The sequence below is a fragment of the Paraburkholderia bengalensis genome (genome assembly GCF_037126505.1).
In the GTDB taxonomy this organism is placed as follows: domain Bacteria; phylum Pseudomonadota; class Gammaproteobacteria; order Burkholderiales; family Burkholderiaceae; genus Paraburkholderia; species Paraburkholderia bengalensis.
This window is the reverse complement of the sequence record NZ_JACFYJ010000032.1, coordinates 1-57,671: the sequence shown is the minus strand read 5'-3', so window position 1 is coordinate 57,671 and position 57,671 is coordinate 1. Positions and strand designations below refer to the sequence as shown.

The following is a 57,671-nucleotide window of genomic DNA, read 5'->3' as shown; positions in this document are numbered from 1 at the left end:
CACGCTTGATGACGGCCGGCAGGTCCGGACGCTTCAGGTACAGGAACCACGACACCACGACACCCGCGAGCGCGAGCCACACGGGCAGACCCGAATAGGCGTGCAGGCCCATCGATGCCCAGCCCTGGAATTCTTCCGCCATTTCATGCAGCGCCGGATGGTTCTCGCCAATGAAGATGACTTTCTCGAACGCGACGCCGTGCTGGAAGAAATCGCCGTACAGCATCGGGCTGATCGCGATCGCGCCGATCACGATCGACGGAATGGCGAGCAGCACCAGCGGCACCCACACGACCCACGGCGTTTCGTGCGGCTCGTGCGCGTGGTGATGATCGTCGTGGCCGTGACCATGGCCATGGTCGTCATGCGCGTGCGCCGCCGCTTCGATGCCCATCGGCGATTCCGGATGCTTCGGACCGCGGAAACGCTCTTCGCCGTGGAACACCATGAAGTACATGCGGAATGAGTACAGCGCCGTCACGAACACGCTCGCGACCACCGAGAAGTATGCAAAGCCCGAACCCGGCAGATGCGACAGCTTGACCGCGTCGATGATCGAGTCTTTCGAGTAGAAGCCCGAGAAGAACGGCGTGCCGATCAGCGCCAGCGAACCGACCAGCGACGTGATCCAGGTGATGGGCATGTACTTGCGCAGGCCGCCCATGTTGCGCATGTCCTGGTCGTGGTGCATGCCGATGATCACCGAACCCGCGCCGAGGAACAGCAGCGCCTTGAAGAACGCGTGCGTCATCAGGTGGAACACGGCGACCGGGTACGCCGACACACCCAGCGCGACCGTCATGTAGCCGAGCTGCGAGAGCGTGGAATAAGCGACGACACGCTTGATGTCGTTCTGCACGACGCCGAGAAAGCCCATGAACAGCGCCGTGATCGCGCCGATCACCGTGATGAACGACAGCGCCGAATCCGACAGCTCGAACAGCGGCGACATGCGCGTCACCATGAAGATGCCCGCCGTCACCATGGTTGCCGCGTGAATCAGCGCGGAGATCGGCGTCGGGCCTTCCATCGAGTCGGGCAGCCACACGTGCAGCGGGAACTGCGCCGACTTACCCATCGCGCCGATGAACAGGCAAATACACGCAACGGTCAGCAGGCCCCAGTCGGTGCCCGGGAAGCTCAGCGAAGCCAGTTCGTGGCTCTTCGCGAACACGTCGCCGTAGTTCATCGAGCCGCCGTACGCGAGCAGCAGGCCGATGCCGAGAATGAAGCCGAAGTCGCCCACGCGGTTCACGATGAACGCCTTCATGTTGGCGTAGATTGCGCTCTCGCGCTTGAAGTAGAAGCCGATCAGCAGGTACGACACGAGACCCACCGCTTCCCAGCCGAAGAACAGCTGCAGGAAGTTGTTGCTCATCACGAGCATCAGCATCGAGAACGTGAACAGCGAAATGTACGAGAAGAAGCGCTCGTAGCCCGTCTCTTCGTCGGCCATGTAGCCGATCGTGTAGATGTGCACCATCAGCGACACGAAGTTCACCACGCACATCATCATCGCCGTCAGCGTGTCGACGAGGAAGCCGACCTCGAACTTCACCTTGCCGACAGTCATCCATTCGTAGACGGTGGCGTTGAAGCTCGCGCCCTTCAGCACGTCGAGAAACACCATGCACGAGAGCACGAACGAGATCGCGACGCCGAGGATCGTGACGGAATGGGCACCCTTGCGCCCTATCGTCTTGCCGAACAGCCCCGCAATCAGCGAGCCGGCCAGCGGTGCGAGCACAACCGCCAGCAGCAGGTTTTCATTGAGTGTCGTTGACATATGCGTCTGTGCCTGAAATTAACCTTTGAGCTGATCGAGATCCTCGACATTGATCGTGTCGAGGCTACGGAACAGGGTCACCAGAATCGCAAGGCCGATCGCCGCTTCGGCTGCCGCAACCGTCAGCACGAAGAAGACGAAGATCTGGCCATGCACATCGCCGAGATAGTGCGAGAACGCGACGAAGTTCGTGTTGACCGCCAGCAGCATCAGTTCGATCGCCATCAGGATGATGATGACGTTGCGACGGTTCAGGAAAATGCCGACGATGCTGATCGCGAACAGGATCGCGCCAAGCACGAGGTAATGAGCTAGGGACAACATGTTTTTTTCTCCTGTCGTCAGCTGTTCTTGCCGGCGCCAGCGTCGCCGGTAATGGCTTCGGGCTCGGCCGGTTGTTCTTTCTCGGCGGCCATCTTGACCACGCGCACGCGGTCTTGCGCGCGCACCTTGACCTGTTCCGACACGCGCTGGCGCTTGCTGTCCTTGCCGTGACGCGCGGTCAGCGCAATCGCCGCGATGATCGCGACGAGCAGCACGAGGCCCGCCACTTCGAACGCGAAAATGTAGTCGGTGTAGATGATCTTGCCGATCAGGCGCGTGTTCGACCAGTCGGCGGCACCGGCGACAGCCGCTGTCGTGTCGCGCACGGGTTGAACCGTCGCGCCGTAGCCGTGCCACAGGATCAGTGCCGTTTCGACCACGATGATCGCGCCGACCACGGTCGCCATCGGCACGAAACGCCTGAAGTCGCGCCGCAGCACGTCGAGATTGATGTCCAGCATCATCACGACGAACAGGAACAGCACCATCACCGCGCCGACATACACCAGCACCAGCAGGATCGCGAGGAATTCCGCCTGCAGCAGCATCCAGATCGCGGCCGCGTTGAAGAACGCGAGCACGAGGAACAACGCGGACGACACCGGGTTGCGCGAAGTGATCACCTTCAGCCCTGACACCGTCAGGAGTAGCGCGAAGATGTAGAACAGTACGGTCGTGAAGTCCATGATTACCGATTCATCGTTAGGCCATCGTCAGGCTTGGTGCCTTGGCGCGCGTCATGTTGCACGACGCGGCGCCAGAGCGGTCTGGCAGCGCCGCGCGGTCTCATGCCTGGCAGACCATGCGGCGTCGAACTGCGCTGTATCAACCTATCAACGATAGGGCGCGTCCGCCGCCTTGTTCGCAGCGATTTCCGCTTCGTAGCGGTCGCCGACTGCCAGCAGCATGTCCTTCGTGAAGTACAGGTCGCCGCGCTTTTCGCCGTGATATTCGAGGATGTGCGTCTCGACGATCGAATCGACGGGGCAGCTCTCTTCGCAGAAACCGCAGAAGATGCACTTGGTCAGGTCGATGTCGTACCGCGTCGTGCGGCGCGTGTTGTCCGCGCGCGTTTCCGACTCGATCGTGATCGCGAGCGCCGGGCACACCGCTTCGCACAGCTTGCAGGCGATGCAGCGCTCTTCGCCGTTTTCATAGCGGCGCAGTGCATGCAGGCCGCGAAAGCGCGGCGACATCGGGGTCTTCTCTTCGGGGAACTGCACGGTGATCTTGCGCTGGAACGTGTAGCGTCCCGTCAGCGCGAGGCCCTTGAGCAGCTCGGTGAGAAAGAAGGTCTTGAAGAAGTTTTGGATTGCGGTCATGGTTCGTCCGCCCCCTTATTTCCAGATATTCAACGGCGACATGATCCAGAAGCCGACCACCACGACCCAGATCACAGTAACGGGCAGGAACACCTTCCAGCCCAGACGCATGATCTGGTCATAGCGGTAGCGCGGGAACGTCGCGCGCGCCCAGATGAATACCGACAGCAGGAAGAAGACTTTCAGCAGCAGCCAGAAAATGCCCGGGATGAACGACAGGAACTCGAACGGTGCGCTCCAGCCGCCCAGGAACAGGACCGACGCCAGCGCCGAGATCACGATCATGTTGATGTACTCGGCGAGGAAGAACAGCGCGAACGCCATACCCGAGTAGTCGATCATGTGGCCCGCGACGATTTCCGATTCGCCTTCCACCACGTCGAACGGGTGGCGGTTCGTTTCGGCGATGCCCGAAATGAAGTACACGACGAACGACGGCAGCAGCGGCAGCCAGTTCCACGACAGGAACGTGATGCCGTGGCCGGCGAAGAAACCGCGCATCTGCGAGCCGACGATGTCCGACAGGTTCATCGTGCCCGCCGTCATCATCACGACCACGAGCGCGAAACCCATCGAGATTTCGTACGACACCATCTGCGCCGCCGCGCGCATTGCGCCAAGGAACGCGTACTTCGAGTTCGACGCCCAGCCGGCGAGAATCACGCCATAGACACCGATCGACGAAATCGAGATCGCGTACAGCAGGCCCGCGTTGATGTCGCCGAGCACGGCGCCCGCCTGGAAAGGAATCACCGCCCAGACCGCGAACGCGGGGACCACCACCATCACCGGGGCGATCATGTAGGTCCAGCGGCTTGCCTGGGTCGGCTGAATGACTTCCTTCAGCAGCAGCTTCAGCACGTCGGCGATCGGTTGCAGCAGACCCGCGGGGCCGACGCGGTTCGGCCCGAGACGCACGTGCATCCAGCCGATCAGCTTACGCTCCCACAGAATCAGATACGCCACGCACAGCAGGATCGCGACGGCCACCACCAGAATGCGCACCAGCGCCCACACCGTGGGCCACGCGACGCCGAGAAGCTGGCTGCCGCCGGCGTTGATCGAATCGAACAAGGTCATTTACGCCTTCTCCACCACCAGTTCACCGAACAGGCTGCCCAGCGCTGCACCGGCAGGCGTAGCCGCCGACACGCGGACGACCGTCTCCGCAAGATTCGCATCACGCACGGCCGGCACCTGCACCGAGCGATCGCCCTGACGAACGCGCACCGCGTCGCCTTCCTTCAAACCCAGCTTGTCGAACAGCGCAGCCGGCAGGCCGACGGTGTTGGCTGCGCGCGCAGCCGCCGTCAGATGCAGCGATTGTGCGCGGCGCACGAGTTGATCGGCGTGGTAGATCGGCACATCGGCGACGCGCTCGAAGGAGCCGTTCGCTGCCTTCGTGCCGTTGCCGCGCGCGACGGCAAACGACGTCTTGTTCGACAGACGCGGCGTCAGGTCCCCATCGCCCAGTGCGGCAACCCGCACGTCTTCTGCCGTGTCGTAGTCGAAACCCTGTGCGCCGAGCAGATTGCCCAGCACGCGCAGCACCTTCCATGCGGGACGCGTGTCGCCGAGCGGACGCACGACGCCGTTGAACATCTGCACCGTGCCTTCCGCGTTGACGAACGTACCGGCCGTTTCCGTGAACGGCGCGATCGGCAGCAGGACATCGGCGTATTCGGCGCCCGTCTGGAACGGCGACAGCACGACGACCATATCCGCCTGGTTCAGCGCGGCAAGCGCTTGTGCCGGATTGGCCGTGTCGAATTCAGGTTCGAGGTTCAGCAGCACGTAACCCTTGCGCGGCTGCTCGAATGCTTCGCGTGCGTTCAGGCCGCCCTCGCCCGGCAATGCGCCGACGAGGTGTCCGCCAACCGTGTTCGCTGCTTCCGTCAGGAAGCCCAGCGTTGCGCCCGTCGCTTCGGCGATCCATTGTGCCGCGGCGTGAATGCGCGCGAACTCCGGATGCTGGACGGCACCGTTACCGAGCAGCACAACGCGGACTTCGCCGGCACCCAGCGATGCCGCCGTCTGCTTTGCTGCGTCCGTTGCCTGCACGCCCGCGAACGCTTCCGGCAGCGCGACGCCCTTCGCTTCCGACACGGCCGCCGCGATACCCGCGAGCTCGTCGAGCCATGCCGACGGCGCCGCCGCGATGCGCGCGGCTTGCGGAATCAGCGCGTCGTCGCGCGTGGCCTGCAGCAGCATGATCGCCGCGCCGGCCTTGGCCGCCTGGCGCAGACGCGCGGCAAACAGTGGATGATCGCGGCGCAGCGACGAGCCGATCACCAGCGCGCTGTCGACCATCGACAGATTGGCGATCGACGTACCCAGCCACGGCGTGCCGCTCACGCCCGCCGAGAAGTCCGTCTGACGCAGACGGAAATCGACGTTCGGCGTACCGAAGGCTTGCGCGATCTGCTTGAGCAAGAACAGTTCTTCGACCGTGCTGTGTGCGCTGCCGAGCGTGGCGATTGCGTCCGCGCCATGGTCGGCCTTGATGCCGTTCAGGCCCTTGACGACATATTCGAGCGCCGTCTGCCAGTCCGTCTCGATCCACTGGCCGCCTTGCTTGAGCATCGGCCGGGTCAGACGTTCGGGGCTGTTCAGGCCTTCATACGAGAAGCGGTCCTTGTCCGAAATCCAGCACTCGTTGATGGCTTCGTTTTCGAACGGCAGAACGCGCATCACGCGGTTGTTCTTGACTTGCACGACGAGGTTCGCGCCGACGGAATCATGGGGGCTCACCGACTTGCGACGCGACAGTTCCCACGTGCGCGCACTGTAACGGAACGGCTTGCTCGTCAGCGCGCCGACCGGGCACAGATCGATCATGTTGCCCGACAGCTCGGAGTCCACCGTCTTGCCCACGAACGAGGTGATTTCCGAATGCTCGCCGCGGCCCAGCATGCCAAGCTCCATTACGCCGGCGATTTCTTCGCCGAAGCGCACGCAGCGCGTGCAATGGATGCAGCGCGACATCTCTTCCATCGAGATCAGCGGGCCGACGTTCTTGTGGAACACCACGCGCTTTTCTTCGCTATAGCGCGATGCCGACTTGCCATAGCCGACGGCCAGATCCTGCAGCTGGCATTCGCCGCCCTGGTCGCAGATCGGGCAATCGAGCGGATGGTTGATCAGCAGGAACTCCATCACGGACTGCTGGCCCTTGATCGCCTTCTCCGACTTCGTGCGCACGATCATGCCCGCCGACACCGGCGTCGCGCATGCAGGCACGGCCTTCGGCATCTTCTCGACGTCGACGAGACACATCCGGCAATTGGCCGCAATGGACAGCTTCTTGTGATAGCAGAAATGCGGAATATACGTATCGACCTTATGCGCAGCCTGAATGATCATGCTGCCTTCGGGCACGTCTACTTTCTTGCCGTCTATTTCAAGTTCAACCATGATGGTCAATCTTCCTTAACCTGTTACCGCTCAATCGTTCGCCCGCTCGCCGCTTCGCAGCGCAAAGCGGCGGCTCCCGCGTTTGATCCTGGCTCGCGTTGGCCTTGTTATGCGGCGACCGTTTCCGAGGCCGCCGTCGCGCCGGCATGACCGCCGACGACGCAACGCTTGTTGGCGACGTGATACTCGAATTCGTCCCAGTAGTGCTTGAGCATGCCCCGCACCGGCATCGCGGCCGCATCGCCGAGCGCGCAGATCGTGCGGCCCATGATGTTTTCGGCAACCGAGTTCAGCAGGTCCAGGTCTTCCTTGCGGCCCAGACCGTGCTCGATACGATGCACGACGCGATACAGCCAGCCCGTGCCTTCGCGGCACGGCGTGCACTGACCGCACGACTCTTCGTAATAGAAGTACGACAGGCGCAACAGCGAGCGCACCATGCAGCGCGTCTCGTCCATCACGATGACGGCGCCCGAGCCGAGCATCGAGCCCTGCTTGGCGATCGAGTCGTAATCCATGTCGGTTTGCATCATCAGTTCGCCCGGAATCACGGGCGCCGATGAACCGCCAGGAATCACGGCCTTGATCTTCTTGCCGCCGCGCATGCCGCCCGCGAGGTCCAGCAGCGTCGCGAACGGCGTGCCGAGCGGAACTTCGTAGTTGCCCGGACGCTCGACGTCGCCCGACACCGAGAAGATCTTCGTGCCGCCGTTGTTCGGCTTACCCATTTCGAGGTAAGTCTGCGGCCCGACGGCCAGCAGGAACGGCACGGCTGCGAACGTTTCCGTGTTGTTGATCGTGGTCGGCTTGCCATACACGCCGAAGCTCGCCGGGAAAGGCGGCTTGAAGCGCGGCTGGCCCTTCTTGCCTTCCAGCGACTCGAGCAGCGCCGTTTCTTCGCCGCAAATGTACGCGCCGTAACCGTGGTGCGCATGCAGCTGGAACGAGAAGCCCGAGCCCATGATGTTGTCGCCGAGGAAGCCCGCCGCGCGTGCTTCTTCGAGCGCTTCTTCGAAGCGTCGATAGACCTCGAAGATTTCGCCGTGAATGTAGTTGTAGCCGACCGTGATGCCCATTGCATACGCGCCGATGGCCATGCCTTCGATCAGCGAATGCGGATTCCAGCGCAGGATGTCGCGGTCCTTGAACGTGCCCGGCTCGCCTTCATCCGAGTTGCAGACGAGGTATTTCTGCCCCGGAAACTGGCGCGGCATGAAGCTCCACTTCAGGCCGGTCGGGAAGCCCGCACCACCGCGGCCGCGCAGACCCGATGCCTTCACGTCGGCGATCACCTGTTCGGGGGGAATCTTTTCTTCCAGAATACGGCGCAGCTGCTTGTAGCCACCGCGCTCGACGTAATCCTGAAGATGCCAGTTGTCGCCGTTCAGGCCGGCGAGAATCAGCGGTTTGATGTGACGATCGTGTAAAGACGTCATTTCGAAAGTTCCTCGAGCAGCTGATCGATCTTCTCGCGGCTCATGAAGCTGCACATACGATGGTTGTTCACGAGCAGCACCGGTGCGTCACCGCAAGAGCCCATGCATTCGCCCTCTTTGAGGGTGAACTTGCCGTCCGCGGTGGTTTCGCCGAAGTCGATTCCGAGCTTCTGCTTCAGATATTCGGCAGCGCTGTCCGAACCGCCATCGGGACCGAGCTGGCACGGCAGGTTCGTGCAGAGCGTGATCTTGTATTTGCCGACGGGCTTCGTCTCGTACATCGTGTAGAAGGTCGCAACCTCCTGCACGGCGACGGCCGGCATGCCGAGATAATCCGCGACGAACTGCATCAGTTCGGGCGACAGCCAGCCAAGCTCTTCCTGGCCGACCGCCAGCGCCGACATCACGGCGGACTGTTTCTGATCGGCGGGATACTTCGCGATCGCACGATCGATTTCTTTCAGGCCTTCAGCTGAGATCATTTTCAGACACGACTCTTTCAATTCCTACCGAACGAAAACCTGTCGCGCGCTGCATGTTGCGACAGACCCGGCGTTCCTATGCTTGACGCGCGCCCCATTTCTCATGCGTTATCGGCTGCGCGGGCGCGCGCCTTGATGAATTTCGCTTGTGGAAATCGTCTAGCGATCCACTTCACCGAACACGATGTCCTGCGTGCCGATGATCGTCACGGCGTCGGCGATCATGTGGCCGCGCGCCATTTCGTCGAGCGCGGACAGATGCGCATAGCCCGGCGCGCGAATCTTGAGGCGATACGGCTTGTTCGCGCCGTCGGACACGAGGTAAATGCCGAACTCGCCCTTCGGGTGCTCGACAGCCGCGTACGCTTCGCCTTCCGGCACGTGGAAGCCTTCCGTGAAGAGCTTGAAGTGGTGAATCAGCTCTTCCATGTTCGACTTCATGCCGACGCGCGACGGCGGCGCAACCTTGTGATTGTCCGTCATCACGGGGCCAGGATTCTTGCGCAGCCATTCAATGCACTGTTTCGCAATGCGCGTGGATTGACGCATTTCCTCGACGCGCACCAGATAGCGGTCGTAGCAATCGCCGTTCACGCCAACGGGAATGTCGAAGTCGAGCTGGTCGTACACCTCGTACGGCTGCTTCTTGCGCAGATCCCACTCGATGCCCGAGCCGCGCAGCATCGCGCCCGTCAGGCCGAGCTGCATGGCGCGCTCCGGACTCACGACGCCGATACCCACGAGGCGCTGCTTCCAGATGCGGTTGTCGGTGAGCAGCGTTTCGTACTCGTCGACACAGCCGGGGAAACGATTGAAGAAGTCTTCAATGAAGTCGAGCAGCGAACCCTGACGGTTCTCGTTCATCTTCGACAGGGCCTTCGCGTTGCGAATCTTCGAAACCTTGTACTGCGGCATCGCGTCCGGCAGATCGCGATAAACGCCGCCCGGACGATAGTACGCAGCGTGCATCCGGGCGCCGGACACTGCTTCATACACGTCCATCAGATCTTCGCGCTCACGGAACGCATACAGAAACACGGCCATTGCGCCGACGTCCAGCGCGTGCGCGCCGATCCACATCAGGTGGTTCAGCACACGCGTGACTTCGTCGAACAGCACGCGGATGTACTTCGCGCGGATGGGCACGTCGATGCCGAGCAGCTTTTCGATGGCCAGCACATAGCCGTGCTCGTTGACCATCATCGACACGTAGTCGAGACGGTCCATGTACGGCACCGACTGGATGAACGTCTTGTTTTCCGCGAGCTTTTCGGTCGCGCGGTGCAGCAGGCCGATGTGCGGATCGGCGCGCTGGATCACTTCGCCGTCGAGTTCGAGCACGAGGCGCAGCACGCCGTGCGCTGCCGGGTGCTGCGGGCCGAAGTTGAGCGTGTAGTTCTTGATCTCTGCCATGGCGTTCTCTTAGTGTTTCAGGCCGCCATAGCGATCCTCGCGGATCACGCGCGGCGTGATTTCCCGAGGCTCGATCGTCACCGGCTGATAGACGACGCGCTTTTCTTCCGGGTCGTAACGCATTTCGACGTAGCCGGAGACAGGAAAATCCTTGCGGAACGGGTGACCGATGAAACCGTAATCGGTCAGGATGCGGCGCAGGTCCGGGTGACCTTCGAAGACGATGCCGTACAGGTCGAATGCTTCGCGCTCGTACCAGTTTGCCGAATTCCAGATGTCGACGACGGATGCGACGAGCGGCACGTCGTCGTCCGGTGCGAACACGCGCACGCGCAGACGCCAGTTGTTCGAGATGGACAGCAGATGCAGGACGGCGGCAAAACGCGGACCTTCGTAAGCGCCTTCACCGTATGTCTGATAGTCGACGCCGCACAGGTCGATCAGTTGCTCGAAGCGCAGCGTTGCGTCGTCGCGCAGGCGCCTGGCCACTTCGAGGTAATCGCCCGCCTTCACGACGATGGTCAACTCACCGATGGACTCGGTGATGCTTGCCAGGCGGCCGCCAAAGGCCGCCTCGAGGTTCGCTTTGAGGGTCTCGAGTTTGCTTGCCATATTGTGGGGAGGCTTGAGCCTTATTGACGGGCGATGGTATTGGTGCGGCGAATCTTGGCCTGCAGCTGGATCACGCCGTACACCAGCGCTTCAGCCGTGGGCGGACAACCCGGCACGTACACGTCGACGGGCACGATGCGATCGCAGCCGCGCACCACTGAATACGAATAGTGGTAGTAACCGCCGCCGTTCGCGCACGAACCCATCGAGATCACCCAGCGCGGCTCAGCCATCTGGTCGTAGACCTTGCGCAGCGCAGGCGCCATCTTGTTGCACAGCGTGCCGGCAACGATCATCACGTCCGACTGACGCGGACTCGGACGAAACACGACGCCGAAACGGTCGAGGTCATAACGGGCAGCGCCCGCATGCATCATCTCAACCGCGCAACACGCGAGACCAAACGTCATCGGCCACAAAGAACCGGTACGCGTCCAGTTGATCAGCTTGTCAGCCGTCGTGGTGACAAACCCTTCCTTCAAGACCCCTTCGATACTCATTTGTTTTCCACTCCAGACGGGCGGCGAGCCATCGCCACCCATGCACACCGGCGATTAACCCGTCATTCCCAGTCAAGACCACCTTTCTTCCAGATATAGGCGAAGCCCAGCAGGAATTCGAGCAGAAAAATCATCATCGAGATGAAACCGGGCCAGCCGATGTCGCGCAGAGCAACGCCCCACGGAAACAGGAATGCCGTTTCAAGGTCGAAAATGATGAAGAGAATGGCAACCAGGTAGTAGCGCACGTCGAACTTCATGCGCGCATCTTCGAATGCTTCGAAGCCGCACTCGTACGGTGCGTTTTTTTCGGTGTCCGGTCGATTCGGACCGAGGATCTTGCCGATACTGACCAGTGCTACGCCTAAACCGGTGCCCACGAGGAGGAACAGCAATACGGGGAAATAGGCTGCGAGGTTCAAAGCTATCCTCAATCGGTTGGTTCTGAGTAACGTCAGGAGACGTGAACTATTTCGAACAACCCCTGACGCGAAACACTTCGGGATGCTTGATGTTGAAAGCCCACAGCAAACACTACCCCAGAAGTGAAAATGCCAGCCGAAGCTGAAGCAAGCGGCTGGCATTAGATAACATTGGTGCCGACGGCGAGACTCGAACTCGCACAGCTTTCGCCACTACCCCCTCAAGATAGCGTGTCTACCAATTTCACCACGTCGGCACTGTCTGCAATCCGGGAAAACAACTTGTAAAACCCGCGAATCGCTTCAAGACTTGAATTGTAACCCGGCTACGCAGTTTGTTCAACGCACAAACGCGTTTTCTTCGAAAATTTATTTCGGCACATCTTGGCCTGGCGCAGAAGCTGCAGATGCAGCGACTGCGACCGACGCATTAGCGGGTGCCGACGCAGCGGGAGCCACCGAGGCCGCCACGGGTGCCGATGCGGGCATATTGCCGAGCACGCCTGCCGAAGGTTTCGAATGATAAGCGCCGAGATACGTCAGTGCCAACGTGGTCACGAAGAACACTGCCGCCAGTATCGCAGTGGTACGTGACAGGAAATTAGCAGAACCCGTCGCGCCGAAGAGACTGCCCGACGCGCCGCTACCGAAAGCCGCGCCCATGTCGGCGCCCTTGCCGTGTTGCAGCAGCACGAGGCCGATGACGCCAAGCGCCGACAGCAACTGCACGACAATGATCAACGTTTTCAAATACAGCATCACACTCACCTGAGTCTTTATTTAACCGCACAGCACGACATGCTGCACGCAATGGGTCACCTCGCCCGGGCAACCTGCCGGATGCATCAGCGCGCGGCCGTTGCCGCGACAGCTGCAGTGCAGATTGCCAGGAAATCCTTGCCCTTCAACGACGCGCCGCCGATCAGTCCGCCGTCGATATCCGGCTGGCTGAACAGGTCTTCCGCGTTGTCCGGCTTCACGCTGCCGCCATACAGCAACGGCACGTCGGCGGCATCGCCGCCCTTTGCTGCCAGACGCGAACGCAAAAACGCGTGCACGTCCTGCGCCTGCTGCGCCGTTGCGCTCCTGCCCGTGCCGATTGCCCACACAGGCTCATAAGCGACGACGATGCGAGCCACTTCTTCCACAGACAGCTTCGCGAGCACGGCATCGAGCTGCTCGCCCACGATCTGCTCCGTATTGCCGGCATCGCGCTGTTCGAGCGTTTCACCGACGCAGACGATCGGCGTCAAACCCGCCGCGAGCGCGCGCTGCGCCTTCACGCCGACTGTGTCGGCGCCCTCGCAATGATACGCACGACGCTCCGAATGCCCGACGATCGCGTACGACGCACCAAACTCCACGGCCATTCCGGCCGCCACCTCGCCGGTATAGGCGCCTTGCTCGTGCGCGGAAATGTCCTGCACGCCCCACGCGACGCGGCCGCCCTCGAGCAGCGTTTGCGCCTGCGCCAGATAGGGGCACGGCACGCACACGCCGACTCGCACATCGTCTGGAAGATCTTCGGCGCCGCGCGATATTGCCTGCAGCAGCACGCGGTTTTCGGCCAGCCGACCGTGCATCTTCCAGTTACCGACTACCAGTTTTGCTCGTTGTTTCGCCATCGTCTCGCTCGTTTTATCGTGGTGCGGGTTGTGAACGCTTTCGCTTCGTCGGCGCTCGCCACCCGGTCCGCATGCAAAAACCATGCGGAACGCGCAAAACACGCGATTTTACTGTGTGCTGACAGACTGGGTCAAACTCAATTAAACGAGCGCTGTCAAGCACCCGCGCCCCAATTGAGCACGATCTTGCCGACGTGCGTGCTGCTTTCCATCAGCTCGTGCGCCTGCGCGGCCTGCGCGGCCGGAAACACCTTGTAGATCACCGGCTTGATCGTGCCGTCTTCGAGGTGCGGCCACACATGCTCCTTGAGCTGCGCGGCGATTTTCGCCTTGAACTCGACAGGACGCGGACGCAGCGTCGAGCCCGTGACCGTCAGCCGGCGGCGAAGAACCTCGTTCAGATTCACCTCCGCCTTCGCGCCGCCGAGCAACGCGATGATCACGAGCCGTCCGCCGTCTGCGAGCGCCTTCAGCTCGCGCGGCACATAGCTGCCCGCGACCATGTCGAGGATCACGTCGACGCCGCGGTCGTTGGTCAGCGACTTGATCACTTCGACGAAATCTTCCGTCTTGTAGTTAATCGCGCGCTCCGCACCGAGCGCCTCGCATGCGCGGCACTTTTCATCCGTGCCCGCCGTCGCGAACACGCGAAAGCCGAGCGCATGCGCAATCTGGATCGCCGTCACGCCGATGCCGCTCGAGCCGCCCTGTACCAGAAACGTCTCGTTCTCGCCGCCCTCGCCCTTGCCGAGCATCGCACGGTCAAAAACATTGCTCCAGACGGTGAAGAACGTCTCGGGCAACGCCGCCGCTTCGATATCGGAGAAACCCTTCGGCACGGGCAGGCATTGCAGCAACGGCACGGCGGCGTATTCGGCATAGCCGCCGCCCGCCATCAGCGCACACACGCGATCGCCGATCTTCAGACCGAACGGATTGCGCTTCTCGTCGATATTTCCACCGACGATTTCGCCCGCCACTTCGAGCCCCGGCAGATCCGACGCGCCCGGCGGCGGCGCGTAACCGCCCTTGCGCTGAAACACGTCCGGGCGGTTTACGCCCGAAGCGGACACCTTGATCAGCACTTCGCCCGCCTTCGGCTCGGGCGCCGGCCGCTCGGCGAGTTTCAAGACTTCCGGCGCACCGAATTCGGTGATTTCGATTGCGTTCATCGTCGTCTCTCCCCAGGTCTGGATTGCACTGCATGCCGGTCGCGAAAACCCGTTCGCACTGCAATCCACCCTACATGAAAAACGGCCGGCGCGCTTTCACGCTGCCGGCCGTCTGGCTTTCACCGCATTATTGCTGCGGCGTCGGTTCCGATTGCGCTGCTTCGTTCAGCAGCGCTTTCGCCGACAGACGCACACGACCTTTCTCGTCCGTCTGGATGACCTTGACCTTCACTTGCTGGCCTTCCTTCAGGTAATCGTTGATGTCCTTGATGCGCTCGTTGGCGATTTCCGAAATGTGCAGCAGACCATCCTTGCCCGGCAGCAGGTTCACGATGGCGCCGAAATCCAGCAGCTTGAGAATCGTGCCTTCGTAGACCTGACCCACTTCGACTTCCGCCGTGATGTTTTCGATGCGCTTCTTCGCTTCGGCCATGCCTTCGCTGCTCGTGCTCGCGATCGTGACGACGCCGTCGTCGGAAATATCGATCGTCGTGCCCGTTTCTTCCGTCAGCGCGCGGATGACAGAGCCACCCTTGCCGATCACGTCGCGGATCTTTTCCGGATTGATCTTGATCGTGATCATGCGCGGCGCGTAGGCCGACAACTCCGTGTTCACACCCGACACCGCCGAGGTCATCTTGCCGAGGATGTGCATGCGGCCTTCCTTGGCCTGCGCGAGCGCGACCTGCATGATTTCCTTTGTGATGCCCTGGATCTTGATGTCCATCTGCAGCGCCGTCACGCCAGCTTCCGTGCCCGCCACCTTGAAGTCCATGTCGCCGAGGTGGTCTTCGTCGCCGAGGATGTCGGTCAGCACGGCGAACTTGTTGCCTTCGAGGATCAGGCCCATCGCGATGCCCGCAACGTGCGCCTTCATCGGCACGCCGGCGTCCATCAGCGCGAGACAGCCGCCGCACACCGATGCCATCGACGACGAACCGTTCGATTCCGTGATTTCCGACACGACGCGGATCGAGTAGCCGAATTCTTCGGCGCTCGGCAGGCACGCGACCAGCGCGCGCTTGGCGAGGCGACCGTGGCCGATTTCGCGGCGCTTCGGCGAGCCGACGCGGCCCGTTTCGCCCGTCGCGAACGGGGGCATGTTGTAGTGGAGCATGAAGCGGTCGCGGTACTCGCCTTCGAGCGCGTCGATGATCTGCTCATCGCCCTTCGTGCCCAGCGTGGCCACCACCAGCGCCTGCGTCTCGCCGCGCGTGAACAGCGCCGAGCCGTGCGTGCGCGGCAGGACGCCCGTGCGGATTTCGATCGGGCGAACGGTGCGCGTGTCGCGGCCGTCGATACGCGGCTCGCCGTTCAGGATCTGCGAACGGACGATCTTCGCTTCGATGTCGAACAGCACGTTGCCCACTGACGCCTTGTCGGCCGCCACCGTGCCCGCTGCCGCTGCTTCTTCTTCGAGCTTGGCTTGCGTGGCTGCGTAGACTTCCTTCAGCTTTGTCGAGCGAGCCTGCTTGTCACGCGTCTGATACGCCGACAGCAGTTCGTTGTAGGCGATTTCGTTGACGCGCGAGATCAGCGCTTCGTTCTTCGGCGCCGGCTGCCAGTCCCACTCGGGCTTGCCGCCTTCGCGAACCAGTTCGTGGATCGCGTCGATGGCCGTTTGCATCTGCTCGTGGCCGAACACGACGGCGCCCAGCATCACGTCTTCCGGCAGCTGGTCAGCTTCGGACTCGACCATCAGCACCGCGCGCTCCGTACCGGCAACGACGAGGTCCAGACGCGATTCCTTGGTTTGCGAACGGGTCGGGTTCAGCACGTACTCGTTGTTGATGTACGCGACGCGCGCGGCACCGACGGGGCCGTTGAACGGCAGGCCCGAAATGGCCAGCGCAGCCGACGCGCCGATCAGCGCGGGGATGTCGGCGGGCACTTCCGGGTTGATCGACATCACGTGGATGACGACCTGCACTTCGTTGTAGAAGCCTTCCGGGAACAGCGGACGCAGCGGGCGGTCGATCAGGCGCGAAATCAGCGTTTCGCCTTCTGACGGACGGCCTTCGCGGCGAAAGAAGCCGCCCGGAATCTTGCCTGCCGAGTAGGTCTTTTCGATGTAGTCGACGGTCAGCGGGAAAAAGTCCTGGCCCGGCTTCGCCGTCTTCGCACCGACCACAGTGGCCAGCACGACGGTGTCTTCGACGTCGACGAGCACGGCACCGCTCGCCTGGCGGGCGATTTCGCCCGTTTCCATGCGAACCGTATGCTGGCCCCACTTGAACTCTTTGACGACCTTGTTAAACAGAGACATTTGTCCTCCTTGATCTTTTAGTCATGCCGCGCGAACCGCGCGCGGCACCGTCAGGACCGAAGCCTTTTGGGTAGAGGAGTGTTATGCCATTCCAGAGAATCGCGTGGATGCACTCATTGCATTCAACTGCACGCGAACCGCTGGAATGACACAGCGCCCTACCCTGAAGCCCGGCTTTATTTCGTTTTGCCCGCGGCGCGGACCGCACGCCGGACGGGCGATCCAACGGCAAACTTCACATGAAGCGGACCGTTGAAAAACAAAATGCCTGTATCAGCGAAACTGACACAGGCATCTTGCTGACAGAAAGTCCGATGCGCCGGATTACTTACGCAGACCCAGCTTCTCGATCAAAGCGCGGTAACGATCAGCGTCCTTGCCCTTCAGGTAGTCGAGCAGCTTGCGACGGCGGCTCACCATGCGCAGCAGACCGCGGCGGCTGTGGTGGTCCTTCGTGTGGGCCTTGAAGTGGACCGTCAGTTCGTTGATGCGCGTGGTCAGCAGGGCGACCTGAACTTCGGGGGAGCCAGTGTCGTTTGCGCCACGTGCGAATTGCGCGACGACGTCGGATTTCTTGATTTCTGCTACGGACATGTTGATTTCCTTTGAATCACAGGCGGTCACGGAAGAAAGGCCGTGCCGTGGGTTACAACAAAACGAGTCGCGTATTGTAGCACAGCCCTGGCGCCCGGCGAACCTTGCCCGAAGCTTGCCGTCTGGCAGCCGTCCGCCCCGTTGCAAGGCGCGTCCGCTCAGGGTCCGCTCAGGGTCCGCTTAGGGTCGCCTCATCCGGCAGGTCGTGGCGGGGACGGTGCGCTCGGGCGGCAACGCCAGCACCGTTCTGAAACCGTAGCCAGAGCCCTCGTTATCGAAATGGACGCCTGGCGTGCCCGCCTTGTCCATCTCCATCACATAAAGGGGCTGGATCAACTGATGATCGTCGGCGCGCATCCACGAGGCGTGAAAGCCGCCCTCGTCGTATTTCATGCCTTCGAGCGCCTTCGCCACCTTGTCGGGCTGCGCGCTGCCCGAGCGCGTCATCGCTGCCGCCAGCATCTCGATCATCAACGGCATGCGCAGGACCGGGTAGTCGTCCTGTGCGGCGGGGAAACGCCGCCGGAACGACGCATACCACGCGTCCGACGCCGCCCCGCCCGCATTCGGATGCCAGTCGGCGACGGCGATCACGCGCCTGACGCCCGCGTCGCCGAGCGCCGCCGGCGCCCCGAGGCTGTTGCCATAGAACGTGTAGAACTTCGTATCGAGGCCCTGCTCACGCGCGGCCTTCACGAGCAGCGTCAGGTCGTTGCCCCAGTTGCCCGTGATCACGGCATCGGCGCCGCTCGCGCGGATCTTCGCGATGTACGGCGCGAAATCCTTTACACGTCCGATGGGATGAAACTCGTCGCCGACCACGGCGACATCCGGCCGCTTCGACGCGAGCGCCGCACGCGCCAGCGTGCTCACGTCGTGTCCGAAGCTGTAGTCCTGATTCAGCAGATAAACCTTCTTCACCGACCTGTCGCGCTGGATCACGTCGGCGAGTGCGTCCATCCGCATGCCCGCGTGCGCGTCGAACCGGAAGTGCCAGAAGCTGCAGTTCGCGTTGGTGAGCGCGGGATCATCGGCGGAATAGTTGAGGAACAGCTCGCGATTGTCCGGCTCGCGCGTGTTCTGTCGCTCGATCGCGGCCAGAAGCGCCGCCGCGACGGCCGAGCTGTTGCCTTGCGCGATGAAGCCGATATGCCCGTCGGCGGCGGCGCGCAGCTGCACGAGCGCTTCTTCCGCGCTGCCCTTGCTGTCGAGCACGACCAGCTCGAGCGGATGCGCGCCGTCCGCGAGCTTCACGCCGCCGCGCGCGTTCACCGTTTCGACGCCGAAGCGCAGATTCCGCTCGACGGCCGCGCCCGCGTTCGCAAATGGACCGGACATGCCTTCGATCATCGCGATGCGGATCGGCGCTCCCGATGGCGCGCCTTGCGCGAACGCAGCCGCTGCGGGAATGCCTGCTGCCGCCAGCGTCATCGCTGTCGCGATCGCCTTCACTACCGTCTTCAGTACCGCCTTCGCCCGCTTTGCTTTCATTCGTGCGTCTCTTTGTCGACCGAAGCGCGGATCATAGGACGACGCCCGCCCGCGAGGCAAGCGACGAACCGGCAAGCCGCGAGCGAAAGCCCGTGCCGTCGCGCGAAACGCCCGACAATCTTTTGGATCGACGCGTGTCAAAATAGCGGTCAGGACAATAACAACCCACCTATCGAACACCACGGAGGTGTCATGTTCAACCGACTTCCATCCGCGCGCGCGGCTCGTGCCGGACAGGCGAAGGCTGGAGCGAAAGCAGGCTCGCGCGCGGCGCGCGGCACGCTGGCTGCGTTCGCCTGCGCACTGCTGCTCGGCGGATGCGCGCAGCCCTGGCAGAACTATCAGGCGGGCGCGGATCAGTCGACCATCGTCGCGCGCCTCGGTCCGCCGCGCGAAGTCTACGATCTGCCGAACGGCGGCAGGCGCCTGATGTGGCCGACGCAGCCGATGGGCGAGTTCACCACGGCCGCCGACATCGACGCCTCCGGCAAGATCGTGAACGTGCGCCAGGTGCTCCAGCCGAACGAGTTCTATCGCGCGGAGATCGGTAAATGGACCCGCGACGACGTGCTGGTCAACTTCGGGCGTCCCGTCGAAACCAATTATTTCCCGCTGATGAAGCGCGAAGTCTGGACCTATCGCTACCTGGAAGACAACGTCTGGTACATGATGTACAGCTTTTATTTCGACGACCAGGGCATCTTGCGGCTGACGCAAAAGACGCCCGATCCGCTGCATGATCCCGACCGGCGCAGTCTGTTCTGAGCCGCGATCCGCGGCGCTGCGCCGGGTGCAAAAGCCGCCTTCGAAGGCGGCTTTTTTCATCGCGCGACGCCAGTAAAAAACCCCGCCGCAGCGGACCGCCATGCGGGGGTTTTTTCATGGGCGCCCCACGGTGCCGCAAGCGCGCATCAGATGTCCGCGCGCTGCGGATTGAGCTTGTCGTGACCGGCATACAGACGGTTCAGCGCCGAGATATACGCCTTCGCCGAAGCCGCGACGATATCCGGATCGGTGCCCACGCCATTGACGATGCGCCCCGCCTTCGACAGACGGACGGTCACTTCGCCCTGCGCCTGCGTGCCCGTCGTGATCGCGTTCACCGAGTAAAGCAGCAGTTCCGAGCCGCTGCCCACTTCGGTTTCGATGGCGTTGAGCGTCGCGTCGACGGGACCGTTGCCGTTCGCCTCGCCGATCACTTCCTTGCCCTCGACCGAGAACACGATGCGCGCGTGCGGCCGCTCGCCCGTTTCCGAGTGCTGCGACAGCGACACGAACTTGTAGTGCTCTTTCTCCTGCGCTTCGATCGATTCTTCCGTGACGATCGCGATGATGTCCTCGTCGAAGATTTCGGCCTTGCGGTCAGCGAGTTCCTTGAAACGCTGGAACGCAAGATTCAGTTCGCTTTCGCTGTCGAGCGTGATGCCCAGTTCCTGCAGACGCTGCTTGAATGCGTTGCGGCCGGAGAGCTTGCCGAGCACGATCTTGTTCGCCGTCCAGCCCACATCTTCGGCGCGCATGATTTCGTAGGTGTCGCGCGCTTTCAGCACGCCGTCCTGGTGGATGCCCGACGCGTGCGCGAACGCGTTCGCGCCGACCACCGCCTTGTTCGGCTGCACGACGAAACCGGTGATCTGCGACACGAGCTTCGAAGCGGGCACGATCTGCGTCGTATCGATGCCCAGATCAAGGCCGAAGTAATCCTTGCGCGTGCGCACGGCCATCACGATTTCTTCGAGCGATGTGTTGCCCGCGCGCTCGCCGAGACCGTTGATCGTGCATTCCACCTGACGCGCACCGCCGATCTGCACGCCCGCCAGCGAATTCGCGACGGCCATGCCGAGGTCGTTATGGCAGTGCACCGAGAACACCGCCTTGTCCGAGTTCGGGATGCGCTCGCGCAGCGTCTTCACGAGGTTGCCGTACAGTTCCGGCACGCCATAGCCGACGGTATCGGCGATGTTGATGGTCGTCGCGCCTTCCGCAATCACGGCTTCGAGCACGCGGCACAGGAAGTCCATGTCCGAGCGGCTGCCATCTTCCGGCGAGAACTCGACGTCGTTCGTGAACTTGCGCGCGAAACGCACGGCGAGCTTCGCCTGCTCGAACACCTGCTCCGGCGTCATGCGCAGCTTCTTCTCCATATGCAGCGGCGAGGTGGCGATGAACGTGTGGATGCGGAAGTGGTCGGCGGGCTTCAAGGCATCGGCGGCACGCTGGATGTCCTTGTCGTTCGCGCGTGCGAGCGAGCAGATCGTGCTTTCCTTGATCATGCCGGCGATCGTGTGGATCGCATCGAAGTCGCCATTCGAGCTGGCCGCGAAGCCTGCTTCGATCACGTCGACTTTCATTCGCTCGAGCTGCTTGGCGATGCGGATTTTTTCTTCCTTCGTCATCGACGCACCGGGCGATTGTTCGCCGTCACGCAACGTCGTGTCGAAAATGATGAGCTTGTCTGCCATCTCGGGTCTCCAGGGGGATTCGGTCAGTTTGAATTGGAAAACGGAATTCGAGTGTTTGCGCCGCGACCGCTGGCGACGCTAGACAACGAACGAGGCAGACGGAGGGCGAAAACGATCAGCGCGGCAGGCGCGCTAGCGCTAGCGAGCTTAGTAGCACGCCGGCTTGAAGAGACAGGAAGGGGAACTTGGAAAGTGCCATGCCAGCGACTATAGCGGCAATCCCGAAAACACGCAATTGACGCTAACCAGGACGGCGATAGTATTTTGCCGAGACAGCGCCCCGCCCGGTGCAGCAAGAAAACGGCAGCTTTACAAGCTGCCGTTTTCACTCGACGCCGTCAAGCCGGCGCGTCAACCTGGCCGCTGCGACGAGCGCGCCGGATTGCCCATGCCGCGTACCACGCGATACGCCCAGAACACATAGCCCGACAGACCGTACAGCACGAACAGGCCGAACAGCATCAGCGGCGGGTCCGACGACACCAGCACGAACGCGACGACCACCAGCAGGATTGCCGCGAACGGCACGCGATGCCGCACGTCGAGCGCCTTGCCGCTGTAGAACGGCGCATTCGACACCATTGTCACGCCCGCATAGATGGTCAGCGCGAACGCGACCCACGGCAGCCAGACGAGCTTCAGCGGCACGCGGTTATCCGTTGCGAGCCAGACGAAGCCCGCGATCAGCGCCGCCGCGGCCGGGCTCGGCATGCCCTGGAAGAAGCGCTTGTCGACCACGCCGATGTTCGTGTTGAAGCGCGCGAGGCGCAGCGCCGCGCCCGAGCAATAGACGAATGCCGCCAGCCAGCCCCACCGGCCCAGATCCTTCAGAATCCATTCGTACATCACGAGCGCAGGCGCGACGCCGAACGACACCATGTCAGACAAACTGTCGAACTGCTCGCCGAATGCGCTCTGGGTATGCGTCATGCGCGCGACGCGGCCGTCCATGCCGTCGAGCACCATCGCGACAAAAATGGCGATCGCGGCGACCTCGAAGCGCACGTTCATCGCCTGCACGACGGCGAAGAAGCCGCAAAAGAGGGCAGCCGTCGTGAACGCATTGGGCAGCAGATAGATGCCGCGCTTGCGCAAAAACTGCTGGCGCGCGGCGCGCCGGCTGTCGATCACGGATTCCGCGACCACGGGCGGCTTGTTGCGCCGAAACGGGCGCGGCTGCGGCGCACCGCTGCTGCGAGGACGACGCGGTTTGAATGCGGCCATCGAACCCTCCCTGTGCCGCTTTACAGTTCGGCCAGAATCGTGGACGACGCCGACACCTTCTCGCCGATCGACACGCGCGGCCGGCTGCCCACGGGCAGATACACGTCGACGCGCGAACCGAAGCGGATGAAGCCATAGCGCTGGCCGCGCGTGAGCGGCTCGCCTGCGCGGACGTAGCACAAAATGCGCCGCGCGATCAGCCCGGCAATCTGCACCGACGTCACCGTCGCGCCGCTCGCCGTTTCGATGACGATCGCGTTACGCTCGTTCTCCGTCGACGCTTTATCGACAGCCGCGTTCAGATACGCGCCCGGAAAATATTCGACCTTCGAAATCGCGCCATCCACCGGCGAGCGCTGCGAATGCACGTTGAACACGTTCATGAACACGCTGATCTTCAGCGCTTCGCGGTTCGCATACGGATCGTGCGCGGTTTCGACGGCGACGATGCGGCCGTCGGCGGGGCACAGCACGGCGTTGGCCTGCGCCGGAATGGGACGCGCGGGGTCGCGGAAGAACTGCACGACGAAGATGAGCAACAGCCAGAAAATCCAGGCAATGCCGAACCCTGCAATGACGTGGATCAACAGCGCAACGACGGCTGCGATCGCGATGAACGGCCAGCCTTCGCGCGCGATGATCGGATGGGGGTAATTCATAAAGTTGGGTTCAGTCTTTTAAAAACCGTAGGATAGCAAAAGCCGTCCAGGGTTCAGCACACCTGGACGGCTTTTTGATGCTTCCGGCGCATTTCGTGCGCCGGAGTGCGAGAAACAGGCAGATTAGTTCTTCGACTGATCGACCAGCTTGTTCTTCGCGATCCAAGGCATCATCGCGCGCAGCTTCGAGCCGACCTGCTCGATCTGGTGCTCAGCCGTGATACGGCGGCGCGATTGCAGCGTCGGAGCGCCGGCGCGGTTTTCGATGATGAAGCTCTTCGCGTACTCGCCCGTCTGGATGTCCTTCAGGACTTCTTTCATCACCTTCTTCGTTTCAGCCGTGATGATGCGCGGGCCCGTCACGTACTCGCCGTACTCGGCGTTGTTCGAGATCGAGTAGTTCATGTTCGCGATGCCGCCTTCGTAGATCAGGTCGACGATCAGCTTCAGTTCGTGCAGGCATTCGAAGTACGCCATTTCCGGCGCGTAGCCTGCCTCGACCAGCGTTTCGAAACCGGCCTTGATCAGGTCGACGGTACCGCCGCACAGAACAGCCTGTTCACCGAACAGGTCGGTTTCCGTTTCTTCGCGGAAGTTCGTTTCGATGATGCCGGCACGGCCGCCGCCGTTGGCCGCTGCGTACGACAGCGCGATGTCGCGCGCTGCGCCCGACTTGTCCTGCGCAACCGCGATCAGGTGCGGCACACCGCCGCCCTGCGAGTACGTGCCGCGCACCGTGTGGCCCGGCGCCTTCGGCGCGATCATGATGACGTCCAGATCCGCGCGCGGGATCACCTGGCCGTAGTGCACGTTGAAGCCGTGCGCGAATGCGAGCGCCGCGCCCTGCTTGGCGTTGGCGTGCACTTCCTTCGCGTAGACCTCGGCGATCTGCTCGTCGGGCAGCAGCATCATCACCACGTCTGCGCCCTTCACGGCTTCCGCCACTTCCTTCACCGTCAGACCTGCGTTCTCAGCCTTGCTCCACGATGCGCCGCCCTTGCGCAGACCGACCGTGACGTTCACGCCGCTTTCCTTCAGGTTCAGCGCGTGCGCATGGCCTTGCGAGCCATAACCGATGATGGTGACCTGCTTGCCTTTGATGAGGGAGAGGTCGGCGTCCTTGTCGTAGAAAACTTTCATGTCTGTTCCTTGGCGATATTCAGAGAAATGCTGCGTGTGTTGTAGCTTGCGGCCGGGCGCCTGATGCAACGCCCGGCATGGATCGAACCGGCGTCATCAAACCTTCAGGATACGCTCGCCGCGCCCGATGCCCGAACCGCCCGTGCGGACCGTTTCGAGAATCGCGGTGGCGTCGAGCCCTTCGATGAAGGCGTCGAGCTTCTCGCTCGCGCCCGTCAGTTCGATCGTGTAGGTCTTTTCGGTGACGTCGATGATGCGGCCGCGGAAAATATCCGACATCCGCTTCATCTCCTCACGTTCCTTGCCGACCGCCCTCACCTTGATCAGCATCAGCTCGCGCTCGATGTGGGCGCCCTCGGTCAGGTCGACCACTTTCACCACCTCGATCAGGCGGTTCAGATGCTTCGTGATCTGTTCGATCACGTCGTCCGAGCCAATGGAAACGATGGTCATGCGCGACAGCGAACGGTCTTCGGTCGGCGCCACCGTCAAGGTTTCGATGTTGTAGCCGCGTGCGGAAAAGAGGCCGACCACGCGCGACAGCGCGCCCGGTTCGTTTTCCAGCAAAACGGAAATGATGTGTCTCATGTTCGCTTCTTCCAGATGTCGATGTATGCGATGCGTGCGATCCGCCCCGCTGCGTCCGCGCTCGCCTTTTGTGAAGACGTGCATGACGCAGCCGGCGCGAGAAGGCGCTCGTTATAGATCTTCCGACCCGAGGAGCATCTCCGTGATGCCCTTGCCGGCCTGAACCATCGGCCAGACGTTTTCGGTCGGATCGGTCTGGAAGTCGAGAAACACCGTGCGATCTTTCAGGCGCAGTGCTTCTTTCAGCGCCGGCTCCACGTCAGCGGTCTTTTCGATCCGCATGCCGACGTGGCCGTACGCTTCGGCGAGCTTCACGAAGTCGGGCAGCGCATCCATGTACGAATGCGAATAGCGCTTGCTGTATTCGATCTGCTGCCACTGGCGCACCATGCCCAGATAGCGGTTGTTGAGCGAAATGATCTTGACGGGCGTGTCGTACTGCTTGCAGGTGGATAGCTCCTGAATACACATCTGGATCGAGCCTTCGCCCGTGATACAGAGCACGTCGTCGTCCGGGTGCGCCATCTTCACGCCCATCGCCGCCGGCAGGCCGAAGCCCATCGTGCCGAGACCACCGGAGTTGATCCAGCGGCGCGGCTTGTTGAAGCGATAGAACTGCGCGGCCCACATCTGGTGCTGGCCGACGTCGGAACACACGAACGCATTGCCGTCCGTCAGTTCCCACGCCTTTTCCACCACGTACTGCGGCTTGATGATGTCGCTTTCGCGGTTGAACTTCAGGCAGTCTTTCGCGCGCCAGCCTTCGATGTCCTTCCACCAGTCGGCGAGCGCCGCGGTGTCCGGGCCATGCTCGGCCGTCTGCAGCTGCTCGATCAGTTCCTTCAGCACTTCCTTCACGTCGCCGACGATCGGGATATCGACCTTGACGCGCTTCGAGATCGACGACGGGTCGATATCGATATGAATGATCTTGCGCGGACGCGATGAGAAGTGCGCCGGGTCGCCGATCACGCGGTCGTCGAAACGCGCGCCGATCGCGATCAGCACGTCGCAGTGCTGCATCGCCATGTTGGCTTCGTACGTGCCGTGCATGCCGAGCATGCCGAGGAATTTCTTGTCGCTCGCGCGGTAGCCGCCCAGACCCATCAGTGTGTTCGTGACGGGATAGCCGAGCAGATCGGCGAACTGGTTCAGTTCGCGCGACGCATCCGCGAGGATGATGCCGCCGCCCGTGTAAATGTACGGGCGCCTGGCCGACAGCAGCAGCGCCACGGCCTTGCGGATCTGGCCCGAATGGCCCTTCGTGACGGGGTTGTACGAGCGCAGCGACACGCTCTTCAACGGTTCGTACTGGCACGGCGCCTTCGACACGTCTTTCGGGATGTCGATCAGCACCGGGCCGGGACGGCCGGTTCGGGCGATATAGAAAGCTTTCTTGACGGTGGCGGCGAGATCGCGCACGTCCTTCACGAGGAAGTTGTGCTTCACGCAGGGACGCGTGATGCCGACGGTGTCGCACTCCTGGAACGCATCCTGGCCGATCGCGGCAGTCGGCACCTGGCCGCTGATGATGACCATCGGGATCGAGTCCATATAGGCCGTCGCGATGCCCGTCACCGCGTTGGTGACGCCGGGACCGGAGGTCACGAGGCACACGCCGACCTTGCCGGTCGAGCGCGCGTAGGCGTCGGCGGCGTGAACCGCGGCCTGCTCGTGGCGCACGAGGATGTGCTGGAATTTGTCCTGCTTGTACAGCTCGTCGTAGATGTAGAGTACCGAGCCGCCGGGATAGCCCCAGACGAACTCGACGTCTTCGTCGGCCAGTGCCTTCATGAGCACGGTGGCGCCGATAGAGTCAGCTGCGTGATGGGGTGTGGTATCCGACGTGGAGAATTCCGCGCTGGGCATATTCATCGTTCACCTTTCGAATTTTCGGCAAAAAATTGATCGGGTGCTCTCTGCCGGGCTTGTGGCTCGGGTTCAAGCGGCGCGTCCAGTTTGACAGGAAGGCTTCTTGGGCCAACCTCAAATGAGACAAGTCACTTATGTTGCGAACCGTAGACGATATCTACGATAAGCTCGATGGTCAAGCAAATATTTCCATGAGCGACGCCGGCCACCGTCGCATGTTCCACTTCTGACCGCCCAATGCGCGTGGCATGAGCCGCGACTGAAGGGAAAATGCAAGCCACAAGCTCGCCGCGTTTTTCCCCGGCTGGCGAGAAAGTTTGTTAGCATCCGCGAGTTTTACGACATTTTTCGACCGATTCCGCGCACACTCGCTGCGCCGACCCCCAACGGATGGCATCAGACAAGGAACTCGCCGATTTTCTGGCGGGCGTCGAAAGGCGCGCGTTCAAGCAGACGGTCTACGCCGTGCGGGACGACGATGCGTCGCTCGACATCGTGCAGGACGCGATGATCAAGCTCGCCGAAAAATACGGCGACCGTCCTGCGGCTGAGCTGCCGCTTTTGTTTCAGCGTATTCTCCAGAATGCGATGCACGACTATTTCCGTCGGCAAAAAGTGCGCAATACTTGGGTCACGCTGTTTTCGTCGCTGGGCAATGCCGACGACGAAGACTTCGACCCGCTGGAGACGTTTGAAAGCCAGGCTGGCTCGACGGGCGCGGAAAGCAGCGAGCAGCAGCTCGAGCGCGAACAGGTCCTGCAGCTGATCGACGAAGAAATCCAAAAATTACCGGCACGTCAACGGGAGGCGTTTCTGATGCGTTACTGGGAAGATATGGATGTCGCTGAGACTGCCGCCGCGATGGGCTGCTCGGAGGGCAGCGTGAAAACGCACTGCTCGCGAGCCACGCACACGCTGGCGCACGCGCTCAAGGCCAAAGGAATCACGCTATGAGCTCCGCTCTCGAAACAAAAGAACTCGAGTTTGCGCAGCAGCTTCGCCGTGCGCTAGACGAAAACGCTGCCCGCATTCCACCCGCTACGACCGACCGGCTCGCCGCCGCGCGCCGTGCCGCGCTCGCCCGCAAGAAGCCTGAACCCGTGACGGCGCCTGCTTTCACGCCCGTCTTCGTCGCCGCGGGCACGCTCGCGCACGCGCCGCAGCCGGACAGCCCGCGCCGTCTGCCGCGTCTGCGCAAGCTCGCGCTTGCGTGGCCCGTGCTTGCGCTCGTCATCGGCCTGGCCGGCATTGCGTGGTGGGAAGACCATCAGCGCACGGCGGAACTCGCCGACATCGATGCCGCCATGCTGAGCGACGATCTGCCGCTCAATGCCTATCTCGATCACGGGTTCAACGCGTATCTCACGCGCAACCACTGAGCGGGGAGAATCGACGGGTGAGTTACAAGCGCGGCCTTGCCGTTGTGTCCGGATGCGTGATCGCAGCGTTGGTGTCATTCGCCGCCACCTATCCGCGCTTCTATCCGACGCTCGCTCCCGTTTCCGCACCCGCCGGCGGTGGCGGCGGTAGCGCGCCCGCGAAGGCGGCCGCGCCGGCGCTGACCGTCGAACTGCCGGGCCTGCCCATTTCGACCAGCCCGCTCGCGTGGTCGAAGCTGACCAACGCCGAGCACGTCGCGCTCGCGCCGTTCGAGTCGCAATGGGACAGCTTCAGCGACGAACGCAAGCGCAAGTGGCTCAAGATCGCCGCGCGCTATCCGAAGATGACGCCCGAGGCGCAAAAGCGGCTGCACGAGCGCATGACGGAGTGGGTCCACATGACGCCCGAACAGCGGCGCGTCGCGCGTGAAAACTATCAGGTGTCGAAGGAACTGCCGCGCGAGGCGCGTCAGAACGCGTGGAAGGCGTACCAGCTGCTGCCCGAAGAACAGAAGCAGAAACTCGCCGCGAGCGAGCACAAGCGCCGGCCGACCGTCGTCAGCGCGCCGCCCACGGGCAAGACGGAGATCAAGGACATCAACCGTCTGGTGAACGGCAAGGACAAGCTTGCAAGCGTGCCCGTGCCGCCCGCGACGGCGGGCGCATCGGCCGGTGTCGCGGCGCCCGCGCCTGGCGCGCCCGCCATTCCCGCTGTCGGCAGCTTCGTTCCAGCGACGCCGACGCCCGTTGCGCCTTCCGAAGCACCGTCGATCTTCAACGGCTCATAATGTCCCGCGAGCCCGCGCCGCGGGCTCATCAACGGCAACCGAGGCTCAGCCCGTGTCCACTTCCGTCGACTCCGCCGCCCAGCCGTCCCACCCCGAATCCGCGCATCCGCGCGTCGGCCCGCCCAGCCTGCGCCGGCGTCTCGCGACGCTGATGTACGAAGGCGTGCTGCTGTTCGGCGTCGTGTTCCTCGCTGGCTACCTGTTCAGCACGCTCACGCAGCAGCGCAACGGGCTCGTGCATCACAACTGGCTTGCCGCGTGGGTCGGCCTCGTGGTCGGCGTGTATTTCGTGTGGTTCTGGACGCACGGCGGCCAAACCCTGCCGATGAAAACCTGGCGGCTGCGACTGGTGGCTGCGAGAGATGGCGGGCGGGTATCGGTGGCGCGCGCCGCGTTGCGGTACGTGCTTTCCTGGCTGTGGTTTCTGCCGCCGCTTGCATTGCATCCTTTGCTGCGGCTTACCGTGCCGCAGACACTCGTTGTCGCTGGTATCTGGTTCGTTTTTTATGCTGGTCTAGGGCGTATTGGGGCCGGGCGACAGTTCCTGCACGATCGACTCGGGGGGACGAAGATCGTCGCAGTCGAGAGGTGAACTTTTTTGTTTGTCTGCGACGCTGTTTTTCTGGCATTCGCGATGTGGTTTTTGGTTTGGCGGCGCCGGTTTGGTTTTTTGGGTTTCCGCTGGCATCCGCGTGGCGCCTAGGCGGCGCGAGCGTTGCCCCTGTGCGGGGCATTTCTACTGTTGCATAGAGTTGCTTAGCGTGTCATACGGAAAGTGTCCTCTATGTGTCCTAGGCTCCCCTGTGCGACGGTCGATCAACGACCCAAAGAGAAGGCAAAAAAACGGCACGCGTCACCATCAATCGCGATTACCTGCTGACCATCAAGAGTAACGGCAAGTCGCGCTACATTCCCGACGAAAAACTGCGCGGATTCTGCATGGCCTACATAGCTTTCGACGGTTTGCGCCTCGACGATCAATGATGCCTCGGAATATTGTCTGGTCGTCGATTTCGGGACGGCTCCATGCCGTCCCGCTTTTTCGTCGGTTAGAACTGCGCTGTCGCTTGCACGCCGACCGTCACGCTTGACGTGGGAAACCCGGCCGGGTTGTAGACAGGCATTCCCACGAACAGGTCATACATGAACCCTGCATATTTTCCCGGCATGCCACCGCGAATGCCAACGACGGCGCCCGCGAGTTGAGTGCCGAGCAAAGTCGCCGTGTCCGGCCCGAATACACGCCCGTAGTCGATTCCTGCATACAGCGTCTGTCCCGTCTGGAAGATGGGCCACTGCAATTCATTGCGCCAGTAGAAGCCTTTCTCCGCGCCAAGCATCGTTTCGCCGTCGAAGCCGCGCACCGTGTAGCGGCTGCCGATGGTCAGGTCGTCGATGAAGAACAGCGTGTCGTTCGTGAACTGAGCGTGAACGGTCGACACGTAACGGAAGTTCTGCGTCGCAATGGCGAACGGCACCGACAGGTTCGCGTCGAGTACCACCATCTTGTAGAGATAGGTCGGCAGAGGCTTGCCGTCCTGGCTCGGGCCGTATAGACCGGGATCGGGATCGCCCGTCGCGCCGAGGCCGCGAATGCCCTGACGGTAGGCGAGCGTGCCGTCGAACTGCGACGCGCCGAAGTAATGGCGGTCGGTCAGACCCGTCTCGATGAACGTGTTGTTGCGGTCCTGAATCGGAATGCTCGTGCTTTCGAGGAGGCTCTCGCCGAAGCGCTTCGATATCTGCACATAGGCGCCGAGCACGTCGGCCTGGTTGCGCGAGAGCACACGCGACAGTCGGAACGCGGTCGTCTGTGCGTTGCCGCTCGACACAAACGTCTGGTTCACGCCTGCAAGTGGCTGATAGTAGGTGTTCGTATTGCCCGACAGCGTTGCCGTCCAGTAGCCGAAGGGTATGGAGTACGAACCGTTGAACCCGTGCGAACCAAGCGTTTTGTTGCCAAACGACAGATCCTGATTCGCGCCGAGCGCAAGCACGTCGTTCAGCCCGAGCGGATTGTCGACGCCAAGGCTCACGTTGCCTTGCCACTTGCCTGTTGCCTTCGTGCCCGAGTTGTCGACGGACGCAACGAAACTCCAGGGCTTCGAACGCTTCACATTCAGCACGACATCGCTCTCGCCAGGTGCTTCGGCAGGCTCGATCTTCATGTCGACGTCCTGTGATGCGACGCGTTTCATCTGCTCCAGACCCTGTTCGAGGTCGCGCAGGTTCAGCACGTCACCATCGCGCGCAGGAAACGCTGACTTCCATGTGCCGCGCGTGTCGGGATCGGTAAAGCGCACATGACGCACGAGACCCGGCACGAGCGACACCTTGAGCGTGCCCGCCGACAAGTCCTGTTCAGGCAACAGCACGCGCGTCGTCACATAGCCGCGCGACAGTATGGTCTGCTGCAAGCCTTTCATGAGTATGTCGAGTCCGGCTTTGCCCATGCACTCGCCCCGGTAGTGATCGAGCCATTCGCGCGCAAACCAGAACGGATCGAGCGGCAGATTTGATGCGCCGTTCCTGCGCGCGATGTCGGGCAGTGTCGCCGGTACGTCGAGCGCGAATGTGTCGATGCGGAAGCACGGCGATTCGTGAGGAAGGTCAGGATATGCCCCGGCCTTCGGCACGGTCGAGCGCACGGAAGGTGCGTTGACGGTCTGCTCGCGCTGCTGCGCGTCGCGCTGTTGCTGTAACTGCTGGTTCTGTTCTGCGTTCGCGCGTGCGGCGGCTGCCGCGTCTGCCAGTGACGGCGCGCGTTGTGCGGACGCGAGTGTGACCAGGGCTGTGAGCGGCAAAGCCGCCAGCCTCTTGCTGATTTTCATGCGTTGTTTTTCCCTGATTACTTCGTCGCGCCTTTGCGTTTCAGGAAGAGAACATACAAAGACCTGATCGCCTCAAAAGCGAGCACGAAGGCGAACACGATCTGAAAAACGATCAGAATCGCCCTGTGACGCTCGGTTTGCTGCATCGACATCGGACTCAGGCTTGTATGAACTGAAAGCCAGGCGACGATGTCGGGAAGGAATTTCATGCCAAGATAAACGAGCGTGATGCCAACCACCCGTGTAAGAGTTCCTTGCCAGCCGCCGTCAAGGACTAGTCGATCAACTTTGTAGCTAGTCATTGATTGCGCCGCTTCCGTATCAGCAACCGCACAACGTTGACGACTTCAACGAAAAGACCTACGCAGATCATCACGATAGCTGCTTGGCGAACCAGTAATTCCTTGCTCTCGGTAATTACAATAGTGCGACCCGACGTCCACTGCTCCGCCCAATTTGCCAGGAAGACGGCGTTAAAAACGAGAGCAAAAAATATCAGTTCACATACCACCCTCGACACGATGCCTATCCAGCCATCCGAAGTGAGCCACCGATCAATAGTGTTGTTCATTTTTTGAGTTTGCTTGCGTCTTGGCTAGGCACGAATGAGCTAATCCCACCCGTAAATGCGCCTGCGGCAGTACCGATGTTGGCAGGAAGCGTGCTCCTGCCTCCTTGAAGGATCGCGGGAATACTAGGATTCATGTTGTTCGGAAATACGATCGACGGCAGTGAGATACCGGCCACCTTGCTGATCCCAAGTCCAACAGGAAATGCGATGCCCGCGAAGCCCGCGCCAGCCGCAAACGCCAGGATTGTGCTGCTGTTCTCACCGTAATAGATGTTGTTAAATGTTGTCGTAGTAGCTGCGCCAGCACCACCCAAAAGCACATTCTCGATGAATCCAACGTTCGCACCAATTGGCCCGGTGATCGCACCGACCGTGGCGGCAAATGCAGACTGAGCAGCCCGTATCGAGCCAGATTGAGAATACTGTGCGGCAACGTCCATGCCACCACTCACCGTTCCTCCGATCGCGGCGGCAGCGGCAGTCCCGATTCCGGCTGCAATCGGTGCGCCTGGAATTGCTACTCCCGCAGTAGCGGCCGCAATTACACCACCGCCCATAAGGTTCCGGTTCGCTTGCTCCCGATTGACACTGTCCTGAACCTGCTGCCTAGAAGGCCGGTTCGGACCGACTCCGTTGGGGTAATACGCGGCATACATGCCAGCATTCGCTTTCTGGTCAGGCGTCGCGTAGAACATATAACCTGGACCACTATTGCCGTCTGCGGGCAACATGCCATGCGCTTGGTCCAGAAACGCGCTCGCGCTTGCGTTCCATGCACCGGGCGATCCGTTTTGCACCTGGCGGTTTGCCTGCGCGGTCAAGTCGCTGGTTGCCTGGTCAACACTAATACCTTGCTGCTTTGCGTAGGCGGCTGCGTTGTCCTTGATCCACTTTTGCTCAGTCGGATGCAACTGCCGGTTGTAGCGGTCAACGTCATACCCAGAGAACGCGCCCGCATTGCCTCCGACCGCCGCGCCCGCTCCAGTAGCAATCGCGTTCGCCACGATGTTGCCTAGTGCCTGATTCATATCCGCATTGCCGGTCGGATTCGATCCAGCAATCGCGCCACTCAATTCATTCAGCTTGCCCGCAGCAATCGACGCAATGCCCGCACCGGCCGCGCCGCCGAGCGCATTGCCTCCCGCGAGTCCCGTCACGATTGCCGCGCCCGCCGCCTGCATTTCCGCGCGCGCCGTGCCGCCTTCCTTCCATGCATCGATGCCAGCCTGATCACCCGCTGCCTGTGCTTCCTTGAGTTTCGAGTCTGCGTAATCACCCACGCGCCGCGAAACGGCTTCACCCGCCGCGCCCGCCGCCGCCATCATGTCGGCCTGCTTGTCCAGCAGGTTATTCACGTCAGGCAGTTTCGCGACGGTCCCGTTCGTATTCGACGTATCGCGATTCAGGCCCGCGACATCCTGCGTCTGATGCGCGTTGTCCGTCACGTTGATCGTGCCCGCGCTGATGCCGCTGCGCGTAATCGCACTATCGCTGCCGCTGTCGTTCTGGCTCAACATCGGTGCGCCGGCGCCCGCGTTCTTTCCGGAAGCGGGGCCGTGCGTCGAGTAGTTGGAACCACCGTCGCCCGTCGTGACGCCTCCGCTGAACCCGCCCGAATGCGCGTTGTAGCTGGACTGGTTCTGTATGTCGGAGTAGGTCAGCGTGCCCGTCGACAGGTTGTTCTTCGACGCGTCCGCATCGCTCGCGATGATCGCGCCTTTCAGGTCCGTATTGCCCTTGACGTTGATGTTGAATCCGCCGTCGCCCGCGTGAATGCCAGCCTGTTCGTTGACGCCCGCATAACTGCCGTTTGCGTTCGCGTTCGTATGGCTGAAGCTCGCGCTGCCACCGCCCTGACTGATGCTGAAGCCGCCGCCCATGCTTTCCTGATGGGCGCTGCTCGTCAGCGTGTCCTGCACGCTCGCGATGTTCAGGTTGCCGCCGATATCGGCATTCACCTGAGCCCCGTTCACATTCGCGCCGATGATGTTGGTATCGCCGCCCGAGATGATCGTCGCGGTATTCACGGCCGTGACGTGCGTATTGTTCTGCATCGTCGCGTCGCTGTTCGCGTTGCCCTTGGCCTTCGACGCCGAAGCGTCGACGCCGAACCCCTGCGTGCCATACGACACGCCGACGCTCGCGCTGCTCGACTGGTTTGTGCTGCGGGTCGAATCCGTATCGGTTGAATTGACGAGATTGACCTGGTTCTTCGCGGCGAGAATCACGTCGTTCGCATTCACGTCAGAACCTGCAATCGTGACGTTGCCGCTTCCGGCCGTGCCGCTCCCCGTCGCGACGAACGCCGCCGTGCCACCCGTCGTCACGCTCGAACCCGGGCTCGTCGTGCTGTCCTCGCTGAACGTAGTCTTGCTGTGACTGCTGCCGTAGCTGAGCTGGATCTTGGCTGACGGTGTCTGACTATTGGCAAGTTGGCCCATTGCCGCGCCCGCCGCGCCGATGGAGTCGAGCGCGCCGCTTGCCGCCGCCATGCCGTGCAGCGCTGCGGCGCGATCGTCCTGGCTCTTGCTCGCCGCGCGCGCCTGGTCGATGGTATTGCTGATCGCGTCGATGACGGGCGCCTTGATCGCCAGCGTGAAGCCGCTCTTGCTGACTTCCTGTGTCTCGTCGTGGTGGGCTGTGTTCGTGGCCGAGTCGATGGTGACGTTCGCGCCCGTGCCCGTCAGGTTCTTTGCCGCGATCAGGTCGCTGCCCGTGACATGCAGATCGGCGCCCGCCGTCAGGTTCACGTTGCCGCTCGTGCTGCCGATCATGCTCGCGTTATTCGTCACTGAACGGTCATTCGTCGTGTCCTTCGTGTCGACCGTGCCGTATGAAATGCCGATTCCCCCCGAACTGCCAAGACCCGATTTCGTGACCTGATGGAAGTGCCCGGAATCGCTCGTATCCTGCGATGTATTGACGGTCAGGTTGTTCGCCGCCGACAGGTTCACGTCGTTCGTCGCAGCGACCGTTGACCCGGTAATCGTCATGTCATGACCGGCCGCGCCTGTGACCGTGTCGCCCGACACCGTCGAACCGCTTGCGATCACCTGATGCGAACGGGTCGTGTCCGTGGTCTTCTCTTTCGACAGGAAACCCGAACTCTCGTTATGCGACCAGCTTTGCGAGTCATGCGTCTCGCTGACGCTGCCAATCGTCACGTCGCCTGTCGATACGAGTTTGACGCCGCCACCGCTCGCGTCGGTGGAAACGGTCGAGCCGAGCACGGACAGATTGCCGCTGCCGCCCTGACCGGCCGCAAGCGTCACGTTGCCGCCTGCGCTAACGTTCGAACCCCGTACCTGCTCGTCATAGGACGAGTTCGTCAGTTGGCTCTTGCTGTTGCTCATCGACTGTTCGTTACGGGTATGGACGTCCTTTGCCGCCGTGACTGTCAGGTTGCCACCCGCGATCATCGACGCGTCGCTGCCCGCGCGAACCGTGGCATCCGTCAGCGTCGTGTCGCGGCCCGATCCCGTTGTGACGCTACCGCCCGCGACGATGGCGCTCCCGACATTCTGCGTCTGACTGTCGTGACGGAAGTCCGCGCCCGCGTAACCGCTCGAATCCTTTGTTGTCGTCACTGCGACCGTCCCGACATTCAGATCGCGGCCCGCTGCGATGGCCGCGTCGCCGCCAGCCTGCACCTGTGCACCGTTGAGATTCACGTCGCGCCCCGCAATGACCGTCGCACTGTTCGTCGCGGAAATCGTGCCGACAGCATCGTCGCCCGTACCCGTGATGCTTCCCGCGTAATTGCGATCCGTGAAGGACTTCGAGACACCATACGTCTGCGTCTCGTTGATGACATCGCGGCCCGCCTGCACGACAACATCGTTGCCGTTGATGAGGCCACTGGTATTGCGCACGTCCTGAGCCGCAACGATAGCCGTCATGCCCTTGCTGCCGATGATGCCGCTGTTCGTGATGTTGTTGCCGATCACGGTCGTTGCGAGATTGCTCGCGACATGACCGCTGTTGTTCACGTCGCCGCTCGCGTTCAGGTTGACGTTGTTACCCGCGACGAGCGCGCCGCTACTCGCGAGGTCAACCGTGCCCGACTGCGCGAGATACACCTGGGGCACGAGCACGCTCTGGTGCGAGCCGTCCGGCAGTGTTACGTCCTGCGAGACGAGCCAGACCATGTCAGTCGTGAGTTGCGCCATCTGCGCAGCCGTCAGTGCAATGCCAGGCTCCAGCCCGAACGCCTTTGCATAGGTGACGCCGTTGTTCAACAGCGCCGCGTATTCGTCCAGGTTGTCAGTGAAGCCTGCGCGGAAGGTGCGGCCCGTCAGTTGCGTCACCTGGTTGCGGATCAGCGTTTCCTCATACAGTCCGTCGCCCAGGCGCTTTTCCACCGTCGACGGGTCGTAGCCCAGCTGCCTGAGCATGTAGTCGCTGGAAATGAAATTCGAATACTGCGTGAATCGCGGATCGGTCGCGACGAGGTACGCCGCACCGGGCGCGGTGTTGTACATGTACAGGCCGCTTACGGGGAGTTTCAGGTTCGGAATGCCGCCCGTTGCGCCGCCCAGCGTCTGTTTGCCCGTGCCGTCCGCGCCGGCGCCGCTCACGCCTGAACCGGCGACGGTCTGCCCCTGGCGGTTGACCGAGGTGATGCTGATCGCCGTTGCGTCGGTCTGCACATTGGCGTTCGACGACGCGATCGCGGGCAATGCATCGACGGTCGTGTTGTATTGCGAAATGCCGTCGTAGGTTCCATCGCTCCGGGGCTGCGTCGTGTCGCTGCTGCCGCCTGTTTTCTGGTGCCAGTAGAAGACCGACGTGGTATCGGTGACGACGGCCTGCTGGAGCACCGTGCCCGTATCGGTGACGCTGCCGCCGTCCGCACGGCGAACGAGGTCGCCGCCTGCCGCCATCGTCGACGACTGGTTGTTGATGCTGCCACCGTCTGCGTTGATGCGGATCGAGCCTTCTGCCTGGATCGTCGCGACGTTGCCCGCGTTGACAAGCTGGTCGGTCGTCGTGGTGGTCTGCGTCGAACGCGACTTCTCGACGTAGTCGTGATTGCCGATGTCCCAACGCACCTCTGCCTGGTCGGGGCGGATGTTCCTGTTCGGATCGAAGTCCGGCCAGAAGGTGATCGAGACCGTTCCGTCCGCGTTGTTCGTCAGACTGTGGTACCACTGCGTTGCATTGTTCGTGATGTCACGCGCAACAACGGTCGCGCCGGACTGGTAGCGGTCGTAAATCGGCTGCGTCAGTGAGAACGTCTGTGCGTTCGTGTCGAGATTCGTGACCTGCGACGCGGGAATCGTGACCGTGACGGGCTTCGCCAGCGCGTAAATGGTCTGGTCGGCCATTGCGCCCGCGCTCCAGTTCCATTGCGGGAAGTCCAGGCTGTGGTAATTGCCGAACACGCCTGCCGACAGGTCGTCACCGAAGCCCGCCGTCCAGAGCGTCAGCGTGGTCGTACCGGCATCCTGCGGCGTGCCCGCCTGCGTGACGACGCCTGTCCTGATGTTGTTGACCGTGTGCGCGGCGATGTCGATATCGCCGTCCGCCTGGATCGTCGCCGCGCTGTTCGTGAGCGTGCCCGTCTGGTTCGCGAGCATGCCCGAGGCATCGCGCGTGCCGTCCTTCGCAATCTCCAGACTGCCCGCGCTGTAGATGAGCGCGCCGTCCGCGTTGGTCACGGTGCTCTGTGCGTAGATATGCACGCTGTTCGCGCCCGCGATGGCGGCGGCGGCCCCCGTGTTCTGAACGTCCGTTGCGTTCACCGTGACGTCGTTGCCGATCACGGTTCCGGTGTTGGCGAGCGTCGCGCTGCTGGTCGTGACCGTGTCGCCTTCGATGCGTCCCGCGTTCGTCAGCGTGCCGGTCGCGTTGGCGGTGGTGTTCGACGAGTTGATGTCGGCGTTCGCCGCGTTCACGACGTTCGCGGCCGTGGCGGTGAGCGCGCCGCCTGCTGCAAGCGTGCCGATGTTGGTCAGCGTGCCCGTGGCGGTCACGCTCATGTCGCCGTCAGCGTGCAGGTTGTTCGCGGCGCCGCTCGTGTAGTCACCGTTGACGGCCAGCGACAGGTTGCATCCCGCGACCATGTCGCCATCGCCCGACACGATGCCGCTCGCCGATACGTCCCGGTTCGCGCGAATCGCGCCGCCTGCGTTCGAGAGCGACGCGACATTGACCGACACGTCCTGTCCGCCGAGGATCGAGCCGCCGTCGTTGATGACGGCCGCATTCGCCTGCTTCAGGTTCAGCGCCGTGCCGCCGTATAGCGTGCCGCCCGCATTGTTGACGCGCTGCGTGACGTTCAGGTTCGCCGCGCCGCCCGCGACGAGATTCGCGCCCGCGTCGTTCTCAAGCGTTTGTGCGTTCACGCTCACATCGCCATTGCCGCCGAGCGTGCCGCCCGTGTTGGTCACCGTCGATGCAGTCGCAGTCGTCGCGCCGTCGCCCGCATTGGTCAGCTTGCCGGTGCTGTTGTCGAGGCTCGCGGCGGTGACGCTGACTACGCCGTGCGCGCCGTTGGCTGACAATGTGCCGTGCGCGTTCGACAACGCGCCGCCCGCGCTCACGGTCAGATCGCCCGAGGTCTGCGCCGACCCGCCCGTGTTGTCGATGTCGCCCTGTGCAGAGAGGGTGAGGCCCGTGCCGCCCGAGAGCGTGCCGTCCGCGTTGCTGATCGCGCCCGTTGCGGTCGCGTTCAGCGTGCCGCCCGTCGCAATCGTGCCGTTATTGGTCAGCCCCCACGCAGCCAGGACCGCATTGCGCAGCGCATTGACCTGCCCCATGTTTGTGAACGTGTAGGCACTCGCGTTGACGTTGCCGTTGCCGCCGATCACGCCACCGATGCCGTTCAGCAGCGTGCCCGTCACGCCAAGGTTCAGGCCGTCGCCGTTCAGCGACAGGATCTGTCCGCCTGTGTTGTCGAGCGACGCCGCGCCGATGGTCGCACCGCCCGCCGCCTGGATGACGCCCTGACGGTTGCCGAGCGCGCCCGCCGTGGTCAGGCCGAGCGTCGAGCCGGACACGATCTGTCCGCCCGCATTCGAGACGTTCGCCGCCGACGCCTGAACGCTCGCGCCCGTCAGCTTGCCGCTGTCGTTGGTCAGCGTGCCCGCCGAACTGGCGTTAAGCGCGCTGCCCGCCGTGGTCGTCGCGCCCGCAAGATTGAGATCACCATTGGACGCGATGAGCGTCAGCGCGCCATTCGCTGAAGTGTTGCTGCCCGCGAGATTGACCGACGCGCCCTGAATGGTCGCATTTTCGCCGCCCTGGTTCTGGCCCGTCGCTGCGACTGCGCCCGTCGCCGTGATGGTCAGATCGCCCGAGTTCGCAATCGTGCCGTCGCGGTTGACGCCCGCGCCGAGCGTGCCCGTCGATGCGACGCTGGCGGCAGTGACGGCCGTGTTTTGCTGCGCGGCAAGCGTGCCCCTATTGGTGAGCGCGCCCGACGTGTTCGTGCTGACGCTTTGCTGCGCGTAGGTCGTGCCGCTGTTGTCGATGCCATCGCGCGCGCTCGCCGCGATGTTACCGCTAGCGTTCGTCTGTCCCGCGAGAACGAGCTTGCCCTGGGTCGTCAGGATCAGATCGCCCGCCTGCGCTGCGAGCACACCTTTGGTCGAGACACCGACGCCGTTTTCCGTACCCACCAGGAAAATGCGGTTGGCGTACATGCCGCCCAGGTTGCTCACGTCGATGGAGACACCGGGCGCAGGGCCGTCGCCCGCAATCGGCGTGGCAGCGAGCGAATCGTAATCCACGCTGTTCGTGCCCGTCACGACGTTCAGGTTCTTCGCGTAGATCGCGGCGTTCGCCTGGACAGCGCGCGCCAGCAGATCAACCTGATCGACATTCGACGCATTCAACCCCGCGCCGTCGACCGTGATCGTGCCGCCCGGAATGTTGAAGCCCGCGAGCGATCCGTCCGCGCGATAGTTCGGCGTGCCTGTCGCAAGCGTCGCCCTGGACGTATTGATGAACCCCGCTCCGTTGACATACATCCCGTTCGGATTCGCGATGACAACCTGCGCGCCCTGGCCCGCGACTTCGACATAACCGCGCAATTGCGACGGCGAACTGCTGTTGACCTGATTGACGACCACACGCGCGGCATCGTTCGGCCCGAAGTTTGGATTGCCGTTGATATAGCCCGCGAGTTGCGTGTTGACGATGGTCGGCGAGTTATTGAGGATCGCGCCGTTCTTCTGGACATCGAACTGGTTGTAGGTGTTCACCGACACGCCCGCACCGCCAGGCTTGTTGATGTTGACCTGTGGGATGCCGTTCGCCGTGGTGTTGATGCCAGGCGCATGCGCACCACCCGGAACGATTTGCGCGAACGAAAGCAGCGGCGCGACCGCGAGCAATAGCGGCGCGACAACGAAACGGCACAACGCATGGTTGGTCTCGCGCGCTACGGGAGCGCGGCCATTGGCGCGCGTCTCGCCCGTTGACTTGCCAGTTGACGCAGCGGTTTCCTCGACGGCCACGAGCATACCGCGCAACCGGCTGAACACCAGCCGGTAGGCCCTTTGATTCATTTTTGTTCGTCTTGCTTATTATCGAACCGGTAAACCTATCGCAAGCAGGTATGAACAACTGTTATCAAATATCAAGGAAGATTCAAAAGCAACGGGATCAGCGAAATCAGTCTTATCTGATTGCGGGCGAAAAAAAGCCCGCGTGGGAGCGGGCAAAAGCTACTTCCCCTGTTTTTCTGTGGGGAACAGCCAGACCTCATGTGCGCATCCGAGGTAGCTGCGCCAGAAGCGCTTTTAATCTAGGTGGCGCGTTGCCCGATGCGCCACCAGAACGCTCCCAAAAGCATTATTCCTGCCGCTTGAGTTGGAGCATCCTGAACGTTTCGCCCATGCCCGTGTGAAACACCGAGAACCACAGCCTCATGTCGTAGCGGCGCAACGGCTCGCGACCGGTCACGGCCGCAATCGCGCGCAGACAGGCGCGACGGGTTGCTTCGCTGTCGTCTGATCGCAGCAATGTTTCGCCTGGTTCGAGTCGTGCGACCTGCCACGCGAGCGACCCGGCCGCAAGTTCGCGGGTAAGTGGTGCGTCATGTCGGCGCGGGGGACCGTCGCGCGCAGGACCGTCGCGGGTGCCGTGGTTATGGCGCGCAACGTCCGTTCCCTTTGTTGCACTTGGTGTTTGAAACCGCCAGGCAAAAGAAAGCCGCTCACACCGAGCCGCTTGACACTTACCCACGGGCCCTCAACGTCCCCATACTTCTTTCGTTCGCGCTTCGCTCAATGTGCGCTGCCCGCGCATCTGCCAGCGCCGCACCTGCTTCATCCGCCCGCGGGATGCTTGCCACATCGGGTGTCCCGCGCCCCCATGCGGCAAACACTGTGTCGGCCATCGCACCGCACGGCACACCATCGCTGCGCGATGGCTTTCAGTTCGGGCACTGACCTCTGCGGCGAGACACCCTACACAGAGTTTGCCGCACGGGGGCATTACCCCTTCGATACGGCTCGCCGTGGTACGGATGCATGAAGCGGGTGACACGTTCAGCAGCATGTGGGCAACGGACCTGCAAGAGTGCGTTGCCGTTCGAAACACGGGGACGTCGAGGGCCCGTGGGTAAGTGTCAAGGATTGGCGGTGTTAGCCCGCTTTCTTTTGCCTACTTTTCTTTGCCGCTGCAAAGAAAAGTAGGTGCCGCCCCGCACAGGGGCAACGCCTGCGCCGCGAGGCGCTATCGCGGATGCCCGAGCAAAGGGCATGCACACACCGGCAACGCCTGCGCCGCGAGGCGCTATCGCGGATGCCCGCGCAAACCGCAAGCACACAACAAAACCGCCCGCGCCGCGTAGGCGCTATGGCGGATGCCCGCGCAAACGGCAAGCACAAAACAAAAACGCCCGCGCCGCCAAGGCGCCACGCGGATACCAGCACAAGAAATTTCGGCATTCGTAATAAGAACTTCTTGTGAATGTCACGGCTCCGTCATGCGGCGATGGCGCAATGCGGGTACTGCAACTCGACGCGCGAGCCATGGACAACAACACGTCCGCGACTTCCCTCTTCCGCCAGACTAGCCCGAGCGTCGATTCCGTCGCTTTCGGCCCCCGATCCTCCTCAGCCGGCCTGCCGCCGATCCCGCATCTGCCCGTCTCGCCTTCTCCCGAAAGCCATCACGACGACGATCACGATGACACACACCGTTACCGCACGATCTGGCTTTCCGACATTCACCTCGGCTCGGGTGGCTGCCAGGCGAACTACCTGCTCGACTTCCTGCGCCATAACGAGTCGGAATACCTGTACCTCGTCGGCGACATCATCGACGGCTGGCAGCTGAAGAAAGGCTGGTACTGGCCGCAGGGGCACAACGACGTCGTGCAGAAGATCCTGCGCAAGGCGCGCAAGGGCACCCAGGTCGTCTACATCCCCGGAAATCACGACGAGGGCGCGCGCCAGTTCTGCGATCTCGCGTTCGGCGACATCCACGTGCGCGGCGAAGCGTTCCACACGACGCTCTTGGGCAAGCGCCTGTGGATCGTGCACGGCGACCTGTTCGACGGCGTGATCCAGCACGCAAAGTGGCTCGCCTATCTCGGCGACACGCTGTACACGATGATTCTCGTGCTCAACCGCTGGTTCAACCGCATCCGCAGCAAGCTCGGCTTTCAGTACTGGTCGCTGTCGCAGTACCTGAAGCATCAGGTGAAGAACGCCGTCAACTTCATCTCCGCGTTCGAGACCGTAATGACGGACGAAGCGCGCCGCCGCGGCTGCGACGGCGTCGTGTGCGGGCACATCCATAAAGCCGAAATCCGCGAGATCGACGGCGTGCTCTATTGCAACGACGGCGACTGGGTCGAGAGTCTGTCGGCACTCGTCGAGACGTATGAAGGCGAACTGAAGGTCGTCTACTGGACCGTGATGCGCTCGCCGCAGGCGAACGCACAAAAGGCCCGGGCGACGGCCTGAACGCACACACACCACTACGAGAGGGCCATTCGTATGAAGATCATGATCGTCACCGATGCATGGGAACCGCAGGTCAACGGCGTCGTGCGCACGCTGAAGAACACGACGCGCGAACTGGCGGCGCTCGGCCACAAGGTCGAACTGCTGACGCCGCTAGAGTTCAAGACGATTCCGTGCCCGACGTACCCTGAGATTCGTCTGTCGCTGATGCCCAAGCGCCATCTGCGCAAGCGCATCGACGAGTTCCAGCCGGACGCGCTGCACATCGCGACGGAAGGCCCGCTTGGACTGGCCGCGCGCGCGTATGCGATCGAGCACAAGCTGCCGTTCACGACTGCGTATCACACGCGCTTTCCGGAGTACGTGCAGGCACGCTTCGGCATTCCGCTCGCGTGGACTTACCGCTTTCTGCACTGGTTCCACAAAGCGTCGCTGGCTGTGATGGCGCCGACGCCCGTCGTCAAGTCGGACCTCGAAAAGTTCGGCTTCACGAACGTCGTGCTGTGGACGCGCGGCGTCGATCTCGAGATCTTCCGGCAGATGGAATCGAAGGTCCTCAACACCGCGCGGCCGATTTTTCTGTATGTTGGACGCGTTGCCGTCGAGAAGAACGTCGAAGCGTTTCTCAAGCTCGATCTGCCCGGCTCGAAGTGGGTTTGCGGAGAGGGCCCGGCGCTTGCCGAACTGAAGTCGCGCTATCCCGCCGCCAACTACCTGGGCGTGCTGACGCAGGCCGAGCTTGCGAAGGTCTACGCGGCTGCCGATGTCTTCGTGTTCCCGAGCAAGACCGACACGTTCGGCCTCGTGCTGCTCGAAGCGCTCGCTTGCGGCACGCCCGTCGCCGCGTACCCGGTGACGGGCCCGATCGACGTGCTCGGCGACGGCGGCGCGGGCGCGATGCACGACGACCTGCGCGAAGCGTGCCTGCAGGCGCTGAAAATCGATCGCAATCATGCGCGAGCGTGGGCCGAGCGTTTCTCGTGGACGGCCGCCTCCGAGCAGTTCGCCGCACATCTGAAGCCCCTGCCGCGCTCCAGTTATCGCGAGGAACGCGCCGCCGTCTGATTCGCCGCCCGCGCGAGCGCGCACTCAATTCTCGCCACGCCCATGCAAACGAGACAATCGAACGCATTGCGCACGCCGCAGGAATCGCGGCGCGAGGCCGCCACCCTCGCGCCGGACGCCGATCCGAATGTCGAACCGTTCGACGACCTGCACGACACGCATGACGACGGCGCGCCGCGAGCGCGTTATGCTGGACGGTCCAGACCTGCTCCCACATCCTTCTCCGCCATGTCATCCACGACGCGCGCGACGGCGCGCCAAGGCTCCGCGCCTGCCGAAGAGGACACCCTGATTGACGCACACGAGCGCTCGCAAGCCGACGCGAGCGCGGCGCCATCCGAGCGCCCTGAGCCCCTGGGTCCCGACGATCCCCTCGCGCCGCTGCCGTTTAACCCGTACAAGGGCAATCGCGGCGTGACGCGCGCGTGGCACGCGATGAAAAACTCATTGGCGGGATTTCGCGTTGCGATTCGTGAAGAGAGCGCGTTTCGGCAGGAGTTGACGCTCGCCGCGATTCTTGTACCGTGCGGGCTTCTCGTGCCCGTCGAGCCTGTGTCGCGCGTGTTGCTGCTTGGGTCCGTGTTTCTCGTGCTGATCGTCGAGTTGCTCAATTCGAGCGTCGAGGCGGCGATCGACCGGATTTCGCTTGAGCGGCACGAGTTGTCGCGGCGCGCAAAGGATCTCGGCAGTGCTGCCGTGATGGTCGCGCTGTTTATCTGTGTGATGACCTGGGCGTTGCTGGTGGGGCCGCTCGTTGTGCGGTGGGTTCGGGGTTTGATGTAGGTTTTGGTTGTAGGTTTTTGCTTGCCTCCGCGATAGCGCCTTCGTGGCGCGGGCGATGCCGGTGTGTGTTTGCCTTTTGCGCGGGCATCCGCTTTTTGTCTCTGGTTTGTTGGCGTTGCCCTGTGCGGGGCGGCACCCGCGCCGCGAACGCGCAACGCGGATGCCCGCGCAAAGGGCAAACACACCGGCTGCGCCTGCACCGCGAAGGCCCAACGCGGATCCGCGCGCCACGAAGGGCAATCAGCCGCCCCGAACGGTCGGTTTATAATCGTCCGATAGTCTCAAAAACAGGCACGAGCAGACGACATGGAAGCCAAACCTCCCCGCCGCACGCGCGAACGGATTCTCGAACTATCGTTGAAGCTCTTCAACGAGATCGGCGAGCCGAACGTCACGACGACGACGATCGCCGAGGAAATGGAAATCAGTCCGGGCAACCTGTACTACCACTTCCGTAACAAAGACGACATCATCAACAGCATCTTCAGCCAGTTCGAGCAGGAGATCGAGAAGCGTCTGCGTTTTCCGGACGATCATCGCGCGACCATCGACGAAATGTGGTCGTATCTGCAGTACATGGTCGACTTCACCTGGCGCTACCGTTTCCTGTATCGCGACCTGAACGACCTGCTCGCGCGCAATCGCACGCTCGAAACACACTTCAAGCAGATCATCAGCCACAAAGTGCGCTTTGCCAGCCAGTTCTGCGAGCAACTCGTCGCCGATGGCGAAATGGTCGCGACGCCCGACGAGATCAAGGTGATCGCCACCAACATCGGCGTCATCGCGACGTACTGGCTCTCCTACCAGTTCGTGATGAATCCGCGCAAGTACAACGAGCAGGAAACGATTCGCGCCGAACTGCATCAGGTGAGCGTGCAGATCGTCTCGCTGATGGCGCCCTATCTGCGCGGCCGCTCGCGCGAGCTGTTCGACGATCTGGTGTCGGGCAAGCATCCGCAGCGCGAGTTCTACGACTTTCTGCCGCCGCGCGAACCTCGCAACGAACAGAAGGACAGCTGAAGATGAAGGCGGTATGTGTGTATTGCGGATCGTCCGATGGCGCGAAGCCGCTCTATCGTGAAGCGGCAAAGTCATTCGGACGCGCGCTCGTCGCCGCGAACCTGTCGCTCGTATACGGCGGCGGCAAGGTCGGCCTGATGGGCGTGATCGCCGACGAAGTGATGGCGGCAGGCGGCCGCGCGATCGGCGTGATTCCGGAGTTGCTGGTCAACAAGGAAGTCGGCCACGACGGCCTGTCGGAGCTGCACGTGGTGCCCGACATGCACCATCGCAAGAAGATGATGGCCGATCTCGCCGATGCGTTCGTCGCGCTGCCAGGCGGCGCGGGCACGCTCGAAGAACTGTTCGAAGTCTTTACGTGGGCGCAGCTCGGCTATCACCGCAAGGCCGTCGCGGTGCTGAACATCGACGGCTTCTACGATCCCCTCATTTCGATGCTCGAACACACGGTGCAGGAAGGCTTCATGCGCCAGACCTACTTCGACATCCTGCAGATCGACAGTGACCCCGCGGCGCTGATCGCGAAGCTACGGCGCTACCAGCCGCCCGTCGCCGACAAATGGGCTGACCGGCGCGAGCGCGTGTAGCGCACGCTTGTGAGCCGCATCCACGCTTCGCAGCGAGAGGCAGACATGACGAAAGTGGTTCTCATCACGGGCGCGAGCCGCGGCATTGGCCGCGCGACGGCGCGCCTGCTCGGCGCGCGCGGCTGGTCGGTGGGCCTCAACTACGCGTCCAACGAAGGCGCCGCGAAAGAAGCCGCCGCCGAAGTCGGACGCGCGGGCGGCCACGCGCGCGTCATTGCGGGCGACGTCGCGGACGAAGCGCAGGTGATCGACGTGCTCGATGCGCTCGAGCACGCTTCGGCCGCATCGACACGCTCGTCAACAACGCGGGCATCGTCGCGCCGTCGATGCCGCTCGCCGACATGGACGCCGCGCGCCTCAAACGCATGTTCGACGTCAACGTGTACGGCGCGTATCTGTGCGCGCGCGAGGCGGCGCGGCGCATGTCGAAGGATCGCGGCGGACGTGGCGGCGCGATCGTGAACGTGTCGTCGGCGGCGGCGCGCCTGGGCTCACCGAACGAATACGTCGACTATGCGGGCTCGAAAGGCGCCGTCGACACGATGACGATCGGCCTCGCGAAAGAACTCGGCCCGCAAGGCATCCGCGTGAACGCGGTGCGCCCGGGCCTGATCGACACCGAGATCCATGCAAGCGGCGGCCGCCCCGACCGCGCGGCGGTGCTCGGCGCGCAGACGCCGCTCGGCCGCCCCGGCACCGCCGACGAAGTCGCCGAAGCAATCGTCTGGCTGTTGACCGACGCGTCGTCGTACGTGAATGGCGCGCTGCTCGACGTTAGCGCCGGCCGCTGACCTCTCTTGCTCCGCTGCAAACCAGCCGCCAGGCCGGCGGCAGTGCTGCCGCCAGTGCGCCTTGCACGCCGCTCGGCGCGAACGACGGGTAAGCCGCGAAGCAATCGGCTAGAACGACGACCCAGGTTGGCGCAAGAACGCGATTTCTTCGTCGCTGGACGCGCGGCCGAGCAGCGCATTGCGATGTGGAAAGCGCCCGAACCGCTCGACGATGGCCGCATGCCGCACGGCCGAGCGCTCATACGAAGGATCGAGCCCTAGCGGCGTGAGCAGCGTGTAAAGACGCACGCCTTCGCGCTGGCCTTCGATAGTTTCGTCATGTTCGAACGGGATATAGGCGAATGCCCGGTGATACACCGTCGGCAGCAGCACGTCGCTGCCGTCCGCGACCATGCACCGCGCGATGCGCAACGCCTGCGCGTCGCCGTCGTACATGCGCGCCGTGCGCCGCCGGCAGTTACGCGTGAGCTGGTCGAGCACGATCACGAGCGCGAGCGAACCGAGCGGCGTCGCGAGCCACGCGTCGAGCTCATGCGCGAGCGCCGCGTCGATCAGCGCGCCGAAGCGCTCGCGCAGCATGGCGTCAAACGCGTCGTTGCGCTTGAACCAGCGCTTGTGGTCGCGGCCGAATTCGTCCGAACCGGGTGCGCCGAACCATCCGTCGAGCACGTCGCGTGCTCGCGCGTCGAGCGCCGCGTAATCCGCCTGCGACGAATACGCCGGCGCGACGCCTCGCTCGCTCATGCAAGCTCCAGCACGAGGCGCCGCGTACGCGCGCTTTTCTTTTCGAGCTTCGCGACGCGCAGCACTCCGATTTCCTGCGTGTTGCGCACGTGCGTGCCGCCGCACGGCTGCAGATCGACGCCGTCGATGCGCAGCAGCGCACGCGGCCAAGGCCCATCGGCGGCTTGACGCTCATCGTGCGGACCAGTTCGGGGCGCGTGGCCATTTCGTCGTCGGTGATCCACTGCGTCGCGACGCCATGCGCGCCGCCGACGAGTTCCGCGAGCCGCGCTTCGACCTGCGCGCGCTCGATCGGCTCGACGGTGGCGAAGTCGAGCCGCGCGTAGTCGGCCGTGATACTGCAGCCGTCGACGGGATACGGCAACACCGCGCACATCAGATGACTCGCCGTGTGCAGGCGCATGTGCCGATAGCGCCGCCCCCAGTCGATCTGCGCCGTGACTTTCTGGCCGACGACGAGCTGCGCGAGCAGCGCTTCCTGGCCGGGCGCGGGAATGTGAACGGCGTCGTCGGGGGTCGCGCCTTCGAATTTCGCCTTACGGGTGTCGGCGATCTCGATGCGCGTGGCGTCGGCAAGCGTCAGTGCGCCCATGTCCCCCGCCTGGCCGCCGCCAAGCGGATAGAACACGGTCTGGTCGAGATGGATGCCCTGCTCGTCGATGGCGGTGATCGCTGCGTCGCAGTGGGTCAGATAGGCGTCGTCGCGGAACAGCGCGCGCGTCGTCATGGGGAGTCTCCTGTCATTCGTCGTGCCAGCGGACATTATGCCGATCCCGCCGATGCCCGCCGCGTTCAGATCGGCTCACGCCCGGCAGAACTGTACTGGGCGCTTCAGCACGACGCTTTCACACGACTTGACGAGCCACGACGCTCAACCGGGATGATTGCGCATCCAGTCGGCCGTATCGAAGAACGAATGCAGCAGGCGTTCGCGCAGCGGCTCGGGCAGGCCGACATCTTCCATCGCCCACGCCATGCAGCGCAGCCACTGATCGCGCTCGACCGACGCGATCTGAAACGGCAGATGCCGCGCGCGCAGTCGCGGATGGCCAAACCGGCTGATGTAGTGATCGGGACCGCCGAGCCAGCCGCACAGGAACCAGAACAGCTTGTCGCGCGAGCCGTCCAGCGTGGCGGGATGCAGCTTGCGGATGCTCGCAAAGTCGGCTTCGAGGTCCATCAGGTCGTAGAAACGGTCGACGAGTTCGCGCACGCGCGCCTCGCCGCCTACGAGTTCGAAGGCCGTCGGTTGCGACGGTGCTTCGTCAATCGGATCAGTCATACGGGCAACGACACAGTCAAAGGGATTTCAGGGCGGCGCGCCTGGTGCGGCAGCGCAATCACGCGTCGCGCAGCGATTGCAGCGCGGGCCGCATCAGCACGTGGCGCAAGCTCAGCCAGCCGCCGACGGCCGCGCACGCGACGCCCGCCGCCACGCCCGCCGGAATCAGCCACGGGTTGAAGTCGATCGAAAAATCGAACACGCGCGACGCGAGCACGAAGCCGATCACCTGCGAGCCAACGGCGGCCATCAGGCCCGCCAGCGCGCCGACCGCGACGAACTCCGCAACCTGCACCGCCCGCACCTGCCGGTGCGAGGCGCCGAGCGCGCGCAGCAGCGCGGATTCTCGCATACGCTCGTCGCGCGTGCCCGCGAGCGCGGCGTACAGCACCAGCACGCCCGCGATCAGCGTGAACGCGAACAGGAACTGCACGGCGCCGATCACCTGGTCGATCACGCGCTGCACCTGCGCGAGAATCGGCGCGGTATCGATGGCCGTCAGGTTCGGATACTGGCCGATCAGCCCGTCGATCACCGTGCGCCGCTCGGGCGGCACGTGGAAGCTGGTGATGAAGGTCGCCGGATAGTCCTGCAGCGCGGCAGGCGGCATCACGACGAAAAAATTGACCTTGAACGAGCCCCAGTCGAGCTTGCGGATGCTGGTGACGGGCGCATCGACGGTGAGGCCCGTGACGTCGAAGCGCATCGTGTCGCCGACCTTCACCTTCAGCAGCTTCGCGAGCCCCTGCTCGATCGAGATCTGCGGCTTCGTCGCGCCGCCGTACCAGTCGCCCGACACGATGCGGTTGTCATCGGGCAGCTGCGTCGTGTACGACAGGTTGAACTCGCGATCGACCAGCCGCCGCGCATCCTCGCTCTTGAACTCGTCGGGATTGACGGGCTTGCCGTTGATCGCCGTCAGCCGGCCGCGCACCATCGGCGCGAGCTCGATGCCGGGAAAACCGTGCGCGCCCAGATACTGCGTGACGAGATCGCGCTGGTCGGGCTGGATGTCGATGATGAACTCGTTGGGCGCGTCGGGCGGCGTCGAGCGGTGCCAGCCTTCGATCAGGTCGTTGCGCGTCATTGCGATCAACAGCAGGCACATGAGGCCGATGGCGAGCGCGGTGATCTGCAGCGCGCTCGCATTCGCGCGGCGCTCCAGCGACGCCAGCGCATAGCGCCAGCCGATGCCCACCGCGAGGCGCTCGCTGCGCACGATGCGCGCGGAACTCCACAGCGCGAGCCGCGCGAGCAGCGCGAACAGCAGCAGCCCGCCCGCGAATCCGCCCGCGACGATGCCGCCGATCTTCAGCTCACCCGCCGCGAGAATCAGCAGGCCCGCGAACAGCGCGACGCCGAGCGCGTACGCCGCCCACGCGGTGCGCCCCTCGTCGCCCCACTCGCGGCGCAGCACGCGCACGGGCGGCACGTGCGTGAGAGGCAACAGCGGCGGCAGCGCGAAGCCGATCAGCAGCACGAGACCTGCCGCGATGCCTTCGAGCGCCGGCCAGACGCTCGGATAAGGCAGATTCACGTCGATCAGGCTGCCGAGCCACCAGAACAGCGCCAGGTGACCGCCGAAACCGAGCACCACGCCCGCCGCGCCGCCGAGCAGACCGAGTCCCGCGAATTCGAACACAAACAGCGCTCGCAAGGTCCGCTGGCTCGCGCCGAGACAGCGCATCGCCGCGCAACTGTCCAGATGCCGCCGCATGTAGCGATGCGCCGCCATCGCGATCGCCACCGCCGCGAGCAGCGCCGTCAGCAGCGACACGAGCGTCAGAAAGTGGCTCGCGCGGTCGAGCGTCTGACGGACCTGCGGCTGGCCGTCCTGCAGCGACTCCAGCGCATAGCCGCGCATCTTGCCGTTGTCGACGCGCTCGTGCGCCCATTTCGCGAATGCAGCGACCGACGCGTCGCTGCCGGACACCAGCAGCCGGTACGTCACGCGGCTGCCGTAGCCGACGAGTCCCGTCGACGCCAGCTCGTCGGCACGCATCATCAGGCGCGGCGAGAAATTGACGAACGCGAAACCGCGATCCAGCTCGCGCGTGATCAGCGCGCCGATCGTGAAATCGCGCCCGCCCACTTTGACCTTGTCGCCGATGCGCGCCTTCAGCGCGTCGAGCATCTGTTGATCGACCCACACGTCGCCGGGCGGCGGGATGCCGCGCACCTCGCGCTCGGGCCCGCCCGGCGCGAGCGCGATTTTCAGCGCGCCGCGCAGCGGGTAGCCCGCCGACACGGCCTTCACGGCGGCCAGACGCGAAACCGGCTGTGATCCAGGCTGTGACCCAGTCTGTGCAGCCACCGAGTTCACCATGCTCGGGAAGATAGCTGTCGTCGCCGTGTCGAGGCCGAGCGCGTGCGCCTTGTCGGCGAATTGCGGATCGACGGAATGATCGGCGCGCACGATGAAGTCAGCGGCAATCATCTGCCGCGCATCGCGCTCGAGCCCCTGGTGCAGGCGGTCGGCGAGAAAGCCGACGCTCGACAGCGCGGCGACGGCCAGTACGAGCGCGAGCAGCAGCATCGTCAGCTCGCCCGCGCGCCAGTCGCGCGCGGTCATGCGCAGCGACTGTTGCAGCAGATGACCGAGCGACAGCCGGTGCGCGGACGCGCGCCGCTCATGAGGAGAATGCGGAGGTCCGGAACGAAGCTCGGGCAAAGCCTCGGTAGTGACGCGCTCGGCTTCGCTCAATCGTGTCGGCTCCGGGCGAGTCGCGACACCATGTGCGTCGCCATGCCGCGAAAGCCGCCCTGCACGCCGCGCCACAGGCGCGGCAGCGCCCAGCTCGCGAGCACCAGAAAGCCGACCAGCAGCACGAGGAACAGCACGGGGACGAACAGCGCGAGCAACAGCCCGCCGAATACGAGCCCGTCTTCCGCCGACGACGTGACGACGTTCGACACCGGCTCCGGCGACAGATTGATCAGCGCGCGCGTGCCCGCCTTGGTCAGATGCGAGGCGCCCGCGAGCGTGCCGCCAGCCAGCGCGGCGATCGTCATCAGCGCCGGGTCGGCGTGGCCCAGCGCGCCGACGGCGAGCACAGCGCCCGCCGGAATACGGATGAACGTGTGGACCGCGTCCCAGAGCGAATCGAAGGCGGGGATTTTATCGGCGAGAAATTCAGCGATGGTCAGCACGGCCGCCGCGCCGATCACCCACGGCGACTGCAGCACGGACAGCGTATCGGGGAGATGGATGAAACCGGCGCGTCCGAAGACGCCCGCAATCAGCACAGTCAGATAGAGACGCAAGCCGCTGCCCCACGAGAGGCCCGCCGCAAGCGAAAGAGGTTCAAGCATGGCTGCCTCCGAGGCACGCGTCGCGTGCCGTCAGTTCCGGCGGCTCAAGCCATGGAACGGTGGGAAGCGCCAGAGGCTCCGCCCGCCGAAGCCGCCGGACCCGCGCATCAAGGCCGCGCGGAGCAATTTCAAGGGGATTTCCGTCTCATTATAGCCACGTCAATTCGCCGGCCGCATAACGGGGCGGCCGTTTTGTGCATGTTTGTGGCGAGATTACGGCAGTTTTCCGATGATGCGGGCGGTCAACGCCGCCCGCATCGCACGCCTTCGCGGGCCTCAGTGCCCGGACGACAGCTTGAGCCCGATCAGCCCGAAAACGATCAGCACCGCACTGCCGACGCGCGCGGCCGTCACCGCCTCACCCATCATCACGATGCCAAAAATGAACGCGCCAACCGCGCCGATGCCCGTCCAGACGGCGTAGGCCGTGCCGAGCGGCAACTGGCGCATCGCCATTGCCAGCAGCACAAAACTGCCGAGCGCCGTCACGACCGTGAACACCGACGGCCAGAAACGGGTGAAACCATCGGAATTCTTAAGACCCGCGGCCCATGCCACTTCCAGCAAGCCAGCGACAAAGAGAAGAATCCAGGACACAAGACGTACTCCCATTGGATGATGGGGCCGTCCCCGTTGATAGCGGATGCAGCAGGGTCGTCCCTGCTGCCACCATTATATCAAGATAGGCCGAAAATCAGGTCGGCGTTATAAGTCAAACGATATGAAGCGACGCGCTGCCGCACCGTGCGCGCAGCGTCACACGACGCCGACCAGCCGGTAACCGACGCCCGTCTCCGTGACGATATGCTCGGGCTGAGCGGGATCACGCTCGAGCTTTTGCCGCAAATGCGCCATGTAGATGCGCAGATAGTGATGGCTTTCGACGTGCGACGGCCCCCACACGTCGCGCAGCAGTTGCCGGTGCGTGAGCACGCGGCCGGCGTGGCGCACGAGCGTCGCGAGCAGCCGGTATTCGAGCGGCGTCAGATGCACGGCTTCGCCGTCGCGCGTCACCTGGCGCAACGCGAGGTCGACGCTCACGCCGCCGAAGTGCACCTGCGGCGTCTCGTTCGAGCCAGCCTGATTGCGCCGCCGCATATGCGCGCGAATCCGGGCAAGCAGCTCGGACACGCCGAATGGCTTGGTCAGGTAGTCGTCGGCGCCGGCGTCGAGCGCGGCCACTTTCTCGCTTTCCTGCGTACGCGCCGACAGCACGATCACGGGCAACTCGCTCCAGCCGCGCAGCTCGCGGATCACATCGAGCCCGTCGGTGTCCGGCAGGCCGAGATCGACGATCACCAGATCGGGCTTGCGCGTCGCCGCTTCGATCAGCCCTTGTTTGCCCGTCTGCGCGTCGTACACGACGATGCCCTCGCCTTCCAGCGAAGCGCGCACGAAACGGCGAATCTGTTGTTCGTCTTCGATCAGTACGACAGTGATGCTCAGCTCGCTCATGAGTGGGTGTTCGGATGCGTGTCGGCTTGTTGTGGGTAAGGCGCGCCCGCGCCCGGCGCCGTTGCTGCATGGGGGGCATCGGAGGCGGCATGCAGCGCCGCGGATGGCGCGCCGTCGTCGAGAGCATCGTCTGGCTCTTCGCCGATGCCGTCCGGCACGGGCGGCGGCGGCTCGACGGGCAGCGTGAACCAGAAGCGCGCGCCTTCGATGCGCCCGTCGGCGGCAACGCGGTTGGCCGCGCCAATTTTACCGCCATGCGCCTCGGCAATCGCCCGGCAGATCGCGAGCCCGAGGCCGATGCCGGGCTTCGCCGATTCCTTCTCGCCGCGCGTGAACTTCTCGAAGATGCGCGCTTCCATGCCGGCCGGCAGGCCCGGCCCGACATCGTCGACGCATACGCGCACCAACGGCTTGCCGTTGTCGTCGATGCGCTGCGCGCTGATCGTCAACGGCGTATCGGGCGGCACGTATTTCGCCGCGTTCTCGAACAGGTTCGCGAACAGGCGCTCCAGCAGCACGGCGTCGAGCTGCAGCAGCGGCAGATCGGCGGGCAGCGACACCTGCACGGGATGCCGCGCGAGCGTGCGCCGGCAGTCGCGCAGCGCCGACCCGACGGTTTCCTCCAGCAGCGACCACTGACGGTTCAGCTTCAGGCTGCCTGCCTGCAGACGCGCCATGTCGAGCAGATTCGTGACGATGCCCGTCATGCGCAGCGCTTCTTCATGGATCGCATCGACGAGTTCGCCTTGCGCGGCGTCGCGCGTATCGCGGTTCTGTTCGGCCAGCATCGACGAAAAGCCGACGATCGCCGTGAGCGGCGTGCGCAGGTCGTGCGAAATCGCTGACAGCAGCGAGTTGCGCAGCCGCTCCGACTCCATGCTGACGAGTGCATCGCGCGCGATATCGACGTAGTGCACGCGCTCCAGCGCCAGCGCGATCTGCGCCGCGAACGCCTCGAGCATGCGCTGCTGCTCGGGCACGTCGAGTTCGCGCTCGTCCTGCATGACGACGGCGAGCACGCCGCGCGTGCGCATCGGCGCGCGCAGCGGCAGATACAGCGCTTTCGCGGCGGGCAGCGTATCGGTGCCGTGGCCCGCCGGCTTCTGCTGATCGTAGACCCATTGGCCGACATCGACGTCGAGCGACGCGGCATCGAGCATGATGTTCTCATCGGGATCATCGATCTTCTGCTTCACCTGGTCCATGCTGTCGGGCAGCAGCACCGCGACGCGCGCGCGGAACACCTCGCTCACGTGCCGGCTGCCGATACCGACGATCTGCTCGGTGGTCAGCGCCGCGGCGAGTTCGCGCGCCATCGCGTACATCGCGCCCGTGCGCTGCTCGCGCCGCCGCGCGACGCTCGCCTCGCGCCGCAGGCTCGACGTCGATGCCGATCACGAGCGACGTCAGCAGCATGCCGAAGAACGTCAGCAGATATTGCGTGTCCGTCACCGAGAACGACATGCGCGGCGGCACGAAGAAGAAATCGAACGCCGCGACGGACAGGAACGACAGCAGCACGCCCGGCCCGCGCCCGAGCTTCATGGCCGTGAAGACCACGCCGAGCAGGTACAGCATCACGAGATTGGCGAGATCGATGCGGTCGATCAGCTGGTTCGCGATTAGCGTGACGCCCGCGCAGATTGCGACTGCCCATGCGTAGCTGCGCGGCGGCGAACGACGGTCGCGTCCGGCGCTCAGCGCTTCGCGCCAGGCACGCGCGTCGTCGCTCACGCGCCGCTCGCGCGTCGTGCCCGCCTCGTCGCCGCTCGCGCGGATCAGCGTGAGATCGAGATCGCTTGCGCGTTGCGCGAGCCGCTCGCCGAACGGGCGGCGCAGCCACCGCGCGAAACCCGTCGCCGCCGAGCCGCCCGCGACCAGCTTCGACACGTTGCGCACGCGCGCGTAGCCGATCAGCGTCGCGACGGCATCCGCGCCTGCGAGCGTGGCGGTTTCCGCGCCGAGTTCGGCGGCGAGCTTGAGGGCATCGAGCGTGCGTTCGCGGCGCGCGTCGGACAGGCGCTGCAGCTTCGGCGTTTCGACATAGACGGCGATCCAGTCGGCTTTCAGGCTCGCCGCGAGACGCGCCGCCGCGCGCACCAGCAGCGGCGCCTCGGGACCGGGACCGACGCACACCAGCAGCCGCTCGCGCGCCTGCCAGATGCGTTGAATGGAACGGTCGGCGCGATACTCGCGCATCTGCGCATCGACGCGGTCGGCGGTGCGGCGCAGCGCCAGTTCGCGCAGCGCGATCAGGTTGCCTTTGCGAAAGAAGTTGCGCACCGCGCGCTCGGCCTGCTGCGGCATGTAGACCTTGCCGTCGCGCATGCGGTCGAGCAATTCTTCGGCGGGCAGATCGACGAGCGTCACTTCGTCGGCGCGATCGAACACGCGGTCGGGCACCGTCTCCCACACGCGGATGCCCGTGATCTGGCCGACCACGTCATTGAGGCTTTCGAGGTGCTGGACGTTGACGGTCGTGTAGACGTCGATGCCTGCGTCGAGCAGTTCGTAGACGTCCTGCCAGCGCTTGGCGTGCCGCGCGCCCTGCACGTTGGAGTGCGCGAGTTCGTCGACGAGGATCAGTTGCGGCTTACGTTCGAGCGCCTTGTCGAGGTCGAACTCGGCGAGGAGCCGGTTGCGATATTCGATGCGCGCGGGCGGCAGGACGTCGAGACCTTCGAGCAGCGCGGCTGTTTCGGCGCGGCCGTGCGTTTCGGCGATGCCGACGACGACGTCGATGCCTTCTTCCTTGCGGCGCCGGGCTGCTTGCAGCATCGCATAGGTCTTGCCCACGCCCGCTGATGCGCCGAAGAAAATCTTGAGCTTGCCGCGCTGGCGTTTTTCTTCTTCTCGTTGGAGTTTGTCGAGGAGCTCGTCGGGGTCGGGGCGGGACATAGTCTTTTCATGCACTTTCGTGCAGGCTTTTTCATGCACTTTCGTGCGGGTATGGTGACATGTTTCGATGTTTGTCGTATCGGGCGGTAGCGCCTACGCGGCGCGGGCGTTGCCGGTGTGTGTTTGTCCTTTGCGCGGGCATCCGCGTTGTGCCTTCGTGGCGCAGGTGTTGACGGTGTGTGTTGCCTCTGCACGGGCATCCGCGTTGCGCCTTCGCGGCGCGGGCGTTCCCGGCGTGGGTTGCCCTTTGCGCGGGCATCCGCGAGGCGCCTACGCGGCGCGGGCGTTGCCCCTGTGCGGGGCGGCACCTACTTTTCTTTGCAGCGGCAAAGAAAAGCAGGCAAAAGAAAGCCGCTCACACCGAGCCGCTTGACACTTACCCACGGGCCCTCAACGTCCCCATACTTCTTTCGTTCGCGCTTCGCTCAATGTGCGC

At 63.4% G+C, this 57,671-nt stretch carries 46 protein-coding genes, 1 tRNA gene and 3 pseudogenes (1 of these 50 running past the window's edge); 11 read left to right on the top strand and 39 right to left on the bottom strand.

Features of this window, described 5'->3' with window-relative positions; translation table 11 throughout:
* The 19 genes from nuoL to H3V53_RS19815 all read right to left on the bottom strand — a co-directional run.
* Positions 1-1,786 carry the 5' portion of an NADH-quinone oxidoreductase subunit L gene (nuoL, locus tag H3V53_RS19905; RefSeq protein WP_054919870.1) on the bottom strand. It extends 281 nt beyond the left edge of the window, so only the first 1,786 of its 2,067 coding nucleotides appear in the window; it begins with the start codon at positions 1,784-1,786; the stop codon falls past the left edge of the window.
* A gap of 18 nt (positions 1,787-1,804) precedes the next feature.
* Entirely contained in the window at positions 1,805-2,110 is a 306-nt protein-coding gene (gene nuoK / locus H3V53_RS19900) for an NADH-quinone oxidoreductase subunit NuoK (protein WP_007588140.1), read from the bottom strand.
* 17 nt (positions 2,111-2,127) lie between these two features.
* Positions 2,128-2,796, bottom strand: coding sequence for an NADH-quinone oxidoreductase subunit J (locus tag H3V53_RS19895; protein ID WP_054919868.1), 669 nt, complete (start codon positions 2,794-2,796; stop codon positions 2,128-2,130).
* Positions 2,797-2,943: 147 nt separating this feature from the next.
* The gene (nuoI, locus tag H3V53_RS19890; RefSeq protein WP_054919866.1) at positions 2,944-3,432 is read right to left on the bottom strand and encodes an NADH-quinone oxidoreductase subunit NuoI; all 489 of its coding nucleotides are present in this window, start codon (positions 3,430-3,432) and stop codon (positions 2,944-2,946) included.
* A 15-nt stretch (positions 3,433-3,447) separates the two neighbouring features.
* Positions 3,448-4,512, bottom strand: a complete 1,065-nt coding sequence (gene nuoH, locus H3V53_RS19885; protein ID WP_336599416.1) for an NADH-quinone oxidoreductase subunit NuoH — start codon at positions 4,510-4,512, stop codon at positions 3,448-3,450.
* Positions 4,513-6,846 carry an NADH-quinone oxidoreductase subunit NuoG gene (gene nuoG / locus H3V53_RS19880; protein ID WP_336599415.1) on the bottom strand — a complete coding sequence of 778 codons (2,334 nt, stop codon included), beginning with the start codon at positions 6,844-6,846 and terminating at the stop codon, positions 4,513-4,515. It abuts the gene before it with no gap.
* Between the two features lie 107 nt (positions 6,847-6,953).
* Positions 6,954-8,282 (bottom strand): NADH-quinone oxidoreductase subunit NuoF, encoded by a 1,329-nt coding sequence (gene nuoF, locus H3V53_RS19875; protein WP_054919863.1) that lies wholly within the window; start codon positions 8,280-8,282, stop codon positions 6,954-6,956.
* Complete coding sequence (nuoE, locus tag H3V53_RS19870; protein WP_054919861.1) at positions 8,279-8,764, bottom strand: NADH-quinone oxidoreductase subunit NuoE; 486 nt, start codon at positions 8,762-8,764, stop codon at positions 8,279-8,281. Before nuoE ends, nuoF begins: the two co-directional genes overlap by 4 nt.
* Before the next feature lie 159 nt (positions 8,765-8,923).
* Entirely contained in the window at positions 8,924-10,177 is a 1,254-nt protein-coding gene (locus H3V53_RS19865; protein WP_336599414.1) for an NADH-quinone oxidoreductase subunit D, read from the bottom strand.
* Between the two features lie 9 nt (positions 10,178-10,186).
* A complete protein-coding gene (locus H3V53_RS19860) occupies positions 10,187-10,789 on the bottom strand; it encodes an NADH-quinone oxidoreductase subunit C (protein WP_054919858.1) in 603 nt (200 codons plus the stop codon).
* Positions 10,790-10,809: 20 nt separating this feature from the next.
* Positions 10,810-11,289, bottom strand: coding sequence for a NuoB/complex I 20 kDa subunit family protein (locus H3V53_RS19855; protein WP_006052903.1), 480 nt, complete (start codon positions 11,287-11,289; stop codon positions 10,810-10,812).
* Between the two features lie 62 nt (positions 11,290-11,351).
* Positions 11,352-11,711, bottom strand: a complete 360-nt coding sequence (locus H3V53_RS19850) for an NADH-quinone oxidoreductase subunit A (protein ID WP_007588164.1) — start codon at positions 11,709-11,711, stop codon at positions 11,352-11,354.
* Between the two features lie 172 nt (positions 11,712-11,883).
* Positions 11,884-11,968: transfer RNA gene (locus H3V53_RS19845), tRNA-Leu, on the bottom strand.
* Positions 11,969-12,080: 112 nt separating this feature from the next.
* Positions 12,081-12,470, bottom strand: a complete 390-nt coding sequence (gene secG, locus H3V53_RS19840; protein WP_336599413.1) for a preprotein translocase subunit SecG — start codon at positions 12,468-12,470, stop codon at positions 12,081-12,083.
* An 86-nt stretch (positions 12,471-12,556) separates the two neighbouring features.
* Positions 12,557-13,336 (bottom strand): triose-phosphate isomerase, encoded by a 780-nt coding sequence (tpiA, locus tag H3V53_RS19835; protein WP_336599412.1) that lies wholly within the window; start codon positions 13,334-13,336, stop codon positions 12,557-12,559.
* 155 nt (positions 13,337-13,491) lie between these two features.
* Entirely contained in the window at positions 13,492-14,508 is a 1,017-nt protein-coding gene (locus H3V53_RS19830) for an NAD(P)H-quinone oxidoreductase (RefSeq protein ID WP_336599411.1), read from the bottom strand.
* 127 nt (positions 14,509-14,635) lie between these two features.
* Positions 14,636-16,774, bottom strand: a complete 2,139-nt coding sequence (gene pnp / locus H3V53_RS19825; protein WP_336599410.1) for a polyribonucleotide nucleotidyltransferase — start codon at positions 16,772-16,774, stop codon at positions 14,636-14,638.
* A 324-nt stretch (positions 16,775-17,098) separates the two neighbouring features.
* A complete protein-coding gene (gene rpsO / locus H3V53_RS19820; RefSeq protein WP_012401401.1) occupies positions 17,099-17,368 on the bottom strand; it encodes a 30S ribosomal protein S15 in 270 nt (89 codons plus the stop codon).
* Positions 17,369-17,548: 180 nt separating this feature from the next.
* On the bottom strand, positions 17,549-18,799 hold the full coding sequence (locus tag H3V53_RS19815; RefSeq protein WP_336599439.1) for a branched-chain amino acid ABC transporter substrate-binding protein: 1,251 nt from the start codon (positions 18,797-18,799) through the stop codon (positions 17,549-17,551).
* A gap of 252 nt (positions 18,800-19,051) precedes the next feature.
* Here H3V53_RS19815 and H3V53_RS19810 point away from each other — a divergent pair, with 252 nt between their 5' ends.
* Positions 19,052-19,624: a hypothetical protein gene (locus H3V53_RS19810; protein WP_336599409.1), complete on the top strand. Its 573-nt coding sequence runs from the start codon at positions 19,052-19,054 to the stop codon at positions 19,622-19,624.
* Positions 19,625-19,770: 146 nt separating this feature from the next.
* On the opposite strand, the gene H3V53_RS19805 is transcribed toward H3V53_RS19810, so the two are convergent.
* From H3V53_RS19805 to H3V53_RS19780, 6 genes are all read right to left on the bottom strand, one after another.
* Complete coding sequence (locus H3V53_RS19805; RefSeq protein WP_336599408.1) at positions 19,771-21,321, bottom strand: 2-isopropylmalate synthase; 1,551 nt, start codon at positions 21,319-21,321, stop codon at positions 19,771-19,773.
* 351 nt (positions 21,322-21,672) lie between these two features.
* Positions 21,673-22,545 carry a CDP-diacylglycerol--serine O-phosphatidyltransferase gene (gene pssA / locus H3V53_RS19800; RefSeq protein WP_336599407.1) on the bottom strand — a complete coding sequence of 291 codons (873 nt, stop codon included), beginning with the start codon at positions 22,543-22,545 and terminating at the stop codon, positions 21,673-21,675.
* A gap of 20 nt (positions 22,546-22,565) precedes the next feature.
* Positions 22,566-23,204, bottom strand: a complete 639-nt coding sequence (locus H3V53_RS19795; protein ID WP_054919847.1) for a phosphatidylserine decarboxylase — start codon at positions 23,202-23,204, stop codon at positions 22,566-22,568.
* A gap of 123 nt (positions 23,205-23,327) precedes the next feature.
* A complete protein-coding gene (gene ilvC, locus H3V53_RS19790) occupies positions 23,328-24,413 on the bottom strand; it encodes a ketol-acid reductoisomerase (RefSeq protein WP_336599406.1) in 1,086 nt (361 codons plus the stop codon).
* A gap of 27 nt (positions 24,414-24,440) precedes the next feature.
* Positions 24,441-24,932: an acetolactate synthase small subunit gene (gene ilvN / locus H3V53_RS19785; RefSeq protein WP_007588180.1), complete on the bottom strand. Its 492-nt coding sequence runs from the start codon at positions 24,930-24,932 to the stop codon at positions 24,441-24,443.
* 111 nt (positions 24,933-25,043) lie between these two features.
* Positions 25,044-26,807 (bottom strand): acetolactate synthase 3 catalytic subunit, encoded by a 1,764-nt coding sequence (locus H3V53_RS19780; RefSeq protein WP_336599405.1) that lies wholly within the window; start codon positions 26,805-26,807, stop codon positions 25,044-25,046.
* 387 nt (positions 26,808-27,194) lie between these two features.
* Here H3V53_RS19780 and H3V53_RS19775 point away from each other — a divergent pair, with 387 nt between their 5' ends.
* The 4 genes from H3V53_RS19775 to H3V53_RS19760 are packed head-to-tail and all read left to right on the top strand — an operon-like array spanning position 27,195 to position 29,563.
* Entirely contained in the window at positions 27,195-27,758 is a 564-nt protein-coding gene (locus H3V53_RS19775) for an RNA polymerase sigma factor (protein WP_054919843.1), read from the top strand.
* Positions 27,755-28,183 carry a DUF3619 family protein gene (locus H3V53_RS19770; protein WP_054919841.1) on the top strand — a complete coding sequence of 143 codons (429 nt, stop codon included), beginning with the start codon at positions 27,755-27,757 and terminating at the stop codon, positions 28,181-28,183. Before H3V53_RS19775 ends, H3V53_RS19770 begins: the two co-directional genes overlap by 4 nt.
* 17 nt (positions 28,184-28,200) lie before the next feature.
* A complete protein-coding gene (locus H3V53_RS19765) occupies positions 28,201-28,971 on the top strand; it encodes a DUF3106 domain-containing protein (protein WP_336599404.1) in 771 nt (256 codons plus the stop codon).
* A gap of 52 nt (positions 28,972-29,023) precedes the next feature.
* Complete coding sequence (locus tag H3V53_RS19760) at positions 29,024-29,563, top strand: RDD family protein (RefSeq protein ID WP_419539521.1); 540 nt, start codon at positions 29,024-29,026, stop codon at positions 29,561-29,563.
* Between the two features lie 224 nt (positions 29,564-29,787).
* Here the strand turns inward: H3V53_RS19760 and H3V53_RS19755 are convergent, their stop codons facing one another.
* From H3V53_RS19755 to H3V53_RS19730, 6 genes are all read right to left on the bottom strand, one after another.
* A complete protein-coding gene (locus tag H3V53_RS19755; RefSeq protein WP_336599403.1) occupies positions 29,788-29,952 on the bottom strand; it encodes a hypothetical protein in 165 nt (54 codons plus the stop codon).
* Positions 29,953-30,020: 68 nt separating this feature from the next.
* Positions 30,021-31,802 (bottom strand): ShlB/FhaC/HecB family hemolysin secretion/activation protein, encoded by a 1,782-nt coding sequence (locus H3V53_RS19750; protein WP_336599402.1) that lies wholly within the window; start codon positions 31,800-31,802, stop codon positions 30,021-30,023.
* A gap of 17 nt (positions 31,803-31,819) precedes the next feature.
* Positions 31,820-32,104 carry a hypothetical protein gene (locus H3V53_RS19745; protein ID WP_336599401.1) on the bottom strand — a complete coding sequence of 95 codons (285 nt, stop codon included), beginning with the start codon at positions 32,102-32,104 and terminating at the stop codon, positions 31,820-31,822.
* Positions 32,101-32,373 carry a hypothetical protein gene (locus H3V53_RS19740; protein WP_336599400.1) on the bottom strand — a complete coding sequence of 91 codons (273 nt, stop codon included), beginning with the start codon at positions 32,371-32,373 and terminating at the stop codon, positions 32,101-32,103. Before H3V53_RS19740 ends, H3V53_RS19745 begins: the two co-directional genes overlap by 4 nt.
* Positions 32,370-40,886 (bottom strand): two-partner secretion domain-containing protein, encoded by an 8,517-nt coding sequence (locus H3V53_RS19735; RefSeq protein WP_336599399.1) that lies wholly within the window; start codon positions 40,884-40,886, stop codon positions 32,370-32,372. Before H3V53_RS19735 ends, H3V53_RS19740 begins: the two co-directional genes overlap by 4 nt.
* A gap of 286 nt (positions 40,887-41,172) precedes the next feature.
* On the bottom strand, positions 41,173-41,343 hold the full coding sequence (locus H3V53_RS19730; RefSeq protein WP_336599398.1) for a hypothetical protein: 171 nt from the start codon (positions 41,341-41,343) through the stop codon (positions 41,173-41,175).
* A 1,013-nt stretch (positions 41,344-42,356) separates the two neighbouring features.
* Here H3V53_RS19730 and H3V53_RS19725 point away from each other — a divergent pair.
* From H3V53_RS19725 to H3V53_RS19700, 6 genes and pseudogenes are all read left to right on the top strand, one after another.
* The gene (locus tag H3V53_RS19725; RefSeq protein ID WP_336599437.1) at positions 42,357-43,295 is read left to right on the top strand and encodes a UDP-2,3-diacylglucosamine diphosphatase; all 939 of its coding nucleotides are present in this window, start codon (positions 42,357-42,359) and stop codon (positions 43,293-43,295) included.
* Between the two features lie 33 nt (positions 43,296-43,328).
* Positions 43,329-44,360: a glycosyltransferase family 4 protein gene (locus tag H3V53_RS19720; RefSeq protein WP_336599397.1), complete on the top strand. Its 1,032-nt coding sequence runs from the start codon at positions 43,329-43,331 to the stop codon at positions 44,358-44,360.
* A 42-nt stretch (positions 44,361-44,402) separates the two neighbouring features.
* Positions 44,403-45,143, top strand: a complete 741-nt coding sequence (locus tag H3V53_RS19715; RefSeq protein ID WP_336599396.1) for a diacylglycerol kinase — start codon at positions 44,403-44,405, stop codon at positions 45,141-45,143.
* A 306-nt stretch (positions 45,144-45,449) separates the two neighbouring features.
* Entirely contained in the window at positions 45,450-46,166 is a 717-nt protein-coding gene (locus tag H3V53_RS19710) for a TetR/AcrR family transcriptional regulator (RefSeq protein WP_054919832.1), read from the top strand.
* A gap of 2 nt (positions 46,167-46,168) precedes the next feature.
* A complete protein-coding gene (locus H3V53_RS19705) occupies positions 46,169-46,753 on the top strand; it encodes an LOG family protein (RefSeq protein WP_336599395.1) in 585 nt (194 codons plus the stop codon).
* Positions 46,754-46,798: 45 nt separating this feature from the next.
* Positions 46,799-47,544 (top strand): annotated as a pseudogene (locus H3V53_RS19700) (SDR family oxidoreductase).
* 108 nt (positions 47,545-47,652) lie between these two features.
* Here H3V53_RS19700 and H3V53_RS19695 read toward each other — a convergent pair.
* From H3V53_RS19695 to H3V53_RS19660, 8 genes and pseudogenes are all read right to left on the bottom strand, one after another.
* On the bottom strand, positions 47,653-48,288 hold the full coding sequence (locus H3V53_RS19695; RefSeq protein ID WP_336599394.1) for a DUF924 family protein: 636 nt from the start codon (positions 48,286-48,288) through the stop codon (positions 47,653-47,655).
* Positions 48,285-49,015: pseudogene (locus tag H3V53_RS19690) on the bottom strand (alanyl-tRNA editing protein). The gene H3V53_RS19695 and the pseudogene H3V53_RS19690 overlap by 4 nt, the downstream one beginning before the upstream one ends.
* A 144-nt stretch (positions 49,016-49,159) precedes the next feature.
* Complete coding sequence (locus tag H3V53_RS19685) at positions 49,160-49,570, bottom strand: group II truncated hemoglobin (protein ID WP_336599393.1); 411 nt, start codon at positions 49,568-49,570, stop codon at positions 49,160-49,162.
* A gap of 58 nt (positions 49,571-49,628) precedes the next feature.
* Positions 49,629-52,142 (bottom strand): ABC transporter permease, encoded by a 2,514-nt coding sequence (locus H3V53_RS19680; protein ID WP_336599436.1) that lies wholly within the window; start codon positions 52,140-52,142, stop codon positions 49,629-49,631.
* A 128-nt stretch (positions 52,143-52,270) separates the two neighbouring features.
* Entirely contained in the window at positions 52,271-52,882 is a 612-nt protein-coding gene (locus H3V53_RS19675; protein ID WP_054927071.1) for a DUF4126 family protein, read from the bottom strand.
* A 276-nt stretch (positions 52,883-53,158) separates the two neighbouring features.
* Complete coding sequence (gene sugE / locus H3V53_RS19670; RefSeq protein ID WP_336599392.1) at positions 53,159-53,479, bottom strand: quaternary ammonium compound efflux SMR transporter SugE; 321 nt, start codon at positions 53,477-53,479, stop codon at positions 53,159-53,161.
* A gap of 159 nt (positions 53,480-53,638) precedes the next feature.
* The gene (gene kdpE, locus H3V53_RS19665) at positions 53,639-54,337 is read right to left on the bottom strand and encodes a two-component system response regulator KdpE (protein ID WP_336599391.1); all 699 of its coding nucleotides are present in this window, start codon (positions 54,335-54,337) and stop codon (positions 53,639-53,641) included.
* Positions 54,334-57,235 (bottom strand): annotated as a pseudogene (locus H3V53_RS19660) (DUF4118 domain-containing protein). The gene kdpE and the pseudogene H3V53_RS19660 overlap by 4 nt, the downstream one beginning before the upstream one ends.
* Between the last annotated feature and the right edge of the window lie 436 nt (positions 57,236-57,671).

Bases quoted from the DNA above. Each gene is read 5' to 3' on its own strand.
- H3V53_RS19860 (WP_054919858.1), bottom strand. From the start codon at position 10,789: ATGGCAAGCAAACTCGAGACCCTCAAAGCGAACCTCGAGGCGGCCTTT.
- H3V53_RS19750 (WP_336599402.1), bottom strand. From the start codon at position 31,802: ATGAAAATCAGCAAGAGGCTGGCGGCTTTGCCGCTCACAGCCCTGGTC.
- ilvN (WP_007588180.1), bottom strand. From the start codon at position 24,932: ATGAGACACATCATTTCCGTTTTGCTGGAAAACGAACCGGGCGCGCTG.
- H3V53_RS19770 (WP_054919841.1), top strand. From the start codon at position 27,755: ATGAGCTCCGCTCTCGAAACAAAAGAACTCGAGTTTGCGCAGCAGCTT.
- H3V53_RS19830 (WP_336599411.1), bottom strand. From the start codon at position 14,508: ATGAACGCAATCGAAATCACCGAATTCGGTGCGCCGGAAGTCTTGAAA.
- H3V53_RS19865 (WP_336599414.1), bottom strand. From the start codon at position 10,177: ATGGCAGAGATCAAGAACTACACGCTCAACTTCGGCCCGCAGCACCCG.
- H3V53_RS19720 (WP_336599397.1), top strand. From the start codon at position 43,329: ATGAAGATCATGATCGTCACCGATGCATGGGAACCGCAGGTCAACGGC.
- H3V53_RS19795 (WP_054919847.1), bottom strand. From the start codon at position 23,204: ATGAATTACCCCCATCCGATCATCGCGCGCGAAGGCTGGCCGTTCATC.
- H3V53_RS19775 (WP_054919843.1), top strand. From the start codon at position 27,195: ATGGCATCAGACAAGGAACTCGCCGATTTTCTGGCGGGCGTCGAAAGG.
- H3V53_RS19675 (WP_054927071.1), bottom strand. From the start codon at position 52,882: ATGCTTGAACCTCTTTCGCTTGCGGCGGGCCTCTCGTGGGGCAGCGGC.
- H3V53_RS19705 (WP_336599395.1), top strand. From the start codon at position 46,169: ATGAAGGCGGTATGTGTGTATTGCGGATCGTCCGATGGCGCGAAGCCG.
- H3V53_RS19895 (WP_054919868.1), bottom strand. From the start codon at position 2,796: ATGGACTTCACGACCGTACTGTTCTACATCTTCGCGCTACTCCTGACG.
- nuoF (WP_054919863.1), bottom strand. From the start codon at position 8,282: ATGACGTCTTTACACGATCGTCACATCAAACCGCTGATTCTCGCCGGC.
- tpiA (WP_336599412.1), bottom strand. From the start codon at position 13,336: ATGGCGAAACAACGAGCAAAACTGGTAGTCGGTAACTGGAAGATGCAC.
- H3V53_RS19740 (WP_336599400.1), bottom strand. From the start codon at position 32,373: ATGAACAACACTATTGATCGGTGGCTCACTTCGGATGGCTGGATAGGC.
- pnp (WP_336599410.1), bottom strand. From the start codon at position 16,774: ATGTCTCTGTTTAACAAGGTCGTCAAAGAGTTCAAGTGGGGCCAGCAT.
- H3V53_RS19810 (WP_336599409.1), top strand. From the start codon at position 19,052: ATGTTCAACCGACTTCCATCCGCGCGCGCGGCTCGTGCCGGACAGGCG.
- H3V53_RS19715 (WP_336599396.1), top strand. From the start codon at position 44,403: ATGCAAACGAGACAATCGAACGCATTGCGCACGCCGCAGGAATCGCGG.
- H3V53_RS19780 (WP_336599405.1), bottom strand. From the start codon at position 26,807: ATGAATATGCCCAGCGCGGAATTCTCCACGTCGGATACCACACCCCAT.
- nuoG (WP_336599415.1), bottom strand. From the start codon at position 6,846: ATGGTTGAACTTGAAATAGACGGCAAGAAAGTAGACGTGCCCGAAGGC.
- rpsO (WP_012401401.1), bottom strand. From the start codon at position 17,368: ATGTCCGTAGCAGAAATCAAGAAATCCGACGTCGTCGCGCAATTCGCA.
- H3V53_RS19710 (WP_054919832.1), top strand. From the start codon at position 45,450: ATGGAAGCCAAACCTCCCCGCCGCACGCGCGAACGGATTCTCGAACTA.
- secG (WP_336599413.1), bottom strand. From the start codon at position 12,470: ATGCTGTATTTGAAAACGTTGATCATTGTCGTGCAGTTGCTGTCGGCG.
- kdpE (WP_336599391.1), bottom strand. From the start codon at position 54,337: ATGAGCGAGCTGAGCATCACTGTCGTACTGATCGAAGACGAACAACAG.
- H3V53_RS19695 (WP_336599394.1), bottom strand. From the start codon at position 48,288: ATGAGCGAGCGAGGCGTCGCGCCGGCGTATTCGTCGCAGGCGGATTAC.
- H3V53_RS19745 (WP_336599401.1), bottom strand. From the start codon at position 32,104: ATGACTAGCTACAAAGTTGATCGACTAGTCCTTGACGGCGGCTGGCAA.
- H3V53_RS19735 (WP_336599399.1), bottom strand. From the start codon at position 40,886: ATGAATCAAAGGGCCTACCGGCTGGTGTTCAGCCGGTTGCGCGGTATG.
- H3V53_RS19855 (WP_006052903.1), bottom strand. From the start codon at position 11,289: ATGAGTATCGAAGGGGTCTTGAAGGAAGGGTTTGTCACCACGACGGCT.
- nuoK (WP_007588140.1), bottom strand. From the start codon at position 2,110: ATGTTGTCCCTAGCTCATTACCTCGTGCTTGGCGCGATCCTGTTCGCG.
- nuoE (WP_054919861.1), bottom strand. From the start codon at position 8,764: ATGATCTCAGCTGAAGGCCTGAAAGAAATCGATCGTGCGATCGCGAAG.
- H3V53_RS19815 (WP_336599439.1), bottom strand. From the start codon at position 18,799: ATGACGCTGGCGGCAGCAGGCATTCCCGCAGCGGCTGCGTTCGCGCAA.
- pssA (WP_336599407.1), bottom strand. From the start codon at position 22,545: ATGGCCGCATTCAAACCGCGTCGTCCTCGCAGCAGCGGTGCGCCGCAG.
- H3V53_RS19685 (WP_336599393.1), bottom strand. From the start codon at position 49,570: ATGACTGATCCGATTGACGAAGCACCGTCGCAACCGACGGCCTTCGAA.
- nuoH (WP_336599416.1), bottom strand. From the start codon at position 4,512: ATGACCTTGTTCGATTCGATCAACGCCGGCGGCAGCCAGCTTCTCGGC.
- H3V53_RS19725 (WP_336599437.1), top strand. From the start codon at position 42,357: ATGGACAACAACACGTCCGCGACTTCCCTCTTCCGCCAGACTAGCCCG.
- nuoI (WP_054919866.1), bottom strand. From the start codon at position 3,432: ATGACCGCAATCCAAAACTTCTTCAAGACCTTCTTTCTCACCGAGCTG.
- H3V53_RS19680 (WP_336599436.1), bottom strand. From the start codon at position 52,142: ATGACCGCGCGCGACTGGCGCGCGGGCGAGCTGACGATGCTGCTGCTC.
- H3V53_RS19805 (WP_336599408.1), bottom strand. From the start codon at position 21,321: ATGGCAGACAAGCTCATCATTTTCGACACGACGTTGCGTGACGGCGAA.